Source organism: Bacteroides xylanisolvens XB1A (genome assembly GCF_000210075.1).
Lineage (GTDB): Bacteria > Bacteroidota > Bacteroidia > Bacteroidales > Bacteroidaceae > Bacteroides > Bacteroides xylanisolvens.
The window spans coordinates 5,827,413-5,885,083 of record NC_021017.1 but is presented as its reverse complement, the minus strand read 5'-3'; the positions used below and the strand labels follow the sequence as shown (position 1 = coordinate 5,885,083).

Below are 57,671 nucleotides of genomic sequence, written 5' to 3'. Positions count from 1 at the left end.
TCACGAAGTTCAAAATCCAACGAGGTTTTCAAGAACAGCCGAATTCTATATTCTCTCACCACAAAGAATAGAATCGTCAGAATCACACACACATAAATAGTATAAGCCCACCAGGTGGCATAAAAAGGTGGTGTGATCGTTATATGAAGAGATCTAATTACTTCCGGAAAGTTCTTCAATCTGATCTCAAAAACATAATCGCCCGGAGATATATTTGTATAAGTAATATCATTCCCCAAACGATTCTCACTCCATTCGTCATTAGAACCTATCAACCGGTATTCTACCTCACCACCGCCAATATGCAGAAAGTTATCTGTCGAGAAACCGATAGAAAACACATTCTGCAAATAATTCAATTTAATCCGGTCGGTATAGGCAAAGGACTTATTTAGGATGCCGGTTTGATCGCCTGTGGTAATCTCTTTATTATTGACATACAAATGCGCCAACTCCAAATCGTATATTTTCGGAGGATAGGACAAACTACTTTCACGAATGGCAACCAGTCCGGTAGCCCCTCCCATATAAATATCATGATTGCGGGATACATGCATGGATTTCCTATTAACAAGAGTCAGCGGAAATCCTGTTTTAGAATTGAAGTTTATCACTTTCCCGTCTTTCTGTTCTAACACAGACAATCCATGTCCGGTACCAATCAATAAATTCCCGGAAGGAGTTTCGCCCAACACTCTGATATTTTCTCCCGACAATACACTTTCAGGAGTATGCAAACGAAACAATCGCTCTTTCTTATCCAACAAGAAAAGCCCGTTGCCATGTGTTCCGACCCAAATGTTTCCCCTTCGATCTTCATAGATGACATTGACCAGCTCTTTTTGAGATCTGACCTGCTTCTTCAGACTTATCCTATACGTTTCAAAGCGTCCTTCATCAATCACATAAGCTACACAACCATCATCGGAAGCAAACCATAGCCGGTTTTTCGAATCAAGCAACAAAGTGTTATAATTATGTGTAAACAACTCCTTTTGATGAAACAACACTTCAGTTTTTAAGGTCTGTTTATCCAGACTAACAACTGCTGATGTTGTACCTACATACAATTTACGAGGAGTGTCGGCCAAGGCAAACAGAGCTTCTCCCACACTTTCCTCTCCGAGCGGTTCGAGGTCATATATATCATTCCGATAGTTATCAAGATGAAAACAGTTGACCTTGTTTGTAAAGTCAGCGGCAATCCACAAGCAGTTATTAGCCTCATCAAAAACGACATCTTTCAGATAATCCGTACTAAAATGATATCCGGTATGCGCATTAAAATGCTTGAATGTTCCTTGTTCCGGTTGATATAAATCCAGTCCTCCACCTTCTGTGCAAATCCATATATTTCCGGATTTATCTTCTGCCATAGCACCCACCACCGGAAAAGACAATCCGGTATCCGAAGCATGATAATGTACAAAATGTTGATATTCCGGTGAGAAGAAATTCACGCCGCCCCAATAGGTCCCCACCCAGACAGTTCCTTGTTTGTCCGTATAAAGAGAAGTCACCGAACGATTGGACATAGCCCCCACCCGGTTAGGATCCGCCTGATAATGAAATATTTTCCCGGTAGCCACCTCAATCTTACTCAATCCGCTTCTGTAACCTACCCATATATTTCCTTCCAAATCCTGACATAACGCTCTTGCCATATCATCCCGGACCGTGTAAACACTCTTGTCGTTATAATCATAATGATGTATGACTGCACCTTGAGGTGAAAAACAGAAAACACCATGATCCTGCGAACCAACCCAAATATTCTGATCGTTACTTTTTATCAGTTTCATCACCTTGATTCCGGGCAAATAAAGCGACATCGATCCACAAGTATCCACACGCATCACCCCGCCATCTTTCAAAGCAACCCAAAGATTTCCTTCCGAACCTTCTACCATTGTCGGCCCGGTGTCCGGCAAATGTACCTCCGCATACATGGGTTTCACGGAACGGGTATTCTTATCATACAAGAAGAGTTTTCCCCCTTCTGCAATCCACACTCCCAGCTTTCCTTTGGCAAGAGTGGAAGGAGAAGGCACCGGAAGAATATAATATTTCTCCGTTTCAAGGTCGAACTGGAAAAGTCCGGTAGAAGTCAAGAGAAAAAGACTCCCCTGGCCGTCCTCCACCATCTGGGTGACATATAGATTACCATAACTGATGGAATCGTTATGAAAATGATTAAAGACTTTGATATGATTGCCATCGAAACAATTCAGACCATCCAGTGTGGCAATCCATATACGCGACTTCTCATCCTGGCAAATATCGCTCACCGTTATTTGCGACAATCCATCCTCCACACCCAATGTTCTGAACTTATATTCCTGTGATTGAAGAGGAGATATAAATCCTAAAAGAGATAACAGAATAAGAAAATGGATCTTAGATAGTTTTTGTCCGCGCATATCAAGAATGATGGTTTATAGCACATTATCTTCGCCACAAAAGTAACAGTTTTTATGATATTCCCAAAATCAGAGCCAAATAACTAATAGATATGGACTTCATCCTATTCATTCTTCCCGCCCGAACGAACGATACTCCAACGGAGTAAGTCCCGTACGTTTCTTGAAGAAAGAGAAAAAATATTCGGTTGACTGGAAACCTAGAAAAAAAGAAATCTCTTTTACTGACTGGGAAGTTCCCACCAGCATTTGTTTAGCTTTACGAAGTTTCAATTCCTGGAAATATTTAGCCGGAGCATAACCTGTATACTCCTTAAAAACACGTCGAAACCATGAATAACTAATATTGAGTCGCATAGCCAACTCTTCCGGGTCCACATTGCCGGAAACATTTTCATTCATAATGATTTTTGCCTGTTCGATCTTCTGATCCACATCACTCATCTCGAAAACCTTATTCTTGGAGACGGAAAGAATCATCCCTATCATGTGGAGCACAATCCCGGAAAGATATTGTTGCGCGGAAATCTTATCCGCTTCGGCTACGGCAAGAGCACGGGAGAATAATGAGACTAACTCTTCATTAAGGCCTATTTCCAGTATTTGCTGTTCCTGCGACAAAAAAGCATCATCAACAATGGCGTCTATCATAGGCCCCTCGAAACCGATATAATATTCCGTCCAACCAGTCTGCCGCAACGGGCGATAAGTATGCCATTGTCCGGGAAACAATACCATCAGCCGACCTTTACAAACTTGCTTTTCAGAGGTAGAATCAGATGAAAACAAACCACGTCCCTTGGTGATATATACCAATTGATACTCACGAAGCACTCTTCCTTTTTCTGCATTAAAGAAGTAACCGGAAGGATGCTCTTTCAACGGATAAGGTGAATCAGGAGGAATGGATTGATAGCCGACGGTATTTACCCATAGCCCGAATTTACGGTCCATGTCATTTACAATCAGATATTTAAATTCTAATCCTAAACTATTATCCTCGATCATACCAGTGTGTTTTCATGTAATTGAGTTGGACAAAAATAGGAATTATTTTCAGAAAAACACCACAGATTACACAGATTTACACAGATTATTTTCTAATCGGAAGCCGATATTTAAGAATTAAATCTGTGTAAATCTGTGTAATCTGTGGTGAAAAGAACTTCCGCAAAAACTAACTTTAGAAAGCTTTGCGATATAGAGCTTCGATATCTGCTACCGAAGTAGGACGAGGATTACCGCCTGTACAAACATCATTGAAAGCAGCTACAGCCAGTGCAGGAATATCTTCTTCCTTCACATTGATTTCATGTAATTTCTGCGGTATATTGATACTGGCAGAAAGTGCTTTCACTGCCTCAACAGCCGCTTTTACTCCCTCGGCTTCACTCATTCCGGTAGTGTCCACTCCCATTGCTTTCGCAATATGGATATATTTCGGAGCTGCCGGAGATTCAGCATTGTATTCCATCACATACGGCAACAATAAGGCATTGGCTACCCCATGAGGAGTATCATAGAACGCACCTAGCGGATGCGCCATCGAATGAACAATTCCTAAACCGACATTCGAGAATCCCATACCGGCAATATATTGTGCCTGTGACATTGCTTCGCGGGCTGCCACATCTTTACCATTATCCACAGCTGCTTTCAAGTTTTGAGCAATCATTTCAATGGCTTTCAATTCGAACATATCGCTCATTACCCAAGCACCCGGAGTGATATAACTTTCGATGGCATGAGTCAAAGCATCCATACCGGTAGCAGCAGTCAGTCCTTTTGGCATTGAGTACATCAGTTCAGGGTCTACGATAGCTACGGCAGGAATGTCGTTCGGGTCTACACAAACCATTTTCTTGCGGGCATCTTCATCAATAATCACATAATTGATCGTTACCTCCGCAGCTGTTCCGGCAGTAGTAGGCAGCGCGAAAGTAGGCACCGCTTTGTGTTTGGTATCGGCTACCCCTTCCAGAGATTTCACGTCTGCAAAATCCGGATTGTTCACAACAATACCGATTCCTTTGGCAGTATCGATGGAAGAACCGCCGCCCAAAGCAACGATAAAATCGGCTCCGGAAGCTTTGTATGCCGCCACACCATTTTGTACATTTGCAATCGTAGGATTCGCTTTTACATCACTATAAAGTTCGTAAGGAATCTGATTTTCATCAAATACTTTAATGATTTCGGCAGCCACACCAAACTTGATAAGATCTTTATCCGTTACAAAAAAGGCTTTCTTAAAGCCACGTCTGGCTGCTTCCACAGCAATGACACTACGGCATCCGGCACCGAAGTACGAAGTTTCGTTTAAAATAATGCGATTCATGGTTATCTATTTGTTTAAAGGGTTAACCGCAGCACCTTCCAGGGTAGAAAATGCCACGGTTTCTAAAGTAATTAAAATCAATGACTAGTATAAATCTTATTTAGGAAGATTGAAAGCAACTGACATTTCTTTCATCTGTTCCTGACTCATACCATCCGGTTCGAAGCCCATATTTTTAGCTGCGATATAAATCAGAGCCGACTTATTGAGTACATCAATCTGATCGAATGCCTGCATCGCATCGCAATCCACTGCAAATACACCATGTTTCTCCCACATCACCACATCGTAATCCTGCAATTCTTTGATGGTAGCTTCAGCCAATTCCACCGAACTAGGTAATTTATAAGGAATGATACCCAAACCACGCGGGCAGAATGCCTTTGTTTCAGGGATCATACTCCACAACAGATTGGTAGCCACATCTTTTTCCAGAAATTTCGGACAATGTGTCATGGCAATCAGTTCAATCGGGTGTGTGTGTACAGATGCTTTATAAGGAGAGTTTTTGCTCAACAGGTCATTGTGTACGCTCAAGTGAGAAGGCAATTCCGATGTCGGGACTACGGCTTCATCCGCAATAATCACATAGCTGGCACAGTCATCCAGAATACGGATTACCGAACCATTTTCCATCGGCCAGCGGGCTAAATCACGCATGCGTTTATTAGTTCCCTTGCAGTAGAAATAGCAGCCTTTCAGATAAGGAAGAGTCACACCGATAGACTTTACTTCGCTGATCGGCTTCATCTGACGGATTTCATCGTCTACAAACTCTGTGATATTAACAGTGATATTACCACCATTACGTTCAGCCCATCCTTTCTGCCACAAGTATCCGGCAACTTCTGCTACCTTGTTTACTTCTTTGGCAAGTGCCGGACGATTCTCTAAAATTGATTTCATTATATATATATTTTAATTAGGCACGGATTACATGGATTTTGCCGCAAGTTATAAAAAAACTGCGTAATCCGTGTAATCCGTTCTTGATTTTTTTAAAACAAATTTGGGAATACTAAAGAGAAGATAAGTACAATCAGACCAGCTATCAGCACAGTTATGGTCTTGTTTGACACCCCTTTCCATTCTTTTAAAATTATTCCCCAAACATTACTAAAGGTTACGTTCAATGCCATTAGAATACACCAGGAGAAAGCCAGTAACACCGGGCTTTCGGTGAGGAAGCTCTTACCCATTTCCAATCCGAAAAACTGCATATACCATAGTACACCAGCCAACGCACAGAACACTAGATTATTGCCCCACACTTTTCCTTTAGCATAGTCACCCATCGTTTTGTTAACCACATTCTGTTGCAAACAGTAAGCTGCATTTGTCAGGAAGCCTCCAAGCGTAACCAGAAAGATAACCGGAAGACCGGCATAAAGTCCTTCCACTCCACCAGCCAAAGCGGCTTCTTTGATAGGTGTTCCCGCATCCAGTCCCAAAGCAAAGCAGGCACTCATGATACCAGCCAAAAGTGCAACCAGTAACCCTTTTGTCAATGCAAAGTCTTTTACAGCAGCACGTTTTTCTTCTTCGCTCATGTTTTGCGCACGCAAACTACCGGCATACCCGATAATAGCAATACCTGCCAACGTGATGCAAACACCCAACAAAAGAATCAGCCCGTTACCTTCAAACAAGTTTGTACCGGCAAAAAGAGCCGGAAGAAGGGTACCGAAACCGGCACAAGTACCCAGTGAGATACTCTGTCCGAGCGCAACACCCAAATAGCGCATGGAAAGTCCGAAAGTCAACCCTCCTACTCCCCACAATATACCATAAAAGATGCTCATTCCAGCACCTCCTGCTCCCCACAAGTCGAACAAACTGCTCTCTTGGGGTACACCCAGTAGTGAACCCAGGAACGGGAACACTAACCAGGCAAATACACCTTGTATTAACCAGAAGCTTTCCCAGCTCCATTCTTTTACCTTTTTGATAGGTACATAAGAACTGGACTGGCAAAAGCTACCGATAGCTATAATCAATAAGCCGATTAAGATTTCCATAACTTATCGTTTAGAAGTTACTTCGGCTTCGTACTTTTCAATTTCTGCGATGAAATCTTCACCAACAGGAACATTGTTCTTCAAGCAGAACATATCCCAAACTGCATTCCAAGGAAGCGCCTTTTCTTCTTCGAGCAAAGCCAGACGTTGGAATCCCTGTCCGTTTGCTTCGTATTCGCGCAACTTAGCAATCGGTTCGAGCAGGGCACGAGTCATACATTTCTGTGCAGCACGACTACCGATTACGTATGCACCAATACGGTTGATAGATGCATCGAAGTAATCAAGACCATAATGTACACGGTCCAAAGCACCGCAGCGAACGATTTCGCTGAACAGTTCCATTGTCGGATCATCCATGATAGTAACATGGTCTGAATCCCAACGAACCGGACGGCTCACGTGCAACATCAATTCAGGCACATAAAGCAACAGTGAAGATACTTTATCAGCTACACTTTCTGTCGGATGGAAGTGACCGGTATCCAGCGTAATCATCTTGTTACGAGAAGCACCATAACCGATATAGAAGTCATTAGAACCCACTGTATAGCTTTCCAGACCGATACCGAACACCTTAGATTCGATACAATCCTTCATATTCTTATATTCGGTAGCGAAGATCTGATCCAAAGAATCTTTCAGCAATGCACGATATTTCATACGATTTACCGTAATATCCTTGCTTCCGTCATGTACCCAAAGATTCATGATACACGGATCCCCCTGTGCCTTACCCATTTCTTCCGCAACGGCACGACAACGTTTGGTATGTTCAATCCAGAATTGACGGATACCTTCATCAGGATTAGAAAGAGACAAGTCACCTGATTTCGGATGAGAGAAAGAGGTAGAGTTGAAATCAAGCTTCATGTTATGTTCTTTACCCCATTCGATCCAGCTCTTGAAATGTTCCGGTTCTACCTGGTCACGGTCTACCACCTTACCTTGGAAATCTCCATAGATTTCGTGCAGGTTCAGACGATGAGTACCCGGAATATAAGAAGCAGCTTTCAAAATATCAGCACGCAATTCATCAATATTACGAGCTTTGCCCGGATAATTACCGGTTGCCTGAATACCTCCGGTCAATGAGCCGGCCTGTACTTCAAATCCTGCAACGTCATCAGCCTGCCAGCAGTGAAGTGACAAATGAAAATCCTGCATCGTTTTCAATACTTGTTCGGTGTCCACACCTACTGCTGCATAACGTTCCACAGCAATCTCATACGCTTTCTGAATCAGTTCTTCTTTTTTCATGATATTCTATTAGTTTAAATAAATGATTATTCTGTCGGTTGTTCAATGCATTATCGAACGCAATTCTTAAAATGGATATAAGCCGCGTCCCAAGCTTCCGTATCTTGCGGCTGATAAGTTTTCAACGGGATAGAGCGGTTGATTAACTGGCGCATACCGGCAACATCCGTTGCTTCACCTGCTGCCATTGCCTGAATCATTACATTACCGATAGCTGTTGCTTCAGACGGACCGGCTATCACAGGAATTCCTATCGCATTAGCTGTAAACTGGTTCAACAAATCATTCCGGCTACCGCCGCCAATTACGTGCAATGTATCAATCGGACGGGGAGAAAGCGAACGTAAATTCTCCAATACCTGACGATAACGCAAAGCCAGACTTTCAAAAATACAACGCACCACTTGTCCACGTTTCTCGGGAACTGCTTGTCCGGTAACCCGGCAATATTCAGCAATGGCTTTTTCCATATCTGCAGGATTCGCGAAACAATCATCATCCGGATTAATCAGACTACGGAACGGCTCGCAAGCATCCGCCTCATTGATTAATTCAGGATAGCTTGTATCTCCCCAATTCAAACGACAACGTTCCAACAACCACATTCCACAGATATTCTTCAACAGACGGATGGTTCCTTCCACCCCGCCTTCATTGGTAAAGTTCAACGCTTCCGTTTCAGCATTAATCACCGGAGCATCCGTTTCAACTCCCATCAGTGACCAGGTTCCGCTACTCAAATAAGCAAAGTTGCGATCCAATGCCGGAACGGCAGCAACAGCAGAACCGGTATCATGACCGGCTACCGCAATTACAGGAATTGCCCCCAGTCCGGTAATCTTTTGCACTTCTTCCGTCAATACTCCCACCTTTTCACCTGGGAATACAAAACGTCCGAAATTCTTTTCACTCAAACCTACTGCTTTCAGCAACTCCGGTTCCAAACGACGTGTTTGAGCATTTACCAGCTGCGCTGTCGAAGCAATTGTATATTCCGTCACCATCTCTCCGGTCAGCATATAACTTAATGCATCCGGCATAAACAGAATTTTATCTGCCGCCTCCAATGCGCTGTCGTGATTGCGACGTAAAGTATCTAATTGAAAAAGTGAATTAAAATTCATAATCTGAATACCCGTTTTGCCATAGACTTCACTACGCGAAATACGGGAAAAAAGAGCTTCCGGTGCACCTACCGTATGAGGATCACGGTACGCGTATGGCTGACGAAGCAAGTTACCGTCTTTTCCGACGCACACAAAATCCACTCCCCAGGTATCAATACCGATAGAAGCAATGGATTCGCCACGATGAGCCACCAACTTCAATCCGTCAATAATATGACGATATAATGCATAAATATCCCAATAGAAATGTCCACCCACTTCAATCAGGTGGTTAGGAAAACGATTAATCTCTTCCAGATTTAATCCGCCTTCGATGAAAGTTCCTAAGATTGTACGGCCGCTCGTTGCGCCCAGGTCGACTGCAAAAAAGTTTTGTTTCATGGTATTCTGTCTATATATTTAAGGTATCCATTTACCTACATGGCAAAGATAGGCGATTCCCTCCTCCCTTTCCTTATGTATTTTGATTGAAAGGGTATACATTTTGACACAAAACAAAAAAGCAGGCTCTCACCGTTTAGCATATTTTTCACTTTTATGCAAAAAAACTTTGGTTTTATGCATCTTTTCTCCGAAATAATGCATACTTTTGCACCGTTCTTAGAATAATTATACAATGAAGAAGAAAGCAAATCGGTTAGACGCCATCAAAATGATTATCTCAAGCAAGGAAGTCGGTTCGCAGGAAGAACTGTTGCAAGAGCTGAACCGCGAAGGCTTCGAACTGACACAGGCCACCCTCTCCCGCGACTTGAAACAATTGAAAGTAGCCAAGGCTGCCAGTATGAACGGAAAGTACGTATATGTACTGCCGAACAATATTATGTATAAACGTTCTACCGACCAGAGTGCCGGTGAAATGTTACGTAACAACGGATTTATCTCTTTACAGTTTTCCGGTAACATTGCCGTTATCCGCACCCGCCCCGGTTATGCGAGCAGCATGGCGTATGACATCGACAACAATGAATTCAGTGAAATTCTGGGAACCATTGCCGGTGACGATACAATCATGTTGGTGTTGCGTGAAGGAGTTGCCATCAGCAAAATACGTCAGCTTCTGTCACTCATCATTCCCAATATCGAATAATTATACCTATTATTATATAATAAAGAAATGGACACTCAACAAATAGATGTTATGGTAGCCGACGCCTCACATGAGGTTTACGTTGACACTATTTTGGAAACTATCAGAAATGCTGCCGCCGTACGAGGAACAGGAATTGCGGAACGCACACACGAATACGTAGCGACAAAGATGAAAGAAGGTAAGGCGATTATTGCTCTTTGTGGCGATACTTTTGCCGGATTCACCTACATCGAATCATGGGGAAACAAGCAATATGTGGCTACTTCCGGTCTGATCGTTCATCCCGATTTCCGTGGGTTAGGACTGGCAAAACGTATCAAACAGGCTTCTTTCCAACTGGCACGTCTCCGATGGCCGAAAGCAAAAATATTCAGTCTGACCTCCGGAGCAGCTGTCATGAAAATGAACACCGAACTGGGTTATGTACCTGTCACCTTCAACGAACTGACAGACGACGAAGCTTTCTGGAAAGGATGCGAAGGATGTATCAACCATGATATTCTGGTAGCGAAAAACCGCAAGTTCTGCATCTGCACAGCCATGCTGTACGATCCGACAGAGCCGCGGAACATCAAAAAAGAACAAGAAAGAAATAACATTTAAAAGATACAGCACTATGGAAGAAAAGAAGAAAAAAGTAGTGGTGGCATTCAGCGGCGGACTGGACACATCGTTCACCGTCATGTACCTCGCCAAAGAAAAAGGTTACGAAGTATATGCAGCTTGTGCCAATACGGGTGGTTTCAGCGAAGAACAACTGAAAACAAACGAAGAAAATGCTTATAAACTGGGAGCAGTGAAATACGTGACGCTGGACGTTACCCAGGAATACTACGAAAAGAGCCTGAAATACATGGTTTTCGGAAATGTGCTGCGTAACGGTACTTATCCTATTTCTGTTAGTTCCGAACGTATTTTCCAGGCACTGGCCATCGCACGATATGCCAATGAAATCGGTGCGGATGCCATCGCACACGGTTCTACCGGAGCAGGTAACGACCAGATCCGTTTCGACATGACTTTCCTCGTACTGGCTCCCAATGTAGAAATCATCACATTGACCCGTGACATGGCATTGAGCCGTCAGGAAGAAATTGATTATCTGAACAAACATGGTTTCAGCGCGGACTTCACCAAACTGAAATACTCTTATAATGTAGGTTTGTGGGGTACTTCTATCTGTGGCGGCGAAATCCTCGACTCTGCGCAAGGACTCCCGGAAACAGCCTACCTCAAACATGTTGAAAAAGAAGGCAGCGAACAGCTCCGCCTGACTTTCGAAAAAGGGGAACTGAAAGCTGTCAACGACGAGAAGTTTGACGACCCGATCAAAGCCATCCAGAAAGTGGAAGAGATTGGTGCAGCATACGGTATCGGCCGTGATATGCACGTGGGTGATACAATTATCGGTATCAAAGGCCGTGTAGGATTCGAAGCAGCAGCCCCGATGTTGATTATCGGCGCCCATCGCTTCCTTGAGAAATATACATTGAGCAAATGGCAGCAATACTGGAAAGACCAGGTTGCCAACTGGTACGGTATGTTCCTCCACGAAAGCCAATACCTCGAACCGGTGATGCGTGACATCGAAGCGATGTTGCAGGAAAGCCAGCGTAACGTAAACGGTACGGCTATCCTCGAGCTTCGCCCTCTCTCCTTCTCTACCGTAGGTGTAGAATCGGAAGACGATCTGGTGAAGACTAAATTCGGAGAATACGGTGAAATGCAGAAAGGCTGGACAGCCGAAGACGCCAAAGGCTTTATCAAAGTCACTTCTACTCCGCTACGTGTTTACTATAATAACCACAAAGACGAAGAGATATGATTAAAGCAGGAATCATTGGTGGCGCAGGATATACAGCAGGCGAATTAATCCGTCTGCTGCTCAACCATCCGGAAACTGAAATCGTATTTATCAACAGCAGCAGTAATGCCGGAAACAGAATTACCGACGTACACGAAGGCTTGTATGGAGAAACAGATCTAAGATTCACCGACCAGTTACCTCTGGACGAAATCGACGTTCTCTTTTTCTGCACCGCCCACGGCGATACAAAGAAATTCATGGAAAGTCACAACATACCGGAAGACCTGAAGATTATCGACCTCTCGATGGACTACCGCATTATGAGCGACGACCACGACTTTATCTACGGCCTGCCGGAACTGAACCGCCGTGCCACTTGTACGGCAAAGCACGTAGCCAATCCCGGTTGTTTTGCAACCTGCATCCAGCTCGGTTTGCTTCCGCTTGCCAAGAATCTGATGCTGACGGATGATGTAATGGTAAATGCCATTACAGGAAGTACGGGAGCCGGAGTGAAACCGGGTGCTACCAGTCATTTTAGTTGGAGAAACAACAATATGAGTGTGTACAAAGCATTCGAGCACCAGCATGTTCCGGAAATCAAGCAATCACTGAAACAGCTGCAAAACAGTTTCGATGCGGAGATCGACTTCATTCCATACCGTGGAGATTTCGCCCGTGGTATCTTTGCAACGATGGTAGTCAAAACCAAAGTAGCACTGGAAGAAATCGTTCGTATGTACGAGGAATATTATGCAAAAGACTCCTTTGTACACATCGTAGACAAGAATATTGACTTGAAACAAGTCGTTAATACTAATAAGTGCCTGATACATCTGGAGAAACACGGTGACAAACTATTGATTATCTCTTGTATCGACAATTTGCTGAAAGGCGCCAGCGGACAAGCGGTTCATAACATGAACCTGATGTTCAATCTGGAAGAAACCGTAGGACTACGTTTGAAGCCTTCAGCGTTTTAATGAAGAATGAAGAACGAAGAATGAAGAATTGCCACAATAGAACAAATTCATTATTGAATACAAAAAGCTATTCATTTGCACTTCGAATTGTACAAATGACTAAATATCTTCGAGAAATGAAACAAGAGTTCATCCTCAGCAAACAAATTCTTCGTTCCGGCACTTCTATTGGAGCTTCAATTCGAGAATCCGAATTTGCCCAAAGCAATGCTGACTTCATTAATAAACTAAGTATATCATTAAAGGAAGCTAATGAAACCGACTATTGGTTGAATCTTTTAAAAGATTCAGATTATATCGATTCTAATGCTTTTAATAGTATGGAGATTGATTGTGGAGAACTCATAGCTCTGCTTGTTTCTTCAATCAAAACTGCCAAAAATAATCAAATGAACCATGAAGTAACCTAATTCTTCATTCTTCATTCTTAATTCTTCATTTAATTATTATGAAATTATTCGACGTATATCCTTTATATAACATCAACATTGTCAAGGGCGACGGTTGCAAGGTATGGGATGAGAACGGAACGGAATATCTGGATCTCTACGGAGGTCATGCCGTTATCTCTATCGGACATGCACATCCTCACTATACAGCAATGATCAGTAACCAGGTGGCTAAACTTGGTTTCTACTCAAACTCTGTCATCAACAAGCTCCAACAAGAGGTAGCCGAACGACTGGGCAAGATTTCCGGTTACGAAGACTACAACCTGTTCCTGATTAACAGTGGAGCCGAAGCGAACGAAAACGCTTTGAAGCTGGCTTCCTTCTATAACGGACGTACCAAAATCGTATCTTTCAATAAGGCGTTTCACGGACGGACATCTCTTGCGGTAGAAGCGACTCACAATCCTTCCATTATCGCCCCTATCAACAATAACGGTCATGTCACCTATCTCCCGCTCAACGATATGGAAGCGATGAAACAGGAATTGTCTAAGGGAGACACATGCGCTGTTATCATTGAAGGAATACAAGGGGTAGGCGGTATCAAGATACCGACCACCGAATTTATGCAGGAACTCCGCAAAGCTTGCAGCGAGACAGGAACGATCCTGATTCTCGATGAAATTCAAAGCGGATACGGGCGTAGCGGTAAATTCTTCGCCCATCAATATAATGACATCAAGCCGGACCTCATCACTGTAGCCAAAGGTATCGGCAACGGTTTCCCGATGGCAGGTGTCCTGATCAGCCCGATGTTTAAACCGGTATATGGTCAATTGGGAACTACCTTTGGCGGAAACCATCTGGCATGCTCGGCAGCACTCGCTGTGATGGACGTCATTGAGCAAGAAAATCTGATAGAAAACGCAAAGGTAGTAGGTAACTACTTACTGGAAGAACTGAAGAAATTCCCGCAAATAAAAGAGGTACGCGGACGCGGACTCATGATCGGACTCGAATTCGAAGAGCCCATCAAAGAACTACGCAGCCGCCTCATCTATGACGAGCATGTATTTACCGGAGCAAGCGGTACGAATGTACTTCGCCTGTTACCTCCTCTCTGTCTTACTATGGAGGAAGCAGAAGACTTCCTTGCCCGGTTCAAGAAAGTACTCTAATCGCTCATTTGATTAATAAACAGCCAACGATAAAAGCAGCCTTTATTAGAAATTTATTTCTTATTCCGGCTGCTTTTTGTTTTTTCGTAATTAACTGTTACCTTTGCCTTTAACAACTCATTAAAAATAAGCGTATATGAAAATAGCCATTATCGGTGCAGGAAACATGGGCGGCTCAATAGCCCGTGGCCTGGCAAAAGGAAGTCTGATAGACGATTCGGACATCATTGTGTCCAATCCGAGTGCCGGAAAACTAGAGAAACTGAAAAAGGAATTTCCGGGTATCTCTATCACCAACAGCAATGTGGAAGCTGCCACAGGAGCAGATATTGTCATCCTTGCTGTCAAACCGTGGTTTATGGAACCGGTGATGCGCGAATTGAAACTAAAAAGCAAACAGATACTCATCTCCGTAGCTGCCGGCATCAGTTTTGAAGAACTGGCTCATTATGTCGTAGCACCGGAAATGGCCATGTTCCGCCTGATTCCGAACACCGCTATCAGCGAACTGGAAAGTATGACGCTTGTTGCCGCCCGCAATACGAACGATGAACAAGACAAATTCATCCTCCGGTTGTTCAGCGAGATGGGAACCGTGATGCTTATTCCCGAAGATAAAATAGCGGCAGCCACCGCATTGACCTCCTGCGGTATCGCTTACGTATTGAAATACGTTCAGGCAGCCATGCAAGCCGGAATCGAAATGGGCCTTCGTCCCAAAGATGCCATGCAGATGATAGCACAATCCTTAAAAGGAGCAGCCGCACTGATTCAGAACAATGACACCCACCCCAGCGTAGAAATCGACAAGGTTACCACTCCGGGCGGAATCACGATCAAGGGGATCAATGAACTGGAGCACAACGGATTCACCTCCGCTATCATCAAAGCCATGAAAGCCTCCAAATAATACCATAGAATTATTAATCATAAAAATACGAACCACTTGTATGAATGAACAAATTAAACAGATCGCAGAACGCCTCCGCGGATTACGTGATGTACTGGAACTGACCGCAGAGGATATCGCCCGCGACAGCGACATCTCTGCCGAAGAATACCGACTTGCAGAAACCGGAGACTACGATATCTCTGTCAGCATGTTACAAAAGATAGCCCGCACGTATAATATAGCTCTCGACGCCCTGATGTTTGGCGAAGAGCCTAAAATGAGCAGTTACTTCGTGACCCGTGCCGGCAAAGGAGTCAGCATCGAACGTACCAAAGCTTATAAATACCAATCACTGGCTTCAGGATTCATGAACCGTACCGCCGATCCGTTCATCGTCACCGTTGAACCGAAAGCAAACGACGAACCCATCCATTATAACCAACATAACGGACAAGAATTCAACCTTGTCATCGAAGGACGTATGCTTATCAACATCGAAGGCAAAGAAATCATCCTCAACCAAGGCGACAGTATCTATTTTAACTCTAAACTTCCACATGGCATGAAAGCGCTCGATGGCAAAACAGTACGTTTTCTGGCAGTAATTATGTAATAACATCATGGTAGAAAGATTTTTATCACAGACCTCTTTCAGTTCACAAGAGGATTTTATCAAAAACTTGAAAATAAACGTCCCGGAGAATTTCAACTTCGGCTATGACGTAGTAGACGCCTGGGCTGCCGAACAACCTGACAAGAACGCTTTACTCTGGACAAATGACAAAGGCGAAAGTCGCCAATTCTCATTTGCCGACATGAAACGCTCTACGGACATGACCGCCTCTTACTTCCAGAGCCTGGGTATCGGCCGTGGCGACATGGTGATGCTGATTCTGAAACGCCGTTATGAGTTCTGGTATAGCACCATCGCTCTTCACAAACTAGGAGCAACCGTTATTCCGGCTACTCACTTGCTGACCAAGAAGGATATTATCTATCGCTGCAACGCTGCCGACATCAAAATGATCGTAGCTGCCGGCGAAGGAATCATCCTGCAACATATCAAAGATGCTCTTCCCGAATGTCCCACGGTTGAAAAGTTAGTCAGTGTCGGTCCGGAAATCCCGGAAGGCTTCGAAGATTTCCATCAGGGTATCGAAAATGCTGCTCCATTTGTACGTCCGCGCCATGCGAATACTAATGATGACATCTCTCTGATGTATTTTACCTCCGGCACTACCGGCGAACCTAAGATGGTGGCACATGACTTTACTTATCCGTTAGGTCATATCGTTACCGGTAGTTTTTGGCACAACCTGGACGAGAACAGTCTTCACCTCACCATTGCCGATACCGGCTGGGGAAAAGCGGTATGGGGAAAACTCTACGGACAATGGATTGCCGGAGCCAATATCTTCGTCTACGACCACGAGAAGTTTACCCCGGCAGCTATTCTGGAAAAAATCCAGGAATACCATGTCACCTCTCTCTGTGCGCCTCCTACCATCTTCCGGTTCTTGATTCACGAAGACCTGACAAAGTTCGACTTATCTTCACTAAAATACTGCACCATTGCCGGAGAAGCATTGAACCCCGCCGTATTTGAAACTTTCAAGAAACTGACGGGTATCAAACTGATGGAAGGTTTCGGACAAACAGAAACAACCCTTACCATCGCCACCATGCCTTGGATGGAACCGAAACCGGGAAGCATGGGGCTTCCGAATCCTCAATATGATGTAGACTTGATCGACCATGAAGGCCGCTCTGTTGAAGCGGGTGAGCAAGGACAAATTGTAATCCGCACCAGCAAAGGTAAACCTCTCGGACTTTTCAAAGAATACTACCGGGATGCGGAACGCACTCATGAAGCTTGGCACGATGGTATTTATTACACCGGCGATGTTGCCTGGAAAGACGAGGACGGCTACCTTTGGTTTGTCGGTCGTGCAGACGACGTAATCAAGAGTTCCGGTTACCGCATCGGCCCATTCGAAGTGGAAAGTGCGTTGATGACTCATCCGGCTGTTGTGGAATGTGCTATTACCGGAGTACCCGATGAGATTCGCGGTCAGGTAGTAAAAGCTACGATTGTTCTATCCAAAGACTATAAAGCACGTGCCGGAGAAGAACTGATTAAGGAATTACAGAATCATGTGAAGAAAGTGACTGCTCCTTATAAATATCCGCGTGTCATCGAGTTCGTAGAAGAGCTACCTAAGACAATCAGCGGCAAGATCCGCCGGGTGGAGATTCGCGAAAACGATAAGAAATAAGTAAAAAAGCACCTATTTATCGATAAAATCCTCCTTCACTTGTCTTTTGGCAACCGAAGGAGGATTTCTTATGTGAATCATACTACAAACTGGTCAATTAATACAAATCCTGATTCAATGAATCATTTGTATACTATATATGAAACAATATTACACCTCTATGTTGCTTTTCTCTCTTATCTTTGTCGCAGTAAAAACAAAAACACACTATAAAGATCATGATTACAAGTAGAAAGATTTCTCAAGTCAAAGTTTTTGCTGGTAGTCCTTGGGAGGTAACCAGCGTAAAAAGTCTATTGAATGCAGCCTATATTCAGGTTTCAATGAAAGACAATGGTTTAAACAGTATTTTGATTTCTGTTCCTTGCGAATACTATACTGCGGCCATGCGTGTAATTAATAACAGAAAAGTTTCATAGGTTTTAGGTTTACATATAAATTGAAGAGTTCTTATTGTCAGCAGGAGTTTTCGCTGGATAATACGGTGACTAGCAACTCATTACACCCTGACAATAAGCTATGACAATAGGCTGACAATAAAAAGATCGTACTTTTATTGTCAGCCTGTTATTTAATAGATTAAATTCACGGCAGAATTATAGAATTCGTTTCAATCTCCTACATATCTTTCTGATCCAGCAGTTGCTACAAATAGCGTTGTCCGACATAGAATTCTTCTCGAAGGAGCGCAGTCTTTCGTATTGTTCCTCCACCATTTTCCATAAACCGTCCAGTCGCGAACTTTGTCCTCTAATTGCCATTAATTCCTGATCCCGCATATTCAAAAGTGAAGCATACAATCTGCTGGTTTTGTTTTTTTCCATGCAAAGTTGCTCTAACTCATCGATATATTCAGACGTAATTCCCAGCTTAGTCCGTTTTATGAATTGCTGAATACTATCATCATCTATGGAAACTGTATCGTTCTCATAAGACACTGTGATTTTTTTCATTTCCACCCAAAGCCAGATATACTCTTTTTCGAGTCGGTATTTCTCGGCTGCCGCTTCTATGCTAATCCATTGTGACATAGTGTTTGTTTTTAATTTGTTATACAACAAGGAATAAATAGTGCTCTGTTAATGTTGATTCAACAAACATTCGCGCTTTTTGTATTCCGGGCGGACAGGAGATTGGGGTTGGGGATTTATAAGGATCATGAAACCAACCGGGTACAATAAAAGCGTGAATGCTGTTGAATCATTATCCACCTCTGAGGCCTAGCAAAACCTTTCCAAAAGATAATGATAACAACAGACATCCACGCTAATCGTTTATATATAACACATCTTTCATCGATATGTTGACATACGACCGTTCACGTGGAATATCTGTTGAATCACCCCTCTTTGGAAAAGAAACTTGCTAGATTTCAGAGGAGGGGGATAATGCAATAATATTCCTATTTCAAAATAAATAACGCTTCTTACCTGTTTCACCACACTGGTGAACAGAAAGCGTATGACAAAGATATGCTTTTTTTTCGAAACAAAGTGGAAATACGGAAATAAATACAGGAAGTTCTGTATTGAAAGAGAGGTAGTTCAATATTAGCAAATAGCATATAAGAAATACAAACTCGCTACGAAGCGAATGTCGCCCCCGTTAAATGAATACTGCGCATCTGGTATCTTTCACTAAAGAAGCAAGTATTGTTCGGCTAAAGTAACAGTATTGTTCGGCTAAAGTGCCGGTATCTTCACCTTCCCACGACCGTGGTGACTTCTTTCCACAGCCGTGACGAATTCCTACCACGGCCGTGGGAAGATCTCGTCACGGCCGTGGCGAACTACCAATACCGGTAAGTTAACGTAAGAATAACGGTGTCTTTATGCAACAATACACAGTGGCGAGCATATCTTTACTTACTTGTTAATGTTTCAAGTCCGCCTTCTTGAATAGAGTATAACAAGAAAGCACATTCTTTATCGCGATAAAGCGCAAATAGTTTGTTTTACAAGTACCTTATCCGTACCTTTGAAACCAATAACAAACACTTACTCTCATTAAATATCAAGAGAAGAAAAATGAAGATTACACAAATCAGGGAAAACGGAGATACGGAGGCACTAAGCGTGACAGACATCGACCTGCTGATAGAAAAAATGAAAAAAGAAACCAAGCTCCGCCCGGTAACCGGATTACGTCAGGCCCTGCATTTTGTTCTACCCGACGAGCCTTGTTCCCTCGCCAACAAACTACCACGAGTGATTCCCGCAGCAGCCTTCGGGCGAGTGAACGGAGTGAAACGAATGAAAACCTACAATGGCATTGTAGAACTGACCATCGGCCCGCTAGCCGGAAAGACAGAAGTGGGAATCGTGAAACAAAAGGCAGCCGAACTTCCCCAAACAATGCTGGCTTTTATGGGTGCAAGTGGTAAAAGCGTCAAGATATGGACTTGCTTCACCCGTCCGGACGGCACTTTACCGCAAACAACGGAAGAAGCCGAAGTGTTTCAGGCACATGCTTACCGGCTCGCCATTAAATGTTATCAGCCTCAACTTCCCTTCAACATTCTATTAAAAGAGCCGAAACTGGAACAATTCTCACGTCTTAGTTATGATCCGGACTTGATTTATCGTCCCACCCCTGTCCCCTTCTATCTTTCACAACCCATCGGTATGCCCGGCGAGATGACTTATCATGAGAAATCGAGCACTGAAGCATCTCCACTGAATCGAGCACTGCCGGGGTATGACACGGAAGATACAGTAGCATTGCTTTATGAAGCGGCATTGCGGAAGACATTCGAAGAAATGGAAACAGACTGGCACCGGAACGATCATGATTTGCAAACGTTAGTAGTCCCGCTTGCCGAAAATTGTTACTACTCCGGCATCCCGGAAGAGGAGGTAACCCGACGAACCATCATGCGTTATTACAAAAGAAAAAATCCGATGCTGATACGCGAAATGATAAGAAACGTATATAAGGAATGTAAGGGAGTGCCCAAAGGCAGCTGCCTGACTAAAGAGCAACGCCTTAGCCTGCAGATGGACGAATTTATGAATCGCCGTTATGAGTTCCGTTATAATACGCAGATCGGGGAAGTGGAATACCGGGAGCGTTTCTCGTTTCAGTTTTATTTTCATCCTATTGACAAACGGGCACAAAACAGCATCATGCTTGATGCCCAATCCGAAGGTATTGGCGTATGGGACAGGGACATAGACCGATACTTACATTCCAACCGTGTGCCAATCTACAATCCGTTGGAAGAGTTCCTGTTTCATCTGCCTCATTGGGACGGCAAAGACCGTATTCATGCTTTGGCAAACAGGGTTCCTTGCAAAAATCCGCATTGGGAATTGCTTTTCCACCGTTGGTTCCTGAATATGGTTTCACATTGGAGAGGGGTAGATAAAATGCACGCAAACAATACGTCGCCCATATTAGTGGGCCGACAGGGAACTCATAAATCAACTTTCTGCCGTGAAATGATTCCGCCTGCGCTTCGCGCTTACTATACAGACAGCATTGATTTCAGCCATAAACGGGATGCAGAACTGTATCTGAATCGGTTTGCGCTCATCAATATCGATGAGTTTGACCAGATAACGCTGCCACAACAAGGATTTCTGAAACATATTCTTCAAAAGCCTGTGGTCAATCTACGGAAACCGCACGGTCGCTCGGTACTTGAATTGCAGCGGTATGCTTCATTTATCGGCACAAGCAATCAGAAGGATTTGCTGACTGATCCTTCGGGAAGCCGCCGTTTCATTTGTATTGAAGTGACGGGAAACATCGACACTACACAGCCGATAGATTATGAACAGCTTTATGCACAAGCCATGCACGAGATTCATCATGGCGAACGCTACTGGTTTGACAGTGAGGATGAGCAGATTATGACGGAAAACAACCGTGAGTTTGAGCAGACACCGGCTATGTTGCAATTGTTTTACCAGTATTTCAAGACTGCACAAACGAAAGAGGAAGGGGAATTTCTTACTCCGGTTGAAATATTGAATTATCTGAAGAAGAAAAGCGGTATGTCATTGTCTGATAACAAAGTATACCACTTCGGGAGATTGCTGCAAAAATGCGGTATTCCTTCGAAGCATACTTATAAAGGTACTGTTTATCAGGTAATAAAGCTATCATAAGAGATAAAAGCAAGGCTGACAATAAAAGTCTGGATATTTTATTGTCAGCCTATTATCAATGGTTATTGTCAGGTGATAGAACGTTGATATTCATTCACTTGAATGTATTCCTGACAGTATGACAATAAAACAGGTACAAATCATTATGAGATTCAAATTTCCAGGATACTTGTCTTCCACCTTTCTGTTGAGCTATTAAGTTTTTCTAAATAGTTGTATTTGCATCCAACTCTCCATGTAACCAATAGAGCAACCAACGAATAGCCAACGGAACAACCGGACCGCCTATTTACTCTTTCTTCTTGGGAGTAACGAAGCCGATAGGATTACGCGGCTTATCTGCTAAAGCCTTTTGCGCCTGCAATTCGGCTAACGTCTGATTTATTAATTCTAACTGCGTCCGAGTGTCGTCATTGATGTCGTTATAGTCTGCAAATACTTCCTCTATGTACTCCTTTAGTTCCTTGACTTCGTTTTGAAGTTCATATACTGGATCGGTCGGCGGGTTTAACAGTAACTGACGAACCGCAACGAAAGCACGCATTATACCCCTGTTTATTCCAATAGCAGTATCAGAGTTTAGAACACTACTAAGCATTGCTACGCCTAGTTCCGTAAAAGCAAAAGGCATATATTTAAAATTGCTGCCTCTTCCTTTGTTCAAGGTCACAATTTGTGATCTTGAAAGTTCGTCCCTCGTGAGTTCAAACATAAAGTCCTCACCTTCGAACCTTTTTAAATTACGTCTAACAGCTTGTTTTAGCACCCTGTTTTCTATTCCGTACATTTCCGCCAAATCAAAGTCTAACATCACCTTTTACCCGCGTATGTCGTAAATCTTACTTTGTATTACTTCGAGTTGTATTCAACTTGTCGAAATCAGACTGAAACACACGGTCCTGAAAGATACGGTATTTCTCAAATTCGGTTTCTGCATAATCTTTCGCTTGTTCGGCAGACATCTTTCCTGAATCATTTAATATGGGGCGGTCATCGCTATCCAAGAATTTATCTATACGTTTTGCCCAATCTTCCATTGTCATAGGAATATGCCGCTTTGCCCGGTCTTCTGCCAAATCCAGAAAAGCATTGACCAACCGTCCCATTGACTCCAGTTCTTCTTCTTTCAAATAATTCTTTGCTATCGACACATCTGTTTTTACAATCTTTCCGTTAGGAGCTTTCTCCCAGGTAGTTAGTCCCATGTGTTCCTTCTCTGCATCGGCACGCTCTACAATAAGTTCTGCCGCCGTGTGTCCATGAACTGCATAGTGCATTTTGTTCTGGACTTTTTTGAAAAACAAACGTGTGGTCGGGGCATTGAGGTTATAGTCTATGCTGGTAGCATAAATATCTGTTAGCTTTTGGTAGAAACGTCGCTCACTCAATCGTATTTCCCGGATTTCAGCAAGCAAATGTTCAAAGTAATCTTCATTGATGAATGATCCGTTCTCCATTCGCTTTTTATCAATGACATATCCACGAATGGCAAACTGCCGAAGTATAAATGTACACCATTGCCGAAATTGAGTGGCGCGCACGGAGTTGACGCGATAGCCGACTGAAATGATGGCATCAAGACTATAAATAAAAACTTCACGAGAAATATTCCGATTACCTTCTTTTTGAACTATCCGGTTTTTCCGGATAGTTGTATTCTTATCTACTTCTCCTTGCGAATATATATTTTTCAAATGTTCATTAATTGTGCGTATATCAACATCGAACAATATCGACATCGTCTTCTGCGTCAGCCACAAAGTTTCGTCCTGATAAAGCACTTCAATGCCTTCTTCTTTATTCTCTATCTGAAAAATAAGAAATTCAGCCGTACTATTGCGTATTTGCAGTTTCTTGCTTCCGTTATTACTTTCTTCCATATTCATCTTGAACATTCATTTCTTTTATCAGAAACAAATGTACTTAGAACATATCGAACTGCCAAAGATAATATCTCCTATTTTATCTCCACCTTCGTCTGTAATCTTATGTCATTGGAAGCAGCGCCAATCATTATCTGAGAAGTTCCCTAAAAAGATCATAATTACAGTAGAAAGCTTTCTCCGTAATATCTTCGCTTTATGGATTCAACAGATTTTATTCGTATTTTTCCGGTTTACATATTGGTTTACATGAACCGCATAAATTATATGTATAAAGGTACTGGCAAAAACATTTAGATGGAAAAGATATAAACAGGGTAAATAGTAACTTCTTCATAAAACAAACATAAATAAAAGAAACCTGCTTACCCAAAGAATATTATCTTTTCAGTAAGCAGGCTTTCACTCATATTCAAAAATGCAAAGAGCAAAATCTCTCACAAATTTGTGTGTTCCATTAATTGATAGCTATCGGAGCATCCAACGTCTTAATAGTAATTCCATTTGTAGTACCGTTTATACGCCCTGTGGCATCTTTGATAACTCCACCTTCCTGAGTCTCCGATCCGTCTAGTTTATAATAAAGTGCCAAGCCTTCTGAAGCAGGGTCAACACCCAGCATATTCTGCTTAAGTTGATTTTCCGTACGGGCTACACTCCAAACACGGACTTCACTCATTTTACCATGGAATGGACGTTCACCCCATTTGAAACCATAGATTCTACCAATATAAAAACCCATATCCGAATTCGGATCAAAACCGTCAATCCCCCAATCTGAACCAGCCCATTTCTCACCATTTACATAAATGCCTGTTTTTCCTGTCGGTTGATCATAAGTCAACGCTACATGATACCAACGATTTGTTAACAACGGTTTCGTTACACGGTAGTTCTGTCTTCCGGCCACTTCCAAATAATCTTTAGGAGTAATTCCTCCTCCCGCATCACCGATACGGAGGATCATCACACCTTCGGTTCCCATAATCGTATTATTATCGAGGAAATAATCCACATTAATCAATGCTTCGTAAGTGAATGACGAGAAGAAAGTACCGACAGGGAACTTCACAGAAATATAGTGATTACTGAAGTTACCAGCTTTGGTAATTTTCAACGGTTTGGAGAAAAAGAAATATGCAATGTTTGTTCCGGAAAGAGTCGACACCGAAGACGAATGCACCCGCATAGGCAAAACATACGAGTTCCCGGCTTTCAAAGCTTCTAAACCGGAAAGTTCGACTTCTACATTATCCGCATACAATTTTCCACTCGAAATAGAAGATGTCGTACTGCTTAGCTTTACCTGCGAAACATCAAGCATCTCATAATTTGTGCCATACTTTGCATTGTATTCGTCTACTACACTTGGTTCGGCTACACTATATGATACGTCTACCTGAGAGGAAGTTGCTGACGAGAGTCTTGAAACCAGATCAAATGTCATTACATCCATTTCATCTTCCACCGAGAAATTATATTCCTTGCTTTCGAAATAAACCTTAGGCTCCAGCAGGTCATTCATGCTGTCGTTGCAAGCGCCCAACAATAACGCCATACTACCTACCATCAAATAATAGAATATATGTTTATTCATCATCTTTTTACTGTTTTAGAATTTTATAAGTCCACTTATTCCTGCGGTTTATTTTCCGCTTCGTTTTGTTTCGCTTTCCATTCATTGAAAACCCGCTGATTGATTTGAATAGCCTGACGCATCCATTTATAATTTGGCGTATTGTCATAATCATTATCGAAGCGATAAGCTCCTACTCCACCTTTATAACCTTCTCGCGGCATAGCAGCTGCCTGCTTCAGCAATTGACCTCCATTAGTGGCATACTTTTCAAAGTTCTCTGTGCAGATTATTTTCTTAGGATCAACGCCATAACCATCAAAACCGGGATTGGAACTACCATAACTTTGTATAATCCAATAATCGACATACTCATCCAATTCATGGGTAAGCCCATAAATATTTCCATCAATACAGATCATTTTATGTCCTTTACCTTCCGGATCGCTTTTCGGGCCAATGTAATTATTCATTTCTTTAACCAAATGAATCAAATGCTTATTCTGACTCAATGTGCCATCCATATCAAACACACCACTACCGATTTCCCAGTCTACATCATAACCGTCCCATTCGTTTGCATACAAAGAATCGCACAGAGCTTTGGCAAACTTCGCCAGACATGCATAATGGTTTTCACTTTCAAACTGACCTTCAAATCCCCAATATTTCCAACGGGCTTGTTTCTTCGCCGTTTCCAATTGAGCCGCCGACCAGCCTTCTTCCTCCGCTTGTTTTTCCACTTCGAGGTATACCGAATTTGGTGTCGCACCCTTACCAAGATAAGAAAGCAGACTTACCTGCAACAGTTTCGTTCCTTTCACCTTTTGCACAAACTCTTTATCTGCCTTCTGCTCCGGAGTGATTTCATAACGTCCTGGAGCGCCACTCCACATTGAAACAAAATCCATACTATCGGGCATAGCAGAGAGATATCCTCTTCGATAAGCTCCAGCAGGCGCCCAATTGGAATACCATCCGAAAGCTACGGGACGATTGTAATTCCAAGCAGTCGCCTTATAGGCGCGCAGATTGGCATAATATGCCTCACTCTCCGCATTGTTCATTGTGGCATACCCGCCTATATGGTCTATCTCAATATTCTCCACATCCATGCAAGAAGTTACCATCATGCCTGTCAATGGAATAATATATAACAATTTTCTTAATGATTTCATATTCTTCATCTGTATTAAAATGATACATGTAGGTTATCTCTTACAATCCCACCACAAACGGGTAGAAGACTTATCTTCGCCACCTGCACCGTTATTGAACAACTTCAAGGCTGCTTCATAAATAGCCTTTCCCTCGTTAGTCTGAGAAAAACTGGTGGGATAAATCATACGGCGAATACCGCCCTCAAGAGTTGCGCCTTGCACTGCTCCTTTCAAAGTCTTAATGACATTCAACTTCGGATAACCGGTTCTTCTCCATTCCGTCCACGCTTCCTGTCCGTTAGGAAACAAAGCAATCCACTTCTGAATCATAATTTTTTCCAACTTCTGCTCTGTTGTTCCTTCAAACTTGGCAGTAGTCTCACACGGAGCAGAAAGTGTTTGCCCATACTGATAATGGGAAAAAACATATGCCCGAGGTGACAAATTGGAATTCATATAATCGTCTACAGGATCGGTCACACCATTCTCCTGAAAAGACATATCAATGCCCTGTTTATACCATGAATCCGCACTGCCGAAACCTTCCCACACTAAAGCTGCTTCCGCACGCAAAAAATAAACTTCCGATGCACGCAGCCAATATGTAGGAGTTCCACTTTGAATATTGGGCTTTGAGCAAGATTTGTAGATGTCATTCTGCGCATTGGCATGCCCTGCCGGCACCGCTTGATACGTTTTTCCGTCGAAAGCCTCAACACCATAAGAGGCATTACCATCCATCGGCAAAAAATAAACGCTCAAACGCGGGTCTTCATATCCCATCAGATAAGAAAAGATGGAAGAACCCATACGAGCTTCATTATAGTTGCCTGCCAACCATTCAATGTTGTTGCGGAAAGTCATACCCGCTCCTTGACTCATTTGAGCCGCATCATCCTTAGCCGTCATCACGCCAATAGAATGATTCACTGCTTGAGTAGCATACTTTTTCGCCAGTTCCGCATCAGCGAAGCGGACACGCATAGCCAAACGAAGCATCAGCGAATTGCCGTATTTCACCCATTTGGTAGCATCTCCGGCATATACCGCATCATAAGCACCCATTACATTCACCCCATTTTCCGCCTTTTCTGTTAATTCTTCAATGGCTGAGGTCAATTCTTCAAACATCGCCGTATATACCTCTTTCTCCGAATCGAACGGAATGTTCATTGTAGCGTCCGCCGCATGAGAATAAGGCATCGGACCGAAACTTTCAAGTGTCTTGTGCCAAGCGGAAATCTTCAGAATTTGAGCCAAAGCAAAGACTTCGGGCGTACCATTTTTCTCGGACGCTATTTTCAATTTCTTCCAAGGATCAAGAGCATTGGTATAAGACTGTGTATAGGTCGCTTTTATCCAATTGTCCAACAAATAATAAGTAGTATTGTTACTACCTGCGTTCCAACCGTTACTGTTGTTCTCGCCAAAAAATCCACTCCAATTATCGGCCGACAGATGATAAGCTATTTGATATTCATTGATAACATCTGTATCATCAGCCTGTGTGCCTACGGGAATCACTGTCCGTTGCATAGCTGTAATCAGCCCTCCGACTTCAAAACCATCCATCGCACCTTCTCCGTCGCTCATCTCAAATTGGTTGGTATTGATTTCTTCAAAATTGCATGAGGCAAATAGCGTCATTGCGCATATCACCGCTAATAGTTTAAAATGATTCATTTTTCTCATAATAAAGAAGGTGTATTATAATTTAAATTTAATACCGAAGCCAAAGCTACGAACACTCGGTTGCATAAAATAATCATTACCTTGTCCGTAAGTACTAGTGGAAGGAGTCAGTTCCGGATCGAACGGAGCTTCGCAATACAACATCCAAGGATTGTTGGCTATAAACGAAACTGTAACATCTTTCAACACGTTACCAAACCACTTATTAGGCATAGTATAGCTAAAGGTAAGTTCTTGCAAACGAATATTGGTGGCACTGTATACATAGTAACCGGAAGTTTCATAATTTCCCGTACCTGTCATCTGATAATAAGACTTCGCATCTACCAGACCTTGTCCCTTCAACAATACGCCTCCCGCTTCACGAGCCTCAGCCGAACGTTTGGACACACCGTAACGATCAAGCAATGCCTCTGTAGAAGAGGTCACCACACCACCAAAACGCCCGTTGATTTGGAATCCGAGTCCAAAGCCTTTGTATGTCAACATATTACTCCATCCCAGATTAAAGTCAGGAGAAGTTTTTCCCAAATAAACAGGTTCCCCCTTTTCCATTCCAAAGGTTCCGTCGCTCTTTACCTCAACATATCCCAAGTGGTCTTTCTTTAAGAAGGTGTTGGCATAAATATCGTGGATACTTCCGCCTTCTTTCAAGATGACACGACCACCATCCTTCAAAACCTCCGGAATATTAATCGGTTCATCCATCAAATCCGTATGATAGTTTTCAACCATCTCCTTAATCTCATTTATATTACGAGAGAATGTCAATGTTGAAGAGATTCCTAATCCGAACTTAAACCGATCGGAATAGCTTAATGAAGCCTCCCAACCACGATTTTCCACATTACCGGCCTGCAAATAAATCTGCTTGTATCCGGTATATTCCGGAAGATCACCCAAGAAGGTCTGATTGTATGTATTAGAATGATAGTAGGTTACCTCCGCACTTAATTTATTCCACAACTTCAGACTTAATCCAAATTCGTATGACTTTGTACGCTCTGCCTTGAAATCAGTAAACGGATAGATACCGGTAGGATCTAATGCACCACCCACAATAGGGGTAGTTACCGTACCCGGAGTCAGTCCCGAACGGGATACAGGCGCACCGACTTCCGTATACGAACCGCGAACTTTCAGGTAAGAGATAAATTCGGGCAATTTGACCATCTCGGAAATAATCCCGGACAGACCGATTGAGGGATAGAAGAAAGATTCTTCATCGGTATTCACCAAACGTGAATTCCAGTCATTACGTCCGGTCAGCGTCAAATAAAGCATACTCTTCCAACCAAGTTCCAAATTGGCAAAAACAGCATGATTACGTACACGACTATCACCACCCTTTTCTGAGATACGACCATTAGCCGGATCGATATTAGAAGCCGCAAATTTATTGGGCACTCCCAATAATGTCCCTTTGTATCCTCTCTCCAATGCCCAATAGTTAGAATAGTTCCAACCCGCATTGGCAGAAATACTGAAATCAGCTATATGTTTATTTACGTTCAACATAAAGTCGGCATATTCCTGACGGTCTTCATAGTTATTGTATCCATACAGTCCTTTCTTTCCTTCCGCAAATTTATCGTCGGATGAAGCGTAAATCTTGCGTTCAAACAATACATGTGTGTCATCCATTCTGAAACGGGCTGTCGCATTCAACCAATCGGTAATATTATAAGTCAACCCTACGTTGAACATATAACGACTCTTTTCATTCGTAGCTACATTGCGATAAGCAGTCCAGTAAGGGTTCTGTGAAGCATATACCGGATCTGCCACCGGCCAATACTGAACCGGAAGTTGGCGACTTTCATCGAAATGTTCGAATGACTTAATTCCATTAAAGTCTTCACCACGAGGGAATAAATAGGCGGCCATCACCGGATTCCAATATTGTCCTTGCGATACCATATTCTTGTCTTTCTGTTTCACATACGACGCACCTAAATCGAGTTGTAATTTATCATTAAGGAAAGTTGCCGTATTACGGATTGTGAAATTCAAACGATCATATTCATTATTAGGCACAATACCTTTGGAATTGGTAGAAGAAACAGAAGCAAAAGTCTGATTCGATTTCGTCCCGGTGGTCAACGTTACCGAATTAATAAAGTTTGTTCCGGTATTAAAGAAATCCTTCTTAGGATCATAACTTGTAGGAGTCAACAGTTTCTCACCCCAGCTTTCATACATATCTTTTTTGTTACCATACGTATTTTGAAACTCAGGAGTCATATAAGCTTTGCTGAACTCTGAAGAAGAAGAGAACTGCACTGAAAGTTTTCCTTCTTTTCCTTTTTTAGTGGTAATCAAAATTACACCGTTAGCGGCACTACTACCATACAACGCAGCAGCCGAAGGACCACTCAAAACAGAAAGACTTTCAATATCTTCGGGATTGAAGTCGGCGATTCCTTCTGTTCCGGCCTTACCTTCACCCATAATACCACTGTCGGTATTTCCCATATTGGTATTGAACAAAGGAATACCGTCCACCACATACAAAGCATTATTATCACCTTCAATAGATTTTGCACCACGCATTACAACACGTGTCGCACCACCAACTCCACTAGCACTTTTGTTTATACTCACTCCGGCTATCTTACCGTTCAGCGAGTTTACGAAGTTAGCATCTTTTACCGTAGTCAGAGCATCTCCCTTGACTTGTTGTACATTGTAAGACAACGCCTTTTCTGCACGTTTGATACCCAATGCCGTCACAACAACTTCATCGAGCACTTCTGTATCCTGCTTCATTACAACCGGATAGAAATCTTTCTTGGAAACAGGAATTATCTGTGCAGCATATCCGATATAAGATACTTTGAGAATAGATTTCTCTGCCGCCTTGATCGTAAAGTTACCATCGAAATCGGTAATCGTACCTGTAGAACTACCATCCACAGATATATTTACTCCAATCAACGGTTCACCGCTTTCATCAGTAACCTTTCCTTTGATATTTTTAAGGGTTTGTGCAACTACAGGCTTCTTTTCAGCTATTATGATGTAGTTACCTTGAATCTGGAATGAAAAGCCCGTCCCTTTTAAGATGGTATCAAGTGCGGTCTCGAGGGATGCATTCTGCAAGTTTAACTGGGCTATTACTTTTCCTTTTAATTCGGAATCACTATAATTTATAGACCTTTTGGACTGTTTTTCCACAGTTTTTAAGGCATCAATGACAGTGATGTTCTTCTGCTGGATAGTTATTTTACTATCATTTTGAGCCAAAGCGAAAGTCTGTATAAGAATAAGACTTAAAAAAGTGAGAAAGACCCGCTTATGAGCTATTTTTTCTGCTATTTTTTCGTAGATTTGTAGCATCTTTAGTATTAGTTAATTGGTTATTATTCTAGGATCATTCAGAATAGCGTCAATATTACGCTAATATTAAAAGAGATTGATTTCATATCCGGGAGGAACGGCCATTCCTTCCGGGTATTTTTTTGCATTACGTATTAAATTTAAAAGGTTCTACAATATATTTATTCTTTACTAGTTACATAGCACTTATTTCCCTTGATAACATAGTTTACATTTCCTACAACTTGCGATATAATCTTCATAACTTCCTCCAGATTCGCCTGTTTGGAGAAGCGGAAACTATATGTATTCTTTTTCAAGCTATGAAGGCTATATACAAAAGCATAAGGAAATTTGCGTTCAAGACTTGTAAAAATATCCTCCAGATACATATTACTAAAAACCAATTCCCCACGTTGCCATGCCGTCACATCATCTATCTCAGGCATCCGCAGATTGTGCGCTTTCGTATGTTTGTCATATACCAACTGTTCATTAGGCTTTAAAATAATATTGGACAGCAAGTTATTGAATTCAACTTTCACACTACCTTCCAGCAAAGTAGCCATCAGTTCGCTATTTTCCGGATAAGCATTTACATTAAATTCAGTACCTAAAGCAGTAACTTGATAATCACTGGCCTTTACAATGAAAGGATGCTTCTTATCCGGTTTCACTTTAAAGTTGGCCTCACCAATCAAATATACACTTCTAGTCTCTCCTGTAAATTTTTCCGGATATAGTAGTATACTCTTCGAATTCAGCATGACATTTGTACCATCCGGTAATGTAAGTTCACGAATTTCCGCTGTCGGTATATAGCATTCAACTAAATCTTTTTCCGGCCGTTCCTTTTCCAACATCAAATAAATAGAAACGGATGAGACTGCTAACAAGAAAATAGCTGCAGCTCTCCATATAAGCAACTGGTAATTTCTACGTGAAGTGATAGACTGCATTCCCAGATTCTGCCGCATTCGTTGTATTGATTGTTGCATGCCATCAGGCACTTTCTGTTCTCCTGCTTGTTTCCAAAGCTCACGAAGAGCCTCACTCTTTTCATCAACATGCTCCTCATCAGCCAACCACTGTTGCACTTTCTTCTGTGTTCCGGCTGAATAGCTATTATGGCCGAATAATTCTACGAGTTGTTGAATATAATTTTTCATGAATCTTTTTCTTTCTTTTTTGGGCTTTATACACTAAATACAACTACTACATACATACTACTTAAAAATATTAGAGAAAAAAAATAAAAAAGAGGAGTACCTTCTTTAATTCGATCAATGCCAAATAAACCTGATGCTCTATTGTTCGGATAGAAACATCGAGTTTATCAGCTATTTCTTTATGACTTAATCCCCTGAAACGACTAAGTTCGAATATCAACCTCCGACGCTTCGGCATTTTCTCCAGGGTGAGTTGAATAATCATCAACATCTCCTTATAATATACGTTATTCAAGATCTCTTCCTTTTCTGTTAATTCATAAAGAAGAGTCTTCTCTATAACTTCCGACTGATATTCCTGTTCTACTTGTTGATGTTTAAAGATATTCAGAACTATATTTCTAGTCATTATAAAAATATAATTGTCTAGTTCTTTATCATTATCCAGCCACAACTCAGGCTGCAACCAGAGCTTACAGAAAACATCTTGAGCCACATCTTCTGCATCCGCTTCCGATTTTAGCAGCATTTGAGCAAAGTTCTTTACCTTTGGAAAATTTACAGTGAAAAACCTCTGAAACTTTAATTCAATCTGCCTGTCATTATTCTCCATCTCTCTAGTATTTTTCAGTGTTAGCGGTTAAATCAAATATTACATATATTTAGGTCTAAGGAATGATTCAATATAATATTATACATTAAATCATAATCTAAAAGCAAAATAAAAGATTAATAACACAATAAAAAAATATTATAACTCTTTTTTGGTTTATTTCTTCCAAGCAGCTATCATATAGAGCTTTCCAGAAAATAAATAAAATGTATATTATACACCCATAAAAATAAAAAGGCTTCATGAATCAATGATTCATGAAGCCTTATAAAGAATACTCGTACTCGAAGCGGGACTTGAACCCGCACAGCCGCAATGGCCAAAGGATTTTAAGTCCTTCGTGTCTACCATTCCACCATTCGAGCATCCTTTCAAAGAAAGAGCGGAAAACGAGACTCGAACTCGCGACCCTAACCTTGGCAAGGTTATGCTCTACCAACTGAGCTATTTCCGCGTTTTTTCAACGGGTGCAAAGATAAGTAGTTTACTTGTTTCTGCCAAATCTTTTCGGAGGAAAGTTTAAAAAACTATCCTCCGAAAGTCTATTTTATCTTCCAAGCAGTGCTTTCTCCGCTTTCTCCATTCCACAAAAGTTGAATCCATCAATCACTTGCTGCATCAATGCGGAGATTTCTGCATTACAGAGGTTGCCGATACTACCTTCATGAGTATGGTGTACTTCTTTAGTATGCGAGAATTTACCTGCTTCAATATCCAAACCAACCTTCTTATATGCATCACGGAAAGGCATACCTTCACGTGCCAAACGATTTACCTCTTCCACGCTAAAAATAAGGAGGTATTTGTCATCATCAAGAATATGTTCATTTACCTTTATTTCATTCATGATATAGGTTGTCATCTGCAAACAGTCTTTCAGTTCCTGAAAAGCAGGAAGGAAAACTTCTTTGATAATCTGCAAATCACGGAAATAGCCAGAAGGCAAATTATTCGCAATCATCATGATCTGTTGGGGAAGCGATTGCAGTTTATTACATTTAGCACGTGTCAGTTCAAAGACATCGGGATTCTTCTTATGAGGCATAATGCTGGACCCCGTGGTACAGTCATCAGGCAACTTAACGAAACCGAAGTTTTGACTGTTAAACATACAGGCGTCAAAAGCTAATTTGGAAATCGTCCCGGCAATCGTAGCCAATGCAAAAGCAACATTGCGTTCCATCTTTCCACGCCCCATTTGAGCATATACAACATTGTAATTCATTGAATCAAAACCTAATAAGTCAGTCGTCATGGTACGGTTCAAAGGAAAAGACGAACCATATCCGGCTGCTGAACCTAATGGATTACGATTGCACATTTTAAATGCTGCCTGCAAAAACAGCATATCGTCCATAAGACTCTCGGCGTAGGCACCAAACCACAAGCCAAAAGAAGAAGGCATTGCAATCTGCAGGTGTGTATATCCCGGCATCAAAACGTTTTTATACCGTTCGCTCTGACGGATCAAGACATGAAATAGTTGTTCTACCGCTTCGGCAACCTCTTTTATTTGCGTACGGGTAAAAAGTTTCAAGTCCAACAGAACCTGATCATTTCTGGAACGGCCACTATGTATTTTCTTTCCGATATCACCCAAACGACGGGTCAACATCAATTCTACCTGCGAATGTACATCTTCCACCCCGTCTTCTATCACAAATTCGCCTTTTTCAGCCGAGGCATAAATACTCTTCAATTCCACCAGCAACTGGTCCAGTTCTTCTTTCGTCAACAACCCAATGCTTTCAAGCATCGTAATATGAGCCATAGAACCAAGCACATCATGCTTGGCCAAATAAAGATCCATCTCACGATCACGACCTACCGTGAAACGTTCGATATCCTTATTTACCTGTACGGACTTCTCCCAAAGTTTCTGTGCCATAAAAAAAAGTTTAATATTCAATAACTGCCAACATATCAACCATCTTCTCCAAACCTTCCTGGAGAGGTTTCTGCACCATTGCTTTCATAAATGGATTAAGATCCATTCCGATAGTTACCTTCACTTTACACTCTTCTTCTGCAGTTTCAACCAGTTGAATCCACATATTAAAAGGAAGAGGAGAGTTAGTTGTCGCCAACTTTATACATTTACAAGGATCGCGCTCTATAATTTGCAAAGTCAATTGTCCAATAGGGGAAACACTAAAACTCAACGTGTCCGAATCAAAACTCAAATCCTGCACCTTATCTTTTGGCAAACGGTCTTTGACTGCTTCCAGATTACTTAAATCCGAAAGTTTATTATATACGCGCTCCTGGCTGTAAGGTATTACCTTGACACTACTCTCAAAATTACTCATAAACTTCTATTAGTATAAAACAAAAAAAGAACAATCCGGCCAGATATTGTCCGAACAGTTCTTTTTACCAAATATGTTTGATCAAAAAATGAATCTTATTTTCCAGCATCCCAATGAGCAGGGTCTTTACGCCATTCGTTCAATGTCTGTATGTCTTCTTTTTCAATATAACCTGTACGAAGAGCAACATCAAGCACTGCTTCATAATTGGTCAACGTTACCAAAGTCACTTTCGCATTTTTGAATGCCTCTTCTGCTACCGGGAATCCATACGTATAAGCTGCAACCATACCGATCACTTCGCAACCATCGCGACGAATTGCTTCAACAGCCTTCAAACTACTACCACCTGTAGAAATCAAATCCTCTACGACTACGACTTTCATACCCGGACGAAGTTCACCTTCAATCAGGTTCTCCAATCCATGATCTTTGGGGGTAGAACGAACATACACGAACGGCAGATTCAATGCATCAGCCACTAAAGCTCCCTGCGGGATAGCACCTGTAGCCACACCAGCAATCGCATCCACCTGTCCGAATCGTTCCAATATCAGACGTGTAATTTCAATCTTCACAAAATTACGAAGAGAAGGATAGGACAGAGTTTTACGGTTGTCACAGTAAAAGGGGGATTTCCATCCAGAAGCCCATGTAAAAGGGTTAGCGGGTTGAAGTTTAATAGCTTTAATCTTCAACAGTTTCTCCGCAAATAGTCTCTCTAAGTTTTTCATAACTAAACTAACTATTAATTATTTGCCGCAAAAGTACAGAAATTGAACGAGAATAAAAAGAAGAATCCGTTTATTTTTTCAGTCAATTTGTTCCTCTTCATCGGGAATGTCGATACAACGCTTAATATCTTTCAGTTCAAAGCCACGACTCATAGCGAATCGCTTCAGCTTTCCATTCAATTCATAATCGTCTGCTGCATGGATACTTTTCCGTTTGGAAGCCAGCAGGTCACGCAGAATAGAAAGGTATTCTTCTTCATCAATCTCGTTCAGATAACGCCATGCCACATCAGATGGGATCTTCTTCATATAAAGCCCTTGGGCTATTTTCATTTTCCCCCACTTGGCAAAGCGGAACTTGTCATTCACAAAAGCTCTGCAGAAACGTTCATCATCGATAAACTTCTCTGATTCCAGTCGGTCAAGAATACGCGCAATGGTATCATAGGCAATTCCCCAACGTTGTAACTTCTCATTTATTTCTGCCCGACAATGCTCGGCAGTGGAGCAGTAAGAGGCTACGCGATTTAAAGCCTCTTCATCAGTTAATTGTGCACTCATCGGTTAGCTGTAACTATTCTATCTTTTCCAAATATGTCTCTTATAACACGAACATCACGATATTGGTTCATTTCAAGTATGTGTGCTGTTTCCCGGCCATAGGCCTGGTTGATTTCAAAATAAAGTTTCCCACCCGGCAAGAGTAATTCACTTCCCAGACGGGCTATACGATTATAAAACCGTAAAGGGTCCTCGTCAGGAACAAACAGAGCCAGCCCCGGTTCCCATTCAAGGACATTAGCGTCCATTTCGTTCTTTTCCGTTTCGGTCACATAAGGCGGATTGCTGACAATAACATCGAAAGACGGTATCTTTTCCCAGTCATCGGCTAGAACATCTCTTTGTAGAAATCTCACCCGAGCTTCCAAGGCGTCATTGTTTTTACGAGCAATAGCTAATGCTTCTTCGGAAATATCCCAAGCTTCTACTTTTGCATCCGGAAGTTTTTTATCCAAAGAGATTGCAATACATCCGCTTCCCGTACCTATATCTAATAGACGACGAGCATTTGGATTCTCCTCTACTATTAGTTCCACAAGCTCCGCGGTCTCCGGCCGGGGAATCAGTACGCCGGAAGCAACCTTAAAATTCCTTCCACAAAACTCCGCAATACCATGAATGTACTGTATAGGTTCATTTTTCTGTAAACGGAATATAATGTTTTCTAATTCACGCTGTTTGCATTCGGATAAAATTATATCTTTGCCCATGTAAATATCGAGCGCATCTAAACCTAACATGTCGCAACAAATCAGCATCGAAAGGGCTTTTACCTCCTCCGGTGGATAGATTTCCTGCAAAGATTGGCGAATGTAAGCGGTGATACGATTCATATTTTCACAATTTCGGAGTGCAAAAGTAAGAATAATATGGCGAAGAGCACCAAAATGGAAGAAGAAAAATACATGAGACGTTGCATTGAGCTTGCAAAGAATGGGTTATGCAACGTATCTCCAAACCCGATGGTAGGGGCCGTTATCGTATGTAACGGGCGAATTATCGGTGAAGGTTACCACATTCGCTGTGGCGAGGCGCATGCGGAGGTTAATGCGATCCGTTCTGTCAAAGATGAGTCATTGTTGAAACGTTCCACGATTTATGTCAGTCTGGAGCCTTGTTCCCACTATGGGAAAACGCCTCCTTGTGCCGATCTTATTATAGAGAAGCAAATTCCACGCATTGTTATCGGTTGCCAAGACCCTTTTTCAGAAGTGGCCGGACGGGGAATTCAGAAATTACGGGATGCCGGACGAGAAGTGACAGTTGGTGTATTAGAGGAAGAATGTAAATCGCTGATTCGCCGTTTTATCACTTTTAATATGCTTCACCGTCCTTTCATTACACTGAAATGGGCAGAATCAGCCGATCACTTTATTGATATAGAACGTACAGACGGAAAACCGGTAGTCCTCTCCTCTCCTCTTACTTCCATGCTAGTGCATAAAAAAAGAGCGGAGGCGGATGCGATTATGGTAGGCAGGCGAACTGCTTTATTGGATAATCCGGCACTTACGGTACGCAACTGGTATGGGCACAACCCGATACGCGTTGTGTTAGATCGCACGCTATCCCTCCCTAATGATTTACAAATATTCGATGGCAACGTGCCCACATTAATCTTTACTGAAAAGCAACAGCCAGAAAAAAAGAACATCACATATATCACCATCAACTTTAGCCATAACCCATTGAAACAGATCATGGAAGCATTGTATCAACGAAAAATACAATCATTATTGGTGGAAGGAGGCAGGCAATTGCTGCAATCATTCATTGATAATGAGCTATGGGATGAAGCCTATATCGAAAAGTGCCCCGGCCGGTTACACTCCGGTGTTAAAGCACCTCAAATGGACGATAATTTTAGTTATTCGATAGAAGAACACTTCGAAAGACAAATTTGGCATTATGTTCGTCGAATATAGCTAAGATAGTTCTATTCAGGGGGTTTTACGTCGATAAAAACAGTGTTATTATCTATAATTTTATATAAAACTTACCTGTAATGTTCATTATCGGAAAAAATGTTTCTATTTTTGCAACTTGTAAATAAACACAATCTTTCAAATGAAAATAAAGTTTTTATCATTCATTGCGAGTTTTTTCATGGTGTCATTTGTTATAACGTCATGTCTTGATGACGATAATAACATCGAATATAGCCCGGATGCAACTATACATGCGTTTGCACTTGACACAGCAGGCCTTGGGAGTTATAAATTCACAATTGACCAATTATCATGTGAAATCTATAACGAAGACTCTCTTCCTGTTCATGCTGATACCATCATTGACAAGATTTTAATCAAAACATTAACAACGGCATCAGGTGTCGTTACGATGAAGGACAAAAGCGGAAACGATTCCGTTTTAAACATCAATGATTCGATCGATCTTCGGAAAGAACTTACTATAAAAGTATGGTCAACAGAAGCATTAGCGGGTATATCTCCTAATCAGACTAAGGAATACAAGATCAAAGTAAATGTGCATGACTATGATCCGGATTCGTTAAGATGGAAGTATATGGATAAAATTAATAACCAAATTCAAATTACAGGAGAACAAAAGTCTATTATTTTTGGAAGTGAAGTTTTCACATACTCTGTAGTGAACAACAAGTTATATGTATATAAGAATTCTTTAACTAACTTCGGCAATGGGGCTCCACAAGCAACTGTAGGATTACCGGAAGATAAACTTCCGACTTCTATCATTGCCTTCCAATTCAACAGAAGCAAAACCATGTTATATGCCACCTCCAATGGTGATGGTAAAGTATATGAATCGGCAGATGGGGAAAATTGGAATGAATCAACGATATTTGGTAAGGGAGTGGAATTGCTACTAGCCACATTGACTAATAACGATGTCAGCAGAATTTGTTATATAAAGAAAGGAGCAGATGAACAACGCTATTTCTATTATCAAACAAATGATAAACAACAAGAGACTATTGAAACTTATGAAGGAGGAAAAGTACCAGAAACGTTTCCGACTAAAAACATATCCTACACAATACATACGACTGCAACAAATATTAATTCAGTCCTTTTAGTAGGAGATACAGAAACTGCGACTTTGGCTGATGACAGTAAATTAGAAACGACCATTGTATGGGCGTATGACGGAAACAAATGGGTTGAGTTCTCAACTACTTCCTCTGTTGCATACTGCCCTAAATACACTCAACCATCTATTGTATATTATAATGACTTAGTATACATATTTGGTCAAGACTTCAGTTCTATTTATGTTTCCAATCAAGGGTTATTCTGGAAAAAGGCGAATGCTAAGTTCTCTTTCCCCCATAGAGATTGGAGCAAAGGAGGAACTCCAGATCCCGATGTAGATCCTGAATTCAGAGGCAAAACCAACTATTCAATGGTACTAGATCCTGATACTCAAAATCTATGGATTATCTTTAGTAAAGGAAGTGCTAGTTTCAAAGAAGAGGTAGAAAAAGAAGAAAGTACGAAGGCAACCACAACTGAAACACGCACATATGAGCATGATTCAGAGGTATGGCGTGGTCGTCTTAATCAGCTATGGTTTGATTTGGCAAATGCCAAGAAATAAAAACGTATACGTTTAAAATAAAAAGATGTCCTATATAGAACAAATAGACAAAACTCGGATACCACAACACGTAGCCATCATTATGGATGGAAACGGACGATGGGCAAAACAACGAGGGGAAGAACGTACTTACGGTCACCGTGCTGGCGCAGAAACGGTACAGAATATTACTGAAGATGCTGCCAGACTGGGGATTAAGTACCTGACACTTTATACCTTCTCAACCGAGAACTGGAATCGGCCGCTAGACGAGATAGCGGCTTTGATGAATCTATTGCTAGAATCTATTGAAGAAGAGACACTGATGAAGAACAATATTCGCTTCAACGTAATCGGTGATTTCAAGAAGTTACCGGTTGAAGTTCAGAAAAGTTTGACGTCATGTATAGAACGCACATCCAAGAATAGTGGAATGTATATGGTACTAGCTCTTAGTTACTCATCCCGTTGGGAAATAACAGAAGCGGTACGGCAAATAGCAACGCAGGTAAAAACGGGAGAAATATCTCCCGAGCAAATAACCGATGAGTGTATCTCATCTCATCTGGATACTAATTTTATGCCCGACCCGGATTTACTGATCCGCACGGGAGGAGAAATCCGGTTAAGCAATTATCTCTTATGGCAATGTGCTTATTCGGAGCTTTATTTTTGTGATACCTTCTGGCCGGACTTCGACAAAGAAGAACTCTACAAAGCCATTTGGGAATACCAACAAAGGGAACGCCGATTCGGCAAAACCAGTGAACAGATCAGCTAATATAACTCGAAACATCAAATTATAACATAAATGCATTATCGTATTTCCTTTATATTCATAACGTTTGTCTGCCTGTGCTGCTTTGCGACAACAGGCGTTGCGCAAAATGCTAACACTGATGAAGACTCAAAACCTGTCATCTTATACTCCGGAACACCCAAAAAGTATGAGATAGCAGATATTAAAGTCGAAGGCGTAAAGAATTATGAAGACTATGTATTGATTGGACTATCCGGACTATCGGTAGGACAAACAATTACTGTGCCGGGTGACGAAATCACTGGAGCAATCAAACGTTATTGGCGTCATGGTTTGTTCTCAAATGTACAAATCACAGCCGAGAAAATAGAAGGCAACAAAATCTGGTTAAAAATCAGTCTGACACAACGCCCACGTATCGCAGATGTACGCTACCACGGTGTGAAAAAGTCAGAACGTACCGACCTTGAGGCCAAACTAGGAATGGTAAAAGGTATGCAGATTACTCCGAATACCGTAGACCGTGCCAAAACATTGATTAAACGTTATTTTGATGACAAGGGATTTAAAAATGCCGAAGTAATCATCGCACAGAAAGACGATCCTTCCAGCGAGAATCAGGTGATTGTGGACATTGATATAGACAAAAAGGAGAAAATCAAAGTACACAAAATCACCATTGCAGGAAACACTGCAATCAAGGCTTCCAAGCTGAAAAAAGTAATGAAGAAAACCAATGAGAAAGGTAAACTTCTAAACTTGTTCCGCACCAAGAAATTCGTGCCGGAAAACTTTGAAGCAGATAAACAACTTATCATCGACAAGTATAATGAGCTGGGATATCGTGATGCAATGATCGTTAAAGACAGCGTTTCACAATATGATGAAAAGACGGTAGATGTATATTTGGATATAGACGAAGGTCAGAAATATTATCTCCGTAACGTGACATGGGTAGGTAATACTCTTTATCCGTCGGAACAGTTGAACTTCCTGCTTCGTATGAAGAAAGGCGATGTATACAACCAGAAGTTGTTGAATGAGCGTGTTTCTACAGACGACGATGCTATCGGTAACTTATATTACAATAACGGTTACCTCTTCTACAACCTTGATCCGGTAGAAGTAAATATCGTAGGCGACTCTATCGACCTCGAAATGAGAATCTATGAAGGCCGTCAGGCTACTATCAATAAGATTAAGATCAGTGGTAACGACCGTTTGTATGAAAACGTCGTTCGCCGTGAACTTCGTATCCGCCCGGGACAGCTGTTCAGCAAAGAAGACTTGATGCGTTCTTTGCGTGAAATCCAGCAAATGGGCCACTTTGACCCGGAAAAACTACAACCGGATATTCAACCGGATCCGATGAACGGAACTGTTGACATAGGCTTGCCTTTGACTTCCAAAGCCAACGACCAGGTAGAGTTCTCTGCCGGTTGGGGACAAACGGGTATCATTGGTAAGTTGAGTTTGAAGTTTACCAACTTCTCTGTAGCCAACCTGTTACACCCGGGTGAAAACTACCGTGGTATCCTGCCGCAAGGTGACGGACAGACATTGACCATCAGCGGACAGACGAATGCTAAATACTACCAATCATACAGTATTTCATTCTTCGATCCATGGTTTGGCGGTAAACGTCCGAACTCATTCTCTGTATCGGCTTTCTTCTCTGTACAAACAGACATCAGTAGCCGTTACTACAATTCCAGCTATTTCAACAACTACTACAACAGCATGTATAGTGGTTACGGTGGTTATGGTATGTACAATTACGGTAACTATAACAACTACGAAAACTATTATGACCCGGACAAGTCTATCAAGATGTGGGGACTTTCCGTAGGTTGGGGTAAACGTCTGAAATGGCCGGATGACTATTTCACTCTTTCTGCAGAATTAGCTTACCAACGCTACAACTTAAGCGACTGGCAATACTTCCCGGTAACCAACGGTAAATGTAATGACCTTAGCATTTCATTGACTTTGGCACGTAACTCTATTGACAACCCGATCTTCCCCCGTTCAGGTTCAGATTTTTCATTGTCAGTTCAGCTTACACCGCCTTACTCATTGATGGACGGTAAAGACTATAAGGGATATTATAGTAACCCTGAAACAGGTAGCATTACCCAGGACAACATGAATAAACTTCATAAATGGATAGAATACCACAAATGGAAATTCAAAGGCAAAACGTATACTCCGTTGATGGACCCGATTGCACATCCGAAATGTCTGGTGTTAATGACACGTACTGAATTCGGTTTGTTAGGTCACTACAACCAATACAAGAAATCTCCGTTCGGAACATTCGACGTGGGTGGTGACGGTATGACCGGTTATTCAACTTATGCAACTGAAAGTATCGCTTTGCGCGGTTACGAAAACAGCTCATTAACTCCATACGGATCTGAAGGTTATGCTTACGCACGCCTCGGCATTGAATTAAGATATCCGTTGATGCTGGAAACAAGTACTAACATTTATGTGTTAGGTTTCCTAGAAGCTGGTAACGCATGGCACGATATCAAGAAATTCAATCCATTCGAGTTGAAACGTTCTGCCGGTGTCGGTGTTCGTATCTTCCTGCCGATGATTGGTATGATGGGTATTGACTGGGGTTACGGTTTCGATAAAGTATTTGGTTCTAAACAATACGGAGGAAGTCAATTCCACTTTATCTTAGGACAAGAATTCTAATGTATCATCAAAAACTAAACGTTATGAGAAAGTCTGTTCTATTAATCATGATGCTGTTTGCTGTCAGCATGGCGGCAAATGCACAGAAGTTTGCACTGATCGATACGGAATATATCATGAAGAATATTCCGGCAGCTCAAAGCGCTAATGAGCAAATGCAAGAAGCTACGAAGAAATACCAGAGCGAAGTAGAAGCCCTGGCAAAAGAAGCACAGAAGATGTTCCAGGATTACCAGGCAAAATCTTCCACTCTTTCTGCCGCACAAAAGACAAAGACAGAAGATGCAATCGTAGCTAAAGAAAAAGCGGCAGCCGAGTTGAAGCGTAACTACTTCGGTCCGGAAGGCGAATTAGCCAAGATGAGAGATAAGTTGATTACTCCGATTCAGGACGATATTTATGAAGCCGTGAAAGCTATATCACAGCAACATGGATATGATTTGATTATCGACAGAGCCTCTGCTACAGGTATAATATTTGCAAATCCACGCATAGATATTAGTGATGAAATACTAAGAAGATTAGGATATTCAAATTAATTTCATACATTTGCAGCTGGAAATAACTAAAAATCATTCAAATAAATTATAGAACTATGCTAAAAAAAATTGCACTTGTAATGTTGCTTGCACTCCCAATGGGTGTATTTGCACAGAACCTGAAATTCGGCCACATTAATGCACAGGAAATCATCACTGTGATGCCGGAATTCACCAAAGCTCAAAATGACATTCAGACTTTAGAAAAACAACTTACTGCTGAACTTCAGAGAACGCAGGAAGAATTCAACAAGAAATATCAGGAATTCCAACAAGCTATCGCTAAGGATTCTCTTCCTCCCAACATCGCTGAAAGAAGACAAAAAGAATTGCAAGATATGATGCAAAGACAAGAGCAATTCCAACAAGATGCTCAACAGCAAATGGCGAAAGCACAAAATGATGCCATGGCTCCTATCTATCAGAAGTTGGACAATGCTATCAAAGCCGTAGGCGCTGCTGAAGGTGTAATCTACATCTTCGACCTGGCAAGAACTTCGATTCCATACGTAAACGAATCACAGAGCATCAACTTAACTAGCAAGGTAAAAGCAAATCTTGGTATCAAATAAGAACTGACCAAGAATAAAGAAATACCAAAAGGGAAAGAGAAAGAAGGATCAACTTCTTTCTCTTTCCCTTTTTTTGGTGTACATTTGCGTATATAAATCAAGTGTGTCATGAAGCAACATCTATCCCATACGCCCGGACCGATCGGAGTATTTGACTCCGGTTACGGAGGTCTGACCATCTTAGACAAAATAAGAGAAGTATTACCGGAATATGATTATATCTATTTGGGAGATAATGCACGTGCTCCTTACGGAACACGTTCTTTTGAGGTCGTATACGAATTTACCCGGCAAGCAGTCAACAAACTATTTGATATGGGCTGCCACCTGGTTATATTAGCTTGCAATACAGCTTCCGCAAAAGCTTTGCGCAGTATTCAGATGAATGATTTACCAGGCATCGATCCGGCTCGCCGTGTGCTCGGAGTCATCCGCCCTACCGTAGAGTGTGTCGGAGAGATAAGCAAAAACCAGCATATCGGTGTACTGGCAACAGCAGGCACCATCAAATCCGAATCGTATCCATTGGAAATACACAAGCTGTTTCCTGAAATCCAGGTCAGCGGCACAGCCTGTCCGATGTGGGTATCACTAGTTGAAAACAATGAATCACAGGACGAAGGAGCAGACTATTTTATCCGGAAGTACATCAACCAATTGCTATCAAAGGATCCTCAAATAGATACTGTCATTCTCGGATGTACTCATTTCCCCATACTTCTACCCAAAATCCGGCAATATATTCCGGAGCATATCAGTGTAATTGCGCAAGGCGAGTATGTTGCGGAAAGTCTGAAAGACTATCTGAAAAGACATCCCGAAATGGATGCAAAATGCACGAAGAATGGGAACTGCCAGTTTTACACGACCGAAGCGGAAGAAAAGTTTTCAGAATCGGCCTCTACTTTCCTGAAACAGCAGATTAGCGTAAAACACATCACGCTCGAATAAAATTTAAGAAAAAAAGTAACCGTTTCTCTCTCTTTTTTGTTATATTTGTAGATAACCTCTAATAAGCAAGATCATGAAAGAAGAAGATTATAGCAAAGCAATAGAAGTATTCTCCGGATCCCCATGGGAAGCCGAGATCATCAAAGGGCTATTAGAAAGCAATGACATCCGTTGCGTAATCAAAGATGGGATTATGGGTACACTGGCACCCTATATCGCTCCTTCCGTATCCGTTCTTGTCACCGAGGACCAATACGAAGCGGCCACCGCACTTATCAGGAGCCGGGCCGAGAAAGATAACGACTGATGCGGTCGAGCCCTTCACGGATATTCTCCAATGAGTTTGCATAGGAGAAACGTACATATCCTTCGCCTCCCGTACCAAAATCCACCCCGGGAGTAATGCCGACGTGTGCATGTTCGAGTACATCGAATGCAAAACGATAAGAGTCGGTAGTAAATTTGCGTGCGTCAGCAAAAATGTAAAATGCCCCTTGAGGTTCTACTTTTATTTCAAAACCCATTTCCCGGAGACGGGCAATCATATATCGGCGACGCTCATCATAAACCAGCTTCATCCGTTCCACGTCCGGTTCAGCCTGCCGCAATGCGGCAATCCCTGCCTGCTGGGCAACACTGGATGCACAGATAAACAGATTTTGCTGTAACTTTTGCAAAGATCGCATACAAGATTTAGGTGCGATCAAATAACCCAACCGAAGCCCCGTCATCGCAAAGCGTTTAGAGAATCCGTTCAGGACAAAAGCCTGATCGGTATATTCAAGGATACTGTGTGCACGCCCTTCATACACAAGGCCGTGATAAATTTCATCTGAAATGACAGGAACTCCTAATGCAGCTACGTCCTTCAAGAATTTTTCATCCAACAACATTCCGGTCGGATTCATCGGAGAATTGATAAAGATAGCCGCAGTATGCGGATTCACACATTTGCGGATAGCCTCTATGTCGTATTGCAGATATTCTTTAGACAAAGGAACCAAAACAGGTTTGGCTTGCGTAGCCAACACAAAATTGCGATAGCAAGCATACCCCGGATTGGAAAGAATCACTTCACTATCCGGATTGCAGAGCAACATCAATGCAAGAAGAATAGAAGGAGAAGACCCGGAAGTCACGACAATACAATCCGGATCTACCGTTACCCCATATTCGCGCAGATAAAAAGCGGCAATTTCCCGTCGCAGTTCCGGATCACCCAAAGAATGTGTATAATGAGTCAGATGACGATCATAAGCCGCTTTTGCCGCTTCCGCCACACAGGCCGGCACATCAAAATCGGGTTCGCCAACTTCCAGATGAATAATATCAATGCCTTGTTTTTGCAATTCGTTCGCCCTCTCCAACACATCCATTACGATGAAAGAGGTCATCTGTTCTACTTGTGGGTTTGTATGTTTCATTGCTTATCTTTTCTCTATCTGACTGCAAAGATAATTCTTTTTAGCCTGTTTTGGTAACATATCGGCAAAAAGCTCTATATTTGTGCTTTCAAATCGTTAGTAAGAATGAAACAGGAATTTACACGAATCGCAGTAAAAGTAGGAAGCAATGTATTGACACGCCGCGACGGAACGCTGGACGTTACCCGTATGTCGGCACTTGTTGACCAGATAGCGGAATTACATAAATCCGGGGTGGAAATCATTCTGATTTCTTCAGGAGCTGTTGCTTCCGGGCGCAGTGAAGTGCATCCACAGAAAAAGCTCGATAGTGTAGACCAACGCCAGTTGTTTTCTGCCGTAGGTCAGGCTAAGCTCATCAACCGTTACTACGAACTTTTCCGCGAGCATAGTATTCCTGTTGGTCAGGTGTTGACCACGAAAGAAAGTTTTGGTACCCGCCGCCATTATCTGAATCAGAAAAACTGTATGACGGTAATGCTTGAAAATAATGTTATTCCTATTGTCAACGAGAATGATACAATTTCCGTCAGCGAGCTTATGTTCACTGATAATGATGAATTGTCCGGACTCATCGCTTCCATGATGGATGCACAGGCTCTCATTATCCTAAGCAACATCGACGGAATTTACAATGGTTCTCCTGCTGATCCGGGTTCTTTTGTTATCCGGAAGATCGATCACGGAAAAGATTTATCCAATTATATTCAGGCAACTAAGTCCAGTTTCGGACGGGGAGGAATGTTGACGAAAACAAATATTGCCCGCAAAGTAGCTGATGAAGGAATTACAGTGATTATTGCCAACGGGAAACGGGATAATATTCTGGTAGATTTGCTTCAGCATCCGAAAGAAACGCTTTGTACACGTTTTATCCCTTCAAATGAACCGGTATCCAGTGTCAAAAAATGGATTGCTCATAGCGAGGGGTTTGCCAAAGGAGAAATTCACATCAACGAATGTGCGACAGAAGTTCTAAACTCTGAAAAGGCTGTCAGCATCCTCCCCATCGGAATTACTCACGTTGAAGGTGAATTTGAGAAAGATGACATTGTGCGTATCATGGACTTTCAAGGAAATCAAGTGGGCGTTGGAAAGGTGAACTGCGATTCCAAACAGGTGCAAGAAGCAATCGGTAAGCATGGAAAGAAACCGGTAGTACATTATGACTATCTATACATTGAATAATCAATAATAAGGTCAACTGTAGATAGGGTTAGTAATATTGCAAGTCAACCCGAAGCAGTGATAAGAAATTGAAGCTATTATTCTGGAGAATATTAGCATCTTGATTGAAGGAAAGCGTTTATTTTCGGTTGTATAATGTATTGTAGATAAAACATCTGCATTGAGACGCCCGTATATTGCTGATATACCACTACAAAAGCAACATTTATTTCTGTTCTCAACAAGTTTTATTCACATCATTCACTATATTTGCATAGTTTATCTTTCCATTTAATGCAAAAAAGGAGCAAATGACTACAAATTTAAACGAGACCTTTGCTGCCGTACAGGTGGCAAGTCGGGAATTAGCCTTGCTGAATGATGACATCATCAATCAGATTTTAAATGCAGTAGCTGACGCAGCAATTGCAGAAACACCTTTCATTCTTGCAGAGAATGAAAAAGACCTCGCACGGATGGACAAAAATGATCCGAAGTACGACCGGTTGAAATTAACGGAAGAACGTTTAAAAGGCATTGCTGCCGATACACGCAATGTAGCGACACTCCCCTCTCCTTTGGGTAAAGTGTTGAAAGAAAGTGTTCGCCCCAATGGCATGAGATTGACAAAAGTCAGCGTTCCTTTCGGAGTGATAGGAATTATTTATGAAGCCCGTCCGAATGTCAGTTTTGATGTTTTCTCCCTTTGTCTAAAGAGTGGAAATGCCTGCATATTGAAAGGAGGAAGTGATGCCGATTGTTCCAACCGGGCTATCATCAGTGTGATTCATGAAGTATTGAGGAAATTCAATATCAATCCGCACATTGTAGAACTACTTCCGGCTGATAGAGAAGCTACGGCAGCATTGCTGAATGCAGTGGGTTACGTAGATCTGATTATCCCCAGAGGCAGCAGCAGCCTGATTCATTTCGTACGCGAGAATGCAAAGATTCCCGTTATTGAAACAGGGGCAGGTATCTGTCACACTTACTTTGATGAATTTGGAGATGTAAACAAGGGGGCAGCTATTATTCATAATGCGAAGACACGCAGGGTTAGCGTATGTAACGCGCTGGACTGCACCATTATACATGAGAAGAGACTGACCGATCTCCCTATGCTTTGCGAGAAACTAAAAGACAGCCATGTCATTATCTATGCTGACGCACAGGCTTATCAAGCATTAGAAGGCCGCTATCCTGCCGAACTTCTGGAACACGCAAAAGCAGAAAGTTTCGGCACAGAGTTTCTGGATTATAAAATGGCTGTCAAAACCGTAAAAAGCTTCGAAGATGCCTTAGGACATATTCAGGAAAACAGCTCCAAACATAGCGAGTGTATTGTTACCGAAAACAAGGAACGTGCAGCCTTATTCACAAAGATTGTGGATGCAGCTTGCGTATACACCAATGTATCTACTGCCTTCACTGACGGAGCGCAATTCGGATTAGGAGCAGAAATCGGAATCAGTACGCAAAAACTACATGCGCGCGGTCCGATGGGACTGGAAGAGATCACCTCTTACAAATGGGTCATCGAAGGAGACGGGCAAACAAGAAGAAATTGAGACGATACCTTTATCGTTAAAAATCAAACAAGGTATTGAACGAAACTAATTGAAAATTAAGAATTAAAAGATAAATGATATGAAGAAATTTACTTGCGTACAGGACATCGGCGATTTAAAATCAGCCCTTGCAGAAGCATTCGAAATTAAAAAAGATCGTTTCAAATATGTAGAACTGGGACGAAACAAGACTTTGATGATGATCTTCTTCAACTCCAGTCTGCGCACCCGCCTTAGCACACAGAAAGCTGCAATCAACTTGGGAATGAATGTAATGGTACTAGATATCAATCAAGGTGCATGGAAACTGGAAACCGAACGTGGCGTAATTATGGATGGCGATAAACCGGAACATATCTTAGAAGCCATTCCGGTGATGGGCTGTTATTGTGATCTCATCGGAGTACGCTCTTTCGCCCGTTTCGAAAACCGCGACTTTGACTATCAGGAAACGATTATCAATCAATTTATCCAATACTCCGGACGTCCCGTCTTTTCGATGGAAGCGGCAACACGCCACCCATTGCAGAGCTTTGCCGACTTGATTACCATTGAAGAATACAAGAAAACAGCACGTCCTAAAGTGGTCATGACCTGGGCTCCACATCCACGTCCATTGCCACAAGCTGTTCCCAATTCTTTTGCCGAATGGATGAACGCAACGGATTACGAATTTGTCATCACCCACCCCGAAGGTTATGAACTCGCCCCGCAATTTGTAGGCAACGCAAAAGTAGAATACGACCAGATGAAGGCTTTCGAAGGAGCCGACTTTATATATGCCAAGAACTGGGCAGCTTATTCCGGCGACAATTACGGACAGATATTAAGTAAAGATCGTGATTGGACAGTCAGCGACCGTCAAATGGCAGTTACCAACAACGCTTATTTCATGCATTGTCTTCCGGTTCGCAGAAATATGATTGTGACAGACGATGTGATCGAAAGCCCGCAATCGATCGTTATTCCGGAAGCGGCCAATCGTGAGATTTCGGCAACTGTCGTTCTGAAGAGACTATTGGAAGGACTGAAATAACCGAAAAATAAAGAGGCCGAAAAGCCTCTTCCATCAACGCATAAGAACAAAAGAACATCTCCTTAAAATCCTACTTATAAATATAAAAACAGGATTTGAAAATTGAGATGTTCTTTTGTTCTTATTGTATTTAAAATAAAAGCGGGCTATTACTTACCCCGCTCTTTACCTTATTTCTCTATTTCTTTGCCAGCCTCCTGCCAGGAATTAAATCCTTTATCAAGCTCAAAGACCTTATAGCCCTTCTCACTCAAAATTGCCGCAGCCTTCTTGCTCCGATTACCACTACGGCAATACACAGCCACCGGTTTATCCTTCTGTAATAATGAATCAGCCATTGAAGCAAAAGAATCATCCATCACATTGATATTGATTGTCTTCGTGATGTGCCCCTCCGAATATTCCGCAAGTGTGCGGACATCCAGACGTTGTATATCCTCATTCTGAATAAGAGAATCAAATTCCTCTACATTCATGGATTGAAAATCTCCTTTCTGCTGACAAGAGAAAAGGGAAGAGAGAAATAAAAATATCCCCACGATTAATTGATTCAATTTAAACATATATACTCTATTATTCAATTCTGCCCAGGAGTATAGTCAAACCCGGGATCACAATACTTTTCAGATACTACCGCAGATCCATCCTTATCGTACGTACAATATTTAAACTTAATATTTATAGTCCGGCCAGGATGCTCTTCATCAATATATTGCGCCAAAGGAACAGAGATGTAAGCACGCCGATTATAGTATTCTTCATCACTGTTCGCATCATGGTATAATAACATATTCACAATACCATTTGTTTTAAGTTCAGACACATCTTCCACTATGCCGAAAGTATGTCCTTTGCCTGTACTGACTTTTAGATTCAGAATCATATTCAGATAATCCCTCCCCAGCCAGATACTGACCACCTCTACCGGGTCTTGCTTTATACCGTCTTTATACACCGGATCATCTTCCGGCTTAGGCACCGGCACAATGAGCGATTGCAAAGAATATATAGTAGCCGCACTTCCATCCGGAAGCACTTCATAGTTACTCATTACACGTCTGGAGGTATTTGCGGCAATAGTAGAACCCGTACGGTCTTCCGCCACAGGCAAAGCCTCTCCCTTATCAGGAATAAGCGTTTGTATACGACCGTCTTCCCCGGCCTCTACAGTCACAAATTCCAGTTTCACCGAAGGATAATAATAATCATCATCTCCACAGGCAGTCATCAGGAAAAGCAATCCCCACAACCAAATAACATGTAATTTTCTTCTTTTCATCGGCAAGCTGCTAAATAATTAACTAACGGATTGGAATACATTAATAACAACTTCTCACGCAAAAAGTCCTCATCCTTATTCGGAATCTTGATCTTTGCCAATTGTTGTTCAATATAGTTCATAAACTGTTGTTTCTCTTCTTCCGTGTAATTGGACACGAATTCCGTCGTGCCATTCAGCCAATCGTACGCCACATAATTTCCCGGATATATCTGGTAGTTACGATGAATGCGGCGGTCAATACAGGCAGAGATACGGGCAAACAAATCCGGTTTCGGCAACGAACGGTCCAACTCTTTCAGATCATCATTCAGACAAGGGGCAACCTGAAAATGTACCCTGCCTTTATATCCGAAAAGACCGGTTTGCATATTAATCAAATCGTCCTGCGTCGTCTTCTTATACCCTTCGATGTCTCTCTTCAACTGAAACTCCTGCGCTTTCAGAAAATCACACGGGTCATATTCGTATGAAATAGCAAGCGGAGCAATATTCATTTCCATCAAACGGTCTATCAAATCACCTTCACCACCCATTGCCAGCATTTTCAACACACTGTCTTGTGTACGGTCATTCGAATCTTTTGCACGTCCTTCACGCTGCGCAATCCAAATAGACTGTTTGTTCTCCGAAATGGTGTAATGCATATAACGGGACATACGTGCTGAAGATTCCAACATCTGCCGCATTGTCAATGCCCGCTGCACAATGAATGATTTATTGACACGTACCAGTTTCTTAATCCAGGGATAAATCAGCAAATTATCTCCAATCGCTATTTCTACCGTATCCATTCCCTGGTCAATCAACAAAATAGAGAGAAAGCCCGAATCGAGAATAATGTCTCTATGATTCGATATATACGTATAAGCTTTACTTTTATCCGGTATGGCGGTATGATCCAGTGTCAGCCCGGCGGTATGATCTGCCGCTATCTTCCACAAAATGCCATAGCAAAATGCCTCCTGAAAATCAAGTTTAGTCTTACAGGCACGCATTTTCTGCGCCAGAAGTTCAAATGGAACGTTCGGTATAGCCCCGGTAGCAGCTTTCTGAAAAGCCGGATCGGCAATCAGTTCCTCAAAGATTTGAGGAAGTTCCTCATCATTGTAAGGACGAATTTCATTAAACTCTGTCAGATCCATCACGTGATTAAAATTTGTTTTCAATAATATCGGTCATCACATCCTTTATATCCAGTCCGGCTGCACGCACCTGCTGGGGAATAAAGCTGGTAGTAGTCATTCCCGGAGTAGTGTTTACTTCGAGAAGATTCAGTTTTTCACCGGCAGTCACAATATAATCTACACGGATAATGCCGGAGCAACCTAATATATCATAGATAGCCGAAGTCAACATCTGCACACGCTTGGTCAGTTCGTCCGAGATACGCGCAGGAGTGATTTCATCTACCTGTCCATTATATTTAGCATCATAATCAAAGAACTCATTGTGCGTCACCACTTCCGTAGGCGGGAAGATGACTGTCTTCTCTTTGGTCTTATAGCAGCCGCAAGTCAGTTCCGTTCCATCCATAAACGCTTCTACAAGCACTTCTTGCGCCTCTCCGAAAGCTTTAACAATAGCCGGCTGTATTTGTTCTTTTGTCTTTACTTTCGTAACTCCGAAGCTCGAACCTCCCAGACTAGGCTTGATAAAACAAGGCAGACCGATCTTTTCCACTACTTCCTCGTCAGAAATCGATTGTCCCTGGCGCAGCAACAATGATTCGGCAATGCGCACTCCAAAAGCTTTCAGATATTGATTGCAGGTAAACTTGTCGTATGTAATGGCAGCTGCCAATACTCCACAACAGGAATACGGTATACGCATCATATCAAAATAGCCTTGCAGGCGACCATCCTCACCGGGCGTACCATGGATGGTAATATAAGCAAAGTCGAACACAACCTTTTCCGTTCCGTTCGTAAAACTAAAGTCATTTCTATCTACCGGCACTTTATTTCCGTCCGGCAATTGTACTTCCCAGCGACGGCCTTCCATCTCCACGATATACAAATTATACTTTTCCTTATCAATAAAGGAATAAATACCCTGTGCACTACGCAGGGAAACTACGATTTCAGAGGTATCCCCTCCTGCTACGATAGCGATGTTGCGTTTCATTCTAATTCTCTATTACTTATATAGCCTCTCCACTTCTCGATAAGCCGGGTCATGTCATCCGGAAGTTCGGAAGTAAAGTACATCTCCTCACCTGTGACGGGATGCACAAACCCCAACGTCATAGCATGCAAAGCCTGTCGGGGACAAGTGTCAAAGCAATTATTTACAAACTGTTTGTATTTACTAAAATGAGTTCCTTTCAGTATCTCATGCCCGCCATAGCGTTCGTCATTGAACAATACATGGCCGATATGCTTCATGTGGACACGAATCTGATGGGTACGTCCTGTTTCAAGTATACATTCCACAAGGGTTACGTAGCCCAGTCTTTCCAATACACGGTAGTGCGTAACGGCATGCTTGCCCACCGTCGGGTCGGACATCACCGCCATCTGCATCCGGTCTTTCGGATTGCGGGCGATATTACCGACAATCGTTCCTTCATCCTGTTCCACAACGCCCCACACCAGAGCACGATATCTGCGTTTGGTAGTCTTATTAAAAAATTGGAGTCCCAGATTTGTTTTGGCATCCGGTGTCTTGGCAATCACCAGCAAGCCCGAAGTATCTTTATCGATGCGATGAACAAGTCCCACGTGCGGGTCATTGGCATCGTAATCCGGTATATCCTTCATGTGCCAGGCGAGCGCATTGACCAGCGTACCGTGATAGTTTCCGTGTCCCGGATGCACTACCAACCCTGCCGGTTTATTCACCACCATTACGTATGGATCTTCATAAACAATAGTAAGGGGAATATCTTCAGGAATAATTTCGTTTTCATAACGGGGGCGATCCATCATCACCGTTATGACATCCAGCGGTTTCACTTTGTAGCTACTCTTCACCGGCTTGCCATTGGCCATAACGAACCCGCCTTCAGCAGCCTTCTGAATACGGTTGCGCGAAGCATTGACAATACGTTCGAACAGATATTTGTCGACTCTGACCATCGCCTGTCCCTTATCTACAACCACGCGGAAGTGTTCGTAAAGCTGGGATTCGTCACCGACAGGTTCTATATCGTCCAAATCATTCTCCAGTTCATCCGGAAGTTCTTCCTCTATCATGCGAGTCCGTTTCTGTTATTTATCTATTAAAACCAACTATCATCTTGAGTAGATGACGATTCTGACGTAACCGGCTGGTCCGTATCTACGGAAACATCGGCTGAATCTTCTTCCGACGTATCACCGGAGCCGTTTCCGACCATCAATGTTAACGAAGATCCCACAGGAATTTTCTCACCCGCAGCCAACTGACGTCCCTGGTACTTCACGCCGTATACCCAGTCTTTCTCACCATTTACCAATTGAACCTGATTCAGTTTGAAACCGGCATTCAGCAATTTAGCCTGCGCCTGGCGGAGCGAACTGTTGTCCGCCACATCGGGAATAGCACGCAAAGGGACATCCAACGTATTGACAGTCAGATATACCGTACGTCCTTCTTTCACTTTCTCGCCGGCTCCCGGCTTCAGTTCGAGAATGATACCTGCTGCTTTATCCTTTACATATTTGGTATCAGAAATCACATATACCAAACCGTGATTCCGGAACATTTTCGCTGCTTCGTCCACCGTCATCCCTTTCACATCGGGAACGGCAACAGTTTCACCATGATGAGTATGTATATCAAGCCATTTCAATACACCGAATATCATCACTACCACCACAACAATCATGGCGATCATGTTCACCCAGAAGAATTTATTTGTTTTAAAAGAAAAGAATTCTTTAATAGTCATACGCATTGCTGTTAATATGCGCCAAAGATACGACAAAATAGTTGAACTTTTAAAAAGTAGGCGATGAAAAATGTCCTCATCTATTATGCAAGAACGCTTATCATCGCCAGAATTGCTGCAACTATAATCCCCACTCCTATAGATTTCAACAACATTATTATATTTATGCGGGGTTTCAAATCCCCCGAATCTGCTCTTCTATTACGTATGTTTGTTTATGAGTCTTGTTCTATTCCACAAAGAAAAGCAAAAAGTCATAAACAAGAGCAAACAATAGCGCTTTTTAACATACTATTCTCCTGAAAATCAGGAAACAAAAAAGGCGAAGATTAAATTCCCCGCCTTTTTTGTTTCCTGATGACAAGTGATTATCACTTTTGTCCGTTGTACTCATCAGAAACAGTCAGTTTCTTTCTGCCTTTCGCACGACGAGCAGCTAATACTCTACGACCATTAGCCGATGCCATTCTCTCACGGAAACCGTGTTTGTTCTTTCTCTTTCTGTTAGAGGGTTGAAATGTTCTTTTCATTACTGTATCTTGTTTTTATGTTATTATTCTACGTAATCGGGCTGCAAAAATAGGCACTTTTTTTAAATTAACCAAGAGATAACTCATTTTTGCTCAAAAGTTTTTGTGTTTTTTACCGATTTAGATTACTTTTGCAGTCGAATTCCTGCGAAAACAATTAAATAACAATAATATATTAAGAAAAATAGCAGTATGATTAATGCTCAAGACATCAAAAACGGAACTTGTATCCGTATGGACGGAAAGCTCTATTTCTGTATCGAATTCCTGCATGTAAAACCAGGTAAAGGTAATACTTTCATGCGTACTAAACTGAAAGATGTAGTCAGCGGTTACGTTCTTGAACGCCGTTTCAACATCGGTGAAAAGTTGGAAGATGTACGCGTAGAACGTCGTCCGTACCAATTTTTGTATAAAGAAGGAGAAGATTATATCTTCATGAACCAGGAAACATTCGACCAACACCCTATCGCTCACGATTTGATTAACGGTGTTGACTTCCTGCTCGAAGGTGCAGTATTGGAAGTTGTTTCTGACGCTTCTACTGAAACTGTTCTTTATGCAGATATGCCGATCAAGGTTCAGATGAAGGTGACTTATACAGAACCGGGCGTGAAAGGTGATACAGCTACCAACACACTGAAACCTGCCACTGTAGAATCAGGAGCAACCGTACGTGTTCCGTTGTTCATCAACGAAGGTGAAACAATTGAAATCGACACTCGCGATGGTTCTTATGTAGGACGTGTAAAAGCATAATTGACAAGAACATATATAAAAANAAGTAGTACGTTAC

At 42.1% G+C, this 57,671-nt stretch carries 52 protein-coding genes and 2 tRNA genes (1 of these 54 only partly in view); 23 read left to right on the top strand and 31 right to left on the bottom strand.

The window, feature by feature from the left end; genetic code table 11:
* The 7 genes from BXY_RS23130 to rhaB form a co-directional block, all read right to left on the bottom strand.
* Positions 1-2,420 carry the 5' portion of a hybrid sensor histidine kinase/response regulator transcription factor gene (locus tag BXY_RS23130; protein ID WP_015533062.1) on the bottom strand. Its footprint begins 1,606 nt before the window's first position, so only the first 2,420 of its 4,026 coding nucleotides appear in the window; its start codon is at positions 2,418-2,420; its stop codon lies off the left edge, out of view.
* A gap of 108 nt (positions 2,421-2,528) precedes the next feature.
* On the bottom strand, positions 2,529-3,428 hold the full coding sequence (locus BXY_RS23125; protein ID WP_004310460.1) for an AraC family transcriptional regulator: 900 nt from the start codon (positions 3,426-3,428) through the stop codon (positions 2,529-2,531).
* 175 nt (positions 3,429-3,603) lie between these two features.
* Positions 3,604-4,758, bottom strand: coding sequence for a lactaldehyde reductase (gene fucO / locus BXY_RS23120; RefSeq protein ID WP_004299884.1), 1,155 nt, complete (start codon positions 4,756-4,758; stop codon positions 3,604-3,606).
* Between the two features lie 96 nt (positions 4,759-4,854).
* Complete coding sequence (gene rhaD, locus BXY_RS23115; RefSeq protein ID WP_004310461.1) at positions 4,855-5,664, bottom strand: rhamnulose-1-phosphate aldolase; 810 nt, start codon at positions 5,662-5,664, stop codon at positions 4,855-4,857.
* Positions 5,665-5,756: 92 nt separating this feature from the next.
* Positions 5,757-6,776: an L-rhamnose/proton symporter RhaT gene (gene rhaT, locus BXY_RS23110; RefSeq protein ID WP_004310462.1), complete on the bottom strand. Its 1,020-nt coding sequence runs from the start codon at positions 6,774-6,776 to the stop codon at positions 5,757-5,759.
* Positions 6,777-6,779: 3 nt separating this feature from the next.
* The gene (locus BXY_RS23105; protein WP_008018351.1) at positions 6,780-8,036 is read right to left on the bottom strand and encodes an L-rhamnose isomerase; all 1,257 of its coding nucleotides are present in this window, start codon (positions 8,034-8,036) and stop codon (positions 6,780-6,782) included.
* A gap of 50 nt (positions 8,037-8,086) precedes the next feature.
* Positions 8,087-9,544: a rhamnulokinase gene (rhaB, locus tag BXY_RS23100; RefSeq protein ID WP_015533061.1), complete on the bottom strand. Its 1,458-nt coding sequence runs from the start codon at positions 9,542-9,544 to the stop codon at positions 8,087-8,089.
* Positions 9,545-9,779: 235 nt separating this feature from the next.
* Between rhaB and BXY_RS23095 the strand changes: the two genes are divergently transcribed.
* From BXY_RS23095 to BXY_RS23050, 10 genes are all read left to right on the top strand, one after another.
* Positions 9,780-10,253 (top strand): arginine repressor, encoded by a 474-nt coding sequence (locus tag BXY_RS23095; protein WP_004310466.1) that lies wholly within the window; start codon positions 9,780-9,782, stop codon positions 10,251-10,253.
* Positions 10,254-10,280: 27 nt separating this feature from the next.
* Positions 10,281-10,859 (top strand): GNAT family N-acetyltransferase, encoded by a 579-nt coding sequence (locus BXY_RS23090; RefSeq protein ID WP_004299851.1) that lies wholly within the window; start codon positions 10,281-10,283, stop codon positions 10,857-10,859.
* Positions 10,860-10,872: 13 nt separating this feature from the next.
* Complete coding sequence (locus BXY_RS23085; protein WP_004310468.1) at positions 10,873-12,081, top strand: argininosuccinate synthase; 1,209 nt, start codon at positions 10,873-10,875, stop codon at positions 12,079-12,081.
* Complete coding sequence (gene argC / locus BXY_RS23080; RefSeq protein ID WP_004313800.1) at positions 12,078-13,046, top strand: N-acetyl-gamma-glutamyl-phosphate reductase; 969 nt, start codon at positions 12,078-12,080, stop codon at positions 13,044-13,046. The genes BXY_RS23085 and argC overlap by 4 nt, the downstream gene beginning before the upstream one ends.
* Positions 13,046-13,456, top strand: a complete 411-nt coding sequence (locus BXY_RS23075) for a four helix bundle protein (protein WP_004310471.1) — start codon at positions 13,046-13,048, stop codon at positions 13,454-13,456. The genes argC and BXY_RS23075 overlap by 1 nt, the downstream gene beginning before the upstream one ends.
* Before the next feature lie 38 nt (positions 13,457-13,494).
* Positions 13,495-14,616 (top strand): aspartate aminotransferase family protein, encoded by a 1,122-nt coding sequence (locus BXY_RS23070; protein WP_015533059.1) that lies wholly within the window; start codon positions 13,495-13,497, stop codon positions 14,614-14,616.
* Positions 14,617-14,752: 136 nt separating this feature from the next.
* A complete protein-coding gene (gene proC / locus BXY_RS23065; RefSeq protein WP_004310476.1) occupies positions 14,753-15,526 on the top strand; it encodes a pyrroline-5-carboxylate reductase in 774 nt (257 codons plus the stop codon).
* A gap of 40 nt (positions 15,527-15,566) precedes the next feature.
* On the top strand, positions 15,567-16,121 hold the full coding sequence (locus tag BXY_RS23060; RefSeq protein WP_004313803.1) for a helix-turn-helix domain-containing protein: 555 nt from the start codon (positions 15,567-15,569) through the stop codon (positions 16,119-16,121).
* 7 nt (positions 16,122-16,128) lie between these two features.
* Positions 16,129-17,784, top strand: coding sequence for an AMP-binding protein (locus tag BXY_RS23055; protein WP_008645207.1), 1,656 nt, complete (start codon positions 16,129-16,131; stop codon positions 17,782-17,784).
* Between the two features lie 218 nt (positions 17,785-18,002).
* A complete protein-coding gene (locus tag BXY_RS23050; RefSeq protein ID WP_015533058.1) occupies positions 18,003-18,203 on the top strand; it encodes a DUF2007-related protein in 201 nt (66 codons plus the stop codon).
* Between the two features lie 177 nt (positions 18,204-18,380).
* Here BXY_RS23050 and BXY_RS23045 read toward each other — a convergent pair whose 3' ends face one another.
* Positions 18,381-18,815: a hypothetical protein gene (locus tag BXY_RS23045; protein ID WP_004305010.1), complete on the bottom strand. Its 435-nt coding sequence runs from the start codon at positions 18,813-18,815 to the stop codon at positions 18,381-18,383.
* 996 nt (positions 18,816-19,811) lie between these two features.
* Between BXY_RS23045 and BXY_RS23040 the strand changes: the two genes are divergently transcribed.
* Positions 19,812-21,896, top strand: a complete 2,085-nt coding sequence (locus tag BXY_RS23040; RefSeq protein ID WP_015533057.1) for a BT4734/BF3469 family protein — start codon at positions 19,812-19,814, stop codon at positions 21,894-21,896.
* 289 nt (positions 21,897-22,185) lie between these two features.
* Here the strand turns inward: BXY_RS23040 and BXY_RS23035 are convergent, their stop codons facing one another.
* The 15 genes from BXY_RS23035 to prmC form a co-directional block, all read right to left on the bottom strand.
* Complete coding sequence (locus BXY_RS23035) at positions 22,186-22,707, bottom strand: ORF6N domain-containing protein (RefSeq protein WP_008024499.1); 522 nt, start codon at positions 22,705-22,707, stop codon at positions 22,186-22,188.
* Between the two features lie 28 nt (positions 22,708-22,735).
* The gene (locus BXY_RS23030; RefSeq protein WP_008024497.1) at positions 22,736-23,791 is read right to left on the bottom strand and encodes a virulence RhuM family protein; all 1,056 of its coding nucleotides are present in this window, start codon (positions 23,789-23,791) and stop codon (positions 22,736-22,738) included.
* A gap of 445 nt (positions 23,792-24,236) precedes the next feature.
* The gene (locus tag BXY_RS23025) at positions 24,237-25,379 is read right to left on the bottom strand and encodes a DUF1735 and LamG domain-containing protein (RefSeq protein ID WP_004310490.1); all 1,143 of its coding nucleotides are present in this window, start codon (positions 25,377-25,379) and stop codon (positions 24,237-24,239) included.
* A gap of 32 nt (positions 25,380-25,411) precedes the next feature.
* Positions 25,412-26,533, bottom strand: a complete 1,122-nt coding sequence (locus BXY_RS23020; protein WP_004310491.1) for a glycoside hydrolase family 18 — start codon at positions 26,531-26,533, stop codon at positions 25,412-25,414.
* Between the two features lie 33 nt (positions 26,534-26,566).
* On the bottom strand, positions 26,567-28,207 hold the full coding sequence (locus BXY_RS23015) for a SusD/RagB family nutrient-binding outer membrane lipoprotein (RefSeq protein ID WP_032849587.1): 1,641 nt from the start codon (positions 28,205-28,207) through the stop codon (positions 26,567-26,569).
* 15 nt (positions 28,208-28,222) lie between these two features.
* Positions 28,223-31,546, bottom strand: a complete 3,324-nt coding sequence (locus tag BXY_RS23010) for a TonB-dependent receptor (RefSeq protein ID WP_015533055.1) — start codon at positions 31,544-31,546, stop codon at positions 28,223-28,225.
* Positions 31,547-31,707: 161 nt separating this feature from the next.
* Positions 31,708-32,694, bottom strand: coding sequence for a FecR family protein (locus tag BXY_RS23005; RefSeq protein WP_015533054.1), 987 nt, complete (start codon positions 32,692-32,694; stop codon positions 31,708-31,710).
* 70 nt (positions 32,695-32,764) lie between these two features.
* Positions 32,765-33,307 (bottom strand): RNA polymerase sigma-70 factor, encoded by a 543-nt coding sequence (locus BXY_RS23000; RefSeq protein ID WP_004314638.1) that lies wholly within the window; start codon positions 33,305-33,307, stop codon positions 32,765-32,767.
* A gap of 281 nt (positions 33,308-33,588) precedes the next feature.
* Positions 33,589-33,672 (bottom strand) — tRNA-Leu (locus BXY_RS22995).
* A 16-nt stretch (positions 33,673-33,688) separates the two neighbouring features.
* Positions 33,689-33,761: transfer RNA gene (locus tag BXY_RS22990), tRNA-Gly, on the bottom strand.
* A 93-nt stretch (positions 33,762-33,854) separates the two neighbouring features.
* Positions 33,855-35,195 (bottom strand): argininosuccinate lyase, encoded by a 1,341-nt coding sequence (gene argH, locus BXY_RS22985; RefSeq protein ID WP_004305025.1) that lies wholly within the window; start codon positions 35,193-35,195, stop codon positions 33,855-33,857.
* A 10-nt stretch (positions 35,196-35,205) separates the two neighbouring features.
* A complete protein-coding gene (locus tag BXY_RS22980; protein WP_009040252.1) occupies positions 35,206-35,616 on the bottom strand; it encodes an SRPBCC family protein in 411 nt (136 codons plus the stop codon).
* Positions 35,617-35,711: 95 nt separating this feature from the next.
* Complete coding sequence (gene pyrE / locus BXY_RS22975) at positions 35,712-36,350, bottom strand: orotate phosphoribosyltransferase (RefSeq protein ID WP_004313008.1); 639 nt, start codon at positions 36,348-36,350, stop codon at positions 35,712-35,714.
* Positions 36,351-36,428: 78 nt separating this feature from the next.
* The gene (locus tag BXY_RS22970; protein WP_009040251.1) at positions 36,429-36,911 is read right to left on the bottom strand and encodes a regulatory protein RecX; all 483 of its coding nucleotides are present in this window, start codon (positions 36,909-36,911) and stop codon (positions 36,429-36,431) included.
* Positions 36,908-37,744, bottom strand: coding sequence for a peptide chain release factor N(5)-glutamine methyltransferase (prmC, locus tag BXY_RS22965; protein ID WP_009040250.1), 837 nt, complete (start codon positions 37,742-37,744; stop codon positions 36,908-36,910). Before prmC ends, BXY_RS22970 begins: the two co-directional genes overlap by 4 nt.
* 36 nt (positions 37,745-37,780) lie before the next feature.
* On the opposite strand from prmC, the gene ribD reads away from it, so the two are divergent.
* The 8 genes from ribD to BXY_RS22925 all read left to right on the top strand — a co-directional run bounded on the left by ribD (position 37,781) and on the right by BXY_RS22925 (position 46,304).
* The gene (gene ribD, locus BXY_RS22960) at positions 37,781-38,836 is read left to right on the top strand and encodes a bifunctional diaminohydroxyphosphoribosylaminopyrimidine deaminase/5-amino-6-(5-phosphoribosylamino)uracil reductase RibD (RefSeq protein WP_015533053.1); all 1,056 of its coding nucleotides are present in this window, start codon (positions 37,781-37,783) and stop codon (positions 38,834-38,836) included.
* Between the two features lie 142 nt (positions 38,837-38,978).
* Positions 38,979-40,490, top strand: a complete 1,512-nt coding sequence (locus BXY_RS22955) for a DUF6242 domain-containing protein (RefSeq protein ID WP_208946899.1) — start codon at positions 38,979-38,981, stop codon at positions 40,488-40,490.
* A gap of 25 nt (positions 40,491-40,515) precedes the next feature.
* On the top strand, positions 40,516-41,250 hold the full coding sequence (locus BXY_RS22950; protein WP_208946898.1) for an isoprenyl transferase: 735 nt from the start codon (positions 40,516-40,518) through the stop codon (positions 41,248-41,250).
* A 30-nt stretch (positions 41,251-41,280) separates the two neighbouring features.
* On the top strand, positions 41,281-43,935 hold the full coding sequence (gene bamA, locus BXY_RS22945) for an outer membrane protein assembly factor BamA (protein WP_004313003.1): 2,655 nt from the start codon (positions 41,281-41,283) through the stop codon (positions 43,933-43,935).
* Positions 43,936-43,958: 23 nt separating this feature from the next.
* Entirely contained in the window at positions 43,959-44,474 is a 516-nt protein-coding gene (locus BXY_RS22940) for an OmpH/Skp family outer membrane protein (protein ID WP_008645182.1), read from the top strand.
* A 56-nt stretch (positions 44,475-44,530) separates the two neighbouring features.
* Positions 44,531-45,046, top strand: coding sequence for an OmpH/Skp family outer membrane protein (locus BXY_RS22935; RefSeq protein WP_004310501.1), 516 nt, complete (start codon positions 44,531-44,533; stop codon positions 45,044-45,046).
* Between the two features lie 108 nt (positions 45,047-45,154).
* The gene (gene murI / locus BXY_RS22930) at positions 45,155-45,997 is read left to right on the top strand and encodes a glutamate racemase (RefSeq protein ID WP_008645181.1); all 843 of its coding nucleotides are present in this window, start codon (positions 45,155-45,157) and stop codon (positions 45,995-45,997) included.
* A 73-nt stretch (positions 45,998-46,070) separates the two neighbouring features.
* Positions 46,071-46,304: a DUF2007-related protein gene (locus BXY_RS22925; RefSeq protein ID WP_004313000.1), complete on the top strand. Its 234-nt coding sequence runs from the start codon at positions 46,071-46,073 to the stop codon at positions 46,302-46,304.
* Here the strand turns inward: BXY_RS22925 and BXY_RS22920 are convergent.
* Entirely contained in the window at positions 46,273-47,421 is a 1,149-nt protein-coding gene (locus BXY_RS22920; RefSeq protein WP_008645180.1) for a pyridoxal phosphate-dependent aminotransferase, read from the bottom strand. The genes BXY_RS22925 and BXY_RS22920 overlap by 32 nt on opposite strands.
* 105 nt (positions 47,422-47,526) lie before the next feature.
* On the opposite strand from BXY_RS22920, the gene proB reads away from it, so the two are divergent.
* The 3 genes from proB (at position 47,527) to BXY_RS22905 (ending at position 51,192) form a co-directional block, all read left to right on the top strand.
* Positions 47,527-48,609, top strand: a complete 1,083-nt coding sequence (proB, locus tag BXY_RS22915; RefSeq protein WP_008645179.1) for a glutamate 5-kinase — start codon at positions 47,527-47,529, stop codon at positions 48,607-48,609.
* Positions 48,610-48,899: 290 nt separating this feature from the next.
* A complete protein-coding gene (locus tag BXY_RS22910; protein WP_008645178.1) occupies positions 48,900-50,156 on the top strand; it encodes a glutamate-5-semialdehyde dehydrogenase in 1,257 nt (418 codons plus the stop codon).
* 79 nt (positions 50,157-50,235) lie between these two features.
* Complete coding sequence (locus tag BXY_RS22905) at positions 50,236-51,192, top strand: Rossmann-fold NAD(P)-binding domain-containing protein (RefSeq protein WP_008024468.1); 957 nt, start codon at positions 50,236-50,238, stop codon at positions 51,190-51,192.
* A gap of 170 nt (positions 51,193-51,362) precedes the next feature.
* Here BXY_RS22905 and BXY_RS22900 read toward each other — a convergent pair whose 3' ends face one another.
* The 7 genes from BXY_RS22900 to rpmH all read right to left on the bottom strand — a co-directional run bounded on the left by BXY_RS22900 (position 51,363) and on the right by rpmH (position 56,875).
* Positions 51,363-51,755: a rhodanese-like domain-containing protein gene (locus BXY_RS22900; RefSeq protein WP_004312995.1), complete on the bottom strand. Its 393-nt coding sequence runs from the start codon at positions 51,753-51,755 to the stop codon at positions 51,363-51,365.
* A 14-nt stretch (positions 51,756-51,769) separates the two neighbouring features.
* A complete protein-coding gene (locus BXY_RS22895; RefSeq protein ID WP_004312994.1) occupies positions 51,770-52,471 on the bottom strand; it encodes a NigD1/NigD2 family lipoprotein in 702 nt (233 codons plus the stop codon).
* Entirely contained in the window at positions 52,468-53,616 is a 1,149-nt protein-coding gene (locus tag BXY_RS22890; RefSeq protein WP_008770360.1) for a 1-acyl-sn-glycerol-3-phosphate acyltransferase, read from the bottom strand. Before BXY_RS22890 ends, BXY_RS22895 begins: the two co-directional genes overlap by 4 nt.
* Positions 53,617-53,623: 7 nt before the next feature.
* Positions 53,624-54,598, bottom strand: coding sequence for a D-alanine--D-alanine ligase (locus tag BXY_RS22885; protein ID WP_004312992.1), 975 nt, complete (start codon positions 54,596-54,598; stop codon positions 53,624-53,626).
* Positions 54,595-55,668: an RluA family pseudouridine synthase gene (locus BXY_RS22880; RefSeq protein ID WP_004312991.1), complete on the bottom strand. Its 1,074-nt coding sequence runs from the start codon at positions 55,666-55,668 to the stop codon at positions 54,595-54,597. Before BXY_RS22880 ends, BXY_RS22885 begins: the two co-directional genes overlap by 4 nt.
* Positions 55,669-55,694: 26 nt before the next feature.
* Entirely contained in the window at positions 55,695-56,345 is a 651-nt protein-coding gene (locus tag BXY_RS22875) for a PASTA domain-containing protein (protein ID WP_008016764.1), read from the bottom strand.
* A 371-nt stretch (positions 56,346-56,716) separates the two neighbouring features.
* The gene (gene rpmH, locus BXY_RS22870; RefSeq protein WP_004299762.1) at positions 56,717-56,875 is read right to left on the bottom strand and encodes a 50S ribosomal protein L34; all 159 of its coding nucleotides are present in this window, start codon (positions 56,873-56,875) and stop codon (positions 56,717-56,719) included.
* Positions 56,876-57,067: 192 nt separating this feature from the next.
* On the opposite strand from rpmH, the gene efp reads away from it, so the two are divergent.
* Complete coding sequence (gene efp, locus BXY_RS22865) at positions 57,068-57,634, top strand: elongation factor P (RefSeq protein ID WP_004312989.1); 567 nt, start codon at positions 57,068-57,070, stop codon at positions 57,632-57,634.
* The last annotated feature ends 37 nt before the right edge of the window (positions 57,635-57,671 follow it).

What these genes read in the sequence shown, in the direction of transcription:
- BXY_RS22885 (WP_004312992.1), bottom strand. Translation starts at nt 54,598, where the DNA reads ATGAAACGCAACATCGCTATCGTAGCAGGAGGGGATACCTCTGAAATC.
- proC (WP_004310476.1), top strand. Translation starts at nt 14,753, where the DNA reads ATGAAAATAGCCATTATCGGTGCAGGAAACATGGGCGGCTCAATAGCC.
- BXY_RS22895 (WP_004312994.1), bottom strand. Translation starts at nt 52,471, where the DNA reads ATGAAAAGAAGAAAATTACATGTTATTTGGTTGTGGGGATTGCTTTTC.
- BXY_RS22950 (WP_208946898.1), top strand. Translation starts at nt 40,516, where the DNA reads ATGTCCTATATAGAACAAATAGACAAAACTCGGATACCACAACACGTA.
- BXY_RS23020 (WP_004310491.1), bottom strand. Translation starts at nt 26,533, where the DNA reads ATGAAATCATTAAGAAAATTGTTATATATTATTCCATTGACAGGCATG.
- BXY_RS23025 (WP_004310490.1), bottom strand. Translation starts at nt 25,379, where the DNA reads ATGATGAATAAACATATATTCTATTATTTGATGGTAGGTAGTATGGCG.
- BXY_RS22980 (WP_009040252.1), bottom strand. Translation starts at nt 35,616, where the DNA reads ATGAGTAATTTTGAGAGTAGTGTCAAGGTAATACCTTACAGCCAGGAG.
- rpmH (WP_004299762.1), bottom strand. Translation starts at nt 56,875, where the DNA reads ATGAAAAGAACATTTCAACCCTCTAACAGAAAGAGAAAGAACAAACAC.
- BXY_RS22970 (WP_009040251.1), bottom strand. Translation starts at nt 36,911, where the DNA reads ATGAGTGCACAATTAACTGATGAAGAGGCTTTAAATCGCGTAGCCTCT.
- BXY_RS22940 (WP_008645182.1), top strand. Translation starts at nt 43,959, where the DNA reads ATGAGAAAGTCTGTTCTATTAATCATGATGCTGTTTGCTGTCAGCATG.
- BXY_RS23005 (WP_015533054.1), bottom strand. Translation starts at nt 32,694, where the DNA reads ATGAAAAATTATATTCAACAACTCGTAGAATTATTCGGCCATAATAGC.
- BXY_RS22920 (WP_008645180.1), bottom strand. Translation starts at nt 47,421, where the DNA reads ATGAAACATACAAACCCACAAGTAGAACAGATGACCTCTTTCATCGTA.
- BXY_RS22875 (WP_008016764.1), bottom strand. Translation starts at nt 56,345, where the DNA reads ATGACTATTAAAGAATTCTTTTCTTTTAAAACAAATAAATTCTTCTGG.
- BXY_RS23095 (WP_004310466.1), top strand. Translation starts at nt 9,780, where the DNA reads ATGAAGAAGAAAGCAAATCGGTTAGACGCCATCAAAATGATTATCTCA.
- BXY_RS22880 (WP_004312991.1), bottom strand. Translation starts at nt 55,668, where the DNA reads ATGATAGAGGAAGAACTTCCGGATGAACTGGAGAATGATTTGGACGAT.
- BXY_RS23040 (WP_015533057.1), top strand. Translation starts at nt 19,812, where the DNA reads ATGAAGATTACACAAATCAGGGAAAACGGAGATACGGAGGCACTAAGC.
- BXY_RS23125 (WP_004310460.1), bottom strand. Translation starts at nt 3,428, where the DNA reads ATGATCGAGGATAATAGTTTAGGATTAGAATTTAAATATCTGATTGTA.
- BXY_RS23030 (WP_008024497.1), bottom strand. Translation starts at nt 23,791, where the DNA reads ATGTTCAAGATGAATATGGAAGAAAGTAATAACGGAAGCAAGAAACTG.
- BXY_RS22905 (WP_008024468.1), top strand. Translation starts at nt 50,236, where the DNA reads ATGAAGAAATTTACTTGCGTACAGGACATCGGCGATTTAAAATCAGCC.
- BXY_RS23105 (WP_008018351.1), bottom strand. Translation starts at nt 8,036, where the DNA reads ATGAAAAAAGAAGAACTGATTCAGAAAGCGTATGAGATTGCTGTGGAA.
- BXY_RS23070 (WP_015533059.1), top strand. Translation starts at nt 13,495, where the DNA reads ATGAAATTATTCGACGTATATCCTTTATATAACATCAACATTGTCAAG.
- BXY_RS23015 (WP_032849587.1), bottom strand. Translation starts at nt 28,207, where the DNA reads ATGAGAAAAATGAATCATTTTAAACTATTAGCGGTGATATGCGCAATG.
- BXY_RS23055 (WP_008645207.1), top strand. Translation starts at nt 16,129, where the DNA reads ATGGTAGAAAGATTTTTATCACAGACCTCTTTCAGTTCACAAGAGGAT.
- BXY_RS23085 (WP_004310468.1), top strand. Translation starts at nt 10,873, where the DNA reads ATGGAAGAAAAGAAGAAAAAAGTAGTGGTGGCATTCAGCGGCGGACTG.
- argH (WP_004305025.1), bottom strand. Translation starts at nt 35,195, where the DNA reads ATGGCACAGAAACTTTGGGAGAAGTCCGTACAGGTAAATAAGGATATC.
- BXY_RS23090 (WP_004299851.1), top strand. Translation starts at nt 10,281, where the DNA reads ATGGACACTCAACAAATAGATGTTATGGTAGCCGACGCCTCACATGAG.
- BXY_RS23000 (WP_004314638.1), bottom strand. Translation starts at nt 33,307, where the DNA reads ATGGAGAATAATGACAGGCAGATTGAATTAAAGTTTCAGAGGTTTTTC.
- ribD (WP_015533053.1), top strand. Translation starts at nt 37,781, where the DNA reads ATGGCGAAGAGCACCAAAATGGAAGAAGAAAAATACATGAGACGTTGC.
- proB (WP_008645179.1), top strand. Translation starts at nt 47,527, where the DNA reads ATGAAACAGGAATTTACACGAATCGCAGTAAAAGTAGGAAGCAATGTA.
- murI (WP_008645181.1), top strand. Translation starts at nt 45,155, where the DNA reads ATGAAGCAACATCTATCCCATACGCCCGGACCGATCGGAGTATTTGAC.
- BXY_RS23050 (WP_015533058.1), top strand. Translation starts at nt 18,003, where the DNA reads ATGATTACAAGTAGAAAGATTTCTCAAGTCAAAGTTTTTGCTGGTAGT.
- BXY_RS23045 (WP_004305010.1), bottom strand. Translation starts at nt 18,815, where the DNA reads ATGTCACAATGGATTAGCATAGAAGCGGCAGCCGAGAAATACCGACTC.
- fucO (WP_004299884.1), bottom strand. Translation starts at nt 4,758, where the DNA reads ATGAATCGCATTATTTTAAACGAAACTTCGTACTTCGGTGCCGGATGC.
- rhaT (WP_004310462.1), bottom strand. Translation starts at nt 6,776, where the DNA reads ATGGAAATCTTAATCGGCTTATTGATTATAGCTATCGGTAGCTTTTGC.
- prmC (WP_009040250.1), bottom strand. Translation starts at nt 37,744, where the DNA reads ATGAATCGTATCACCGCTTACATTCGCCAATCTTTGCAGGAAATCTAT.
- BXY_RS22935 (WP_004310501.1), top strand. Translation starts at nt 44,531, where the DNA reads ATGCTAAAAAAAATTGCACTTGTAATGTTGCTTGCACTCCCAATGGGT.
- BXY_RS23010 (WP_015533055.1), bottom strand. Translation starts at nt 31,546, where the DNA reads ATGCTACAAATCTACGAAAAAATAGCAGAAAAAATAGCTCATAAGCGG.
- BXY_RS22900 (WP_004312995.1), bottom strand. Translation starts at nt 51,755, where the DNA reads ATGTTTAAATTGAATCAATTAATCGTGGGGATATTTTTATTTCTCTCT.
- argC (WP_004313800.1), top strand. Translation starts at nt 12,078, where the DNA reads ATGATTAAAGCAGGAATCATTGGTGGCGCAGGATATACAGCAGGCGAA.
- rhaB (WP_015533061.1), bottom strand. Translation starts at nt 9,544, where the DNA reads ATGAAACAAAACTTTTTTGCAGTCGACCTGGGCGCAACGAGCGGCCGT.
- bamA (WP_004313003.1), top strand. Translation starts at nt 41,281, where the DNA reads ATGCATTATCGTATTTCCTTTATATTCATAACGTTTGTCTGCCTGTGC.
- BXY_RS23035 (WP_008024499.1), bottom strand. Translation starts at nt 22,707, where the DNA reads ATGTTAGACTTTGATTTGGCGGAAATGTACGGAATAGAAAACAGGGTG.
- BXY_RS22955 (WP_208946899.1), top strand. Translation starts at nt 38,979, where the DNA reads ATGAAAATAAAGTTTTTATCATTCATTGCGAGTTTTTTCATGGTGTCA.
- pyrE (WP_004313008.1), bottom strand. Translation starts at nt 36,350, where the DNA reads ATGAAAAACTTAGAGAGACTATTTGCGGAGAAACTGTTGAAGATTAAA.
- BXY_RS23075 (WP_004310471.1), top strand. Translation starts at nt 13,046, where the DNA reads ATGAAGAATGAAGAACGAAGAATGAAGAATTGCCACAATAGAACAAAT.
- rhaD (WP_004310461.1), bottom strand. Translation starts at nt 5,664, where the DNA reads ATGAAATCAATTTTAGAGAATCGTCCGGCACTTGCCAAAGAAGTAAAC.
- efp (WP_004312989.1), top strand. Translation starts at nt 57,068, where the DNA reads ATGATTAATGCTCAAGACATCAAAAACGGAACTTGTATCCGTATGGAC.
- BXY_RS22890 (WP_008770360.1), bottom strand. Translation starts at nt 53,616, where the DNA reads ATGGATCTGACAGAGTTTAATGAAATTCGTCCTTACAATGATGAGGAA.
- BXY_RS22910 (WP_008645178.1), top strand. Translation starts at nt 48,900, where the DNA reads ATGACTACAAATTTAAACGAGACCTTTGCTGCCGTACAGGTGGCAAGT.
- BXY_RS22925 (WP_004313000.1), top strand. Translation starts at nt 46,071, where the DNA reads ATGAAAGAAGAAGATTATAGCAAAGCAATAGAAGTATTCTCCGGATCC.
- BXY_RS23060 (WP_004313803.1), top strand. Translation starts at nt 15,567, where the DNA reads ATGAATGAACAAATTAAACAGATCGCAGAACGCCTCCGCGGATTACGT.